This is a genomic window from Zobellia russellii, assembly GCF_018728565.1.
GTDB classification, from domain to species: Bacteria; Bacteroidota; Bacteroidia; order Flavobacteriales; family Flavobacteriaceae; genus Zobellia; species Zobellia russellii.
Genome location: NZ_JACSOI010000012.1, coordinates 1 through 57,671, shown reverse-complemented (window position 1 = coordinate 57,671; position 57,671 = coordinate 1). Strand labels below are relative to the sequence as shown.

Below are 57,671 nucleotides of genomic sequence, written 5' to 3'. Positions count from 1 at the left end.
TTTCGTATTCTACTCAATGCTTGTGGCGTTACGCCAATATAGGAGGCTATATATTTTAATGGAATTTGTTGCAATAGTTTTGGGCGGTCAGTGAATAGGTTCAAATAGCGTTCTTCCGCTGTTTGGTTCAATAAAGAAATTTCTCTTTTTGACTTTATCAAAAACATATTCTCGGCCATTTTACGACCAATAATGTTTCCATTTGCGGTTCTTTCATAGACATCATCGAGATCGTTTTTGGAAATTCTCCAAAGTACACTCTCCGCTAAGGTTTCAATCTGATATTTTGAAGGCTGTCGCGACAAAAAAGAATCGTACCCTGTTACAAACTCTTTTTCGAATAAAAATCCAAATGTTAAGTCGGACTCCTCTCTCGGTATATAGAATCTCACCATTCCCTTAGCAATAAAGGAAATATGATTTTCAATTTTGCCCATTTGCAAGATGACGGTGTTCTTTTCAAGCTTTACTTCTTTAAGTTTTGATGTAAAAAACTTCCAATCGGCATCGTTCATGGGGGAAATATCATTTATAAACTTTCTAAGCTCGTCCATTTTTTATGCTTGATGATTATATCGCAGTGTACACCTCTGTTTTTTGTAAGTGGGCGAAAGAAATTCTGCTTTAGCTACTAATATTTTACGGTTTTGAATATTCGATTAATTCTTCAACATAATGGAAATCTCCTTGGTCTTGAGTGAGCTTTATAAAATTTTTCACAGCAGGGGCATATAACCAGACCTCCTTTTCGTCTGCGTTATAACCTCTAGAATTAGAAGTTCTACCGGTGTATTGAATAGTATAGGCCATAAATTTACCAGCTTCTACTGTTTCTTCTTGTTATGAAAGCACCTCCCCGGTGATAAACGATATGTTTTGTATTGTTGACTTTGCCAATAAGTACAGACCTTTGAGATACTTAAATCCTATATATTTTCTTATACACTATTGTTCGTTTGTTCTTAGTAGTCTACAAATCAATAGTCTTGTAAAATTTTATAATATCTTCTGCCAATAATGATGGCTTTTCCATAGCTGCAAAATGCCCTCCTTTAGACATGTTTGTCCATTGTGTTACGTTATACCCTTTTGACATGTATGCCCTAGGAGGCTTTGATAATTCTTTAGGGAAATTAGCATAAGCAACAGGAGGTTTTACGAAATCATTTACGCCAAACTTCATTGGGTTTTTGCTGTTTTCGTTATAAATTCTTATCGATGAATGAATGGATTGTGTTACCCAATAGAGAGTAATATTAGCTAATATTTCATCTTTTGTAAATATGTTTTCAAGGTTACCCTCATTATCACTCCAACTATTAAATTTTTCTACTATCCACGCGCATAATCCAATAGGAGAATCATTTAATCCATAGGCCAATGTTATTGGTTTTGTGCTTTGTATATAAGCATATCCTGCTTCTTTTGCCGACCATTCTTCAAGTCCTTGATTGTATTTTATAACATCCTCAGAAATTTCTTTTTCCTTAAGATAGGGTGTAAAAGAATCAGAGACATAATTAAGATGTATCCCTATTATATGCTCAGGATATTTCATACCTAGTCTAGTACTAATTCCTGAACCTATATCCCCTCCTTGTGCACCATATTTATTATAACCAAGCTCTAACATTAATTTATGCCATAAATCAGCCACATAAGCATTATCACATCCTGTTTCTACACATTTGCCAGAAAATCCAAATCCAATAACAGAAGGAATTACTAAATCAAAGGAAAATTGTTCATCATTGGTTAATAGTGGTATGAGCTTTAACATCTCTACAAATGATCCAGGCCATCCATGTGTTATAATTAATGGTATAGATTTTTTACTTTTACCTCTAATATGTAGAAAGTGAATTTGATGACCATCAATATCTGCCATAAAATTAGGGAATGAATTGATTTCACTTTCAATCTTTCTCCAACTAAAATCATTAAGCCAATAACTACTTAATTCTTTCATATAAGATAAATTGGCGCCATAATTCCAATCAGAATCATTAATTTCATCAGGCCAACGACTATTCTTAATTCTTAAGTTTAAATCATCAAGAATTTCTTGGTCCACATTTACAACATAGGGTTCTATCATTTTTTTTGATTTTAGACATATCCTAAATATAAAAAAGCGATTTCGATGAAGTACCAAAACCACTATCATTTATAATACTTTATTGTACATAAGTTTTTCTATTCAACCAATTTCATAATCATTTTTCTACCACTAATTTCAATTTCTTGCTTTAAAATTTTTCTTGTTGATATATCAATATAATAAGTATTTATAGTAGAATTTTTTGAAATCTCATCTGTAGTTTCAACCCTCCATATTTGTTTTAACTCTCCATGGTGTTTTATATCTGACATTTCGGTATTCAAGATCGTTGCTGTAATGACTCCAATTTTTGATTTGGGATTATAATCAAATATAGAAATAGAGTTAGAATAACCATTTTTTAAAGGAAGTAACCTTATAAGTTGAGGATAAAAATTACTGTCAAAAAATGGCTTATCAGCTTCTTCAGATATCTTAGTTCTAGTGTTGGTTATTTTATCTAAATAATAACCCGTTATTTTTTCGTCAAATTTTAAAACCATATCTCTTTGTTGGTTGAATGAAGAATGGTAAATAGGGGCAAAGTTTTTCGTGCTAACAATTGTACTATCAATCCATGTACTTGCAGATTGTTGCATAATTACGGTTGTTATAATAGAAGTCCTATCTTTTTCTTTACTAATTTTAGTCTGAATGTCTCCTATTTTAACCTCGATTGAATCCTTAATGATAAACCATGACATTTTCGAAGTATCCGATTTGAGTAAATTTATATTCGCAGGATTGTTTTTTGGGCTTAATGGTTTTTCTTGGCAACTTAATAGATTAGAAGTCCCAATAATAAACAGTATTAGATAAATTGTTTTTTCCATTTTTTTAATTTGTGTGTAAGTCGTCTAGATATAGATATATCTATATACAAGTTTAGGTATATCAACACGTATAAGCTGTTAGGGAAAGCTCAGTTTTAATTATTTAATTGAAAAAGAATATGCATAATCTCTAAGCTCGGTGCTTCTTTAATTTCATAGGCGGCTGGGATGCTCTGTGCTAAATCAGACTTTTGGTAACTTTGTAGAGATGCCATAGAATCCCAGATGTAAACTCCGCCATATTCTCCTTCTTTACCTGTTTTTACGTAATATTTTTGTAAAAGCCCGGGAATGGTTCTAAAACTAGATGCTCTTTCGTTTGCTCTTTTTGATAACTCAACTTCCGGTAAATTCGATTTCAACTTGATTATTTGTAATATCATAATGAATTAGATTTTTATTAGAAGTGTAATCTATTCATTTTTGATAATCGAAAATTGTAAAAATCGGTCGTTTTCATTTTTCAATAATACTTTTGGTGTAAATCCAGTTATTTTCTTTATTCCTTTTATAAAATGGGGTTGATCAAAATAACCTTCTTGAGCATATAATTCTCCTTTTTTAATCTGACTAAAGTTGGAAGCTCCTTTTCTAATATTGCAATAAGCTTTTAATGAAAGACCAAAAGTGGATTGAAAATAGCGATTTATTTGTCGGTCAGACCAATTAGCTTTTTCCGCATAGTACTGAACGGTATTGTTACCTTTTGTTTGGTTAATCGCTTTTAAAAGATGTTCTTTTCTTGGGTCAATACAACTTTGTTTTTCAATATATGATAGTAAGTATTGGTTGAAGTGTTCAAAAACATTAGTGTCTTTTTTTTTACTAAGCTCATTAAGATGGGTGTAGGATTTTTCTATGCTTATTATATTATTGAGTATTTCGCTAATATTTTCACGAATTATATTCTCGATAGCAAGCAACCTAAACTGTACACCATATATTGTGGTTTCGGGCGCGATAAATACACTTGTTTTTTGGTTCCATAGACCAGATAAAAACACGTCTTCTAAATTGTTATTATGGTAACAAATTAATAAATCGAAAAATCCATCAGGGAATATTGTGTAATATTGGAAATCTTTATTTTTGTTTTCAATTTTCCAATAACATCTTACATAATCCTTAAGTTTTTGATTGGGTTGTTCCTGAAAATAAATCATCCAAAACTGGTATTAATATTGGGTTTCTAATTGATTACATTCATCTATTTATTCTAATGTAATTTTTTTAATTCTATTTCAACAAATGTTTGGTAAAGGTTTTGTATATAGTTTCTAGCGTGTTTTAAGCACCTATTTTAGCAAATACAAACCAAACTGAAAATCCGCGAGGATTTTCGTAAGTAGGCTAGAACTAGCAATAAATTATATATGGTTTTGTCAACTGGCTTTTAATTGTCAATTACAATCTCTAATTGTCTATTAAGTATTCCTTTTCCCCCAGCCATCAAATCTTTAATTTCTTGATTTATGATTCGTAAGTTAACAATGATTAAACTAGGTGAAGGTTCTTTCATATATTTTCCTTGTTGAATGTGAAAAGAGTTTTTCTTAATTTTTAAAATGTCAAATAAATAACAGGCAAGTGGTCCAGCTGCCATTCCTGTTCCTGACTCCTCTAATATTCCATAGCGAGGACCAAACATTCTCGAAGTAGCGTCAGATTCTGTATCGGTAGAGAATACATAGTAACCGATTAAATCGCACGCATCGCTTACTTTACTGATCAAATCAAAATCAGGAATTATTTTCTTTAAAATTTCATTGCTTTTAACCGGAACAAGTATAAATGAATTCCCTGTATTTACTAATTGAATTGGTGCATTTGGTATCAAGTCCGTTTTCTTTAATCCTAATGATTTTAGAATCACACTTTCTTTGTGACTTACATCTGTATATTTTGGAGCCAATTGTTCCATAAATGCTAAATCACCAATTAGTACTATTTTTCTACTACCATCAATAGTTTCTTTTGAAGAACTATCATTTTTTAAGGCGCCTATTTGTTTTAAATAAGAAAATGTTGCTACAGTAGCATGCCCGCAATGCGCTATTTGTTTAGTTGGAGTGAAGAAATCTAGCTTAAAATCATCCGTCATAGATTTTGAAACAAAAGCAGTTTCTGATAAACCTACTTTTTTAGAAATCTCAAGTTTATTTTTATCAGATAATTCATCTGCATTTAAAACTACACCAGCTGGATTACCACCTTTACCGTTTTCTGCAAAAGCGTTGAGAATTTGTACATTAATAACTTTTTTTGAACTGTCCATTTTCATTTTTTTATATGTTATATATGATGGACGCTAATAGTTATAAAAAGACGTAGTAAATTTTAATTATTTTCAAAATCTATTAATTTTCCTGTACTATCCGATTCTACATTTGGGCAATCTAAAATGTTTTCTTTTAAAATCTTTTTAGCTTTTTGAACTCTTGATTTTGTGCCGGAATATGAGATTTTTAAGTGTTCTGCAAGTTCTTTTTGAGAGTAGTTTTTAAATGCGGTTAAAATAATTGCTTCTTTATGATGAGATGAAAGACTTTCTATTTTTTGATTAATACATTGAGTTAAGTTGTTGTAATCAAAACTATTAACCTCCAATTCTGGAATTTCTACATCACTGATTGATATGTTATTATGGTTTACTTTTCTAAAGTATTCAATAATGGTATTCCTGGTGATTTGATAAACCCAAGATGTAAGTTTAGAAGTATGTTTTAATTGATGAATTTTAGTTTGAATTTTCAAAAAAACCTCTTGATGAATATCTTTTGACGTTTGTTCATCTTTTATTTTCTCCAAAATAAACTTATAAAGTTCTTCATTTAGGTCAATCCAAATAGTATTAATTTCAGTTTTCACAATTTTGGTTTTTCAGCTTGCACATAAAAGATCGTATAACCGTCAGTTACGAGTTTATGCGTGTTAATTTTCGGTTTAGCACAGACTTTAGCAATTCCAAGTGAATTCGGAAGTAGTCGAATCCGCCGTAATTGCGGTTGTATATTGTTGTTTGGCGTTTTTATATTTCATTCAATAGTTTTTCAGAATCCCAAACAGTTGCAAATTCCTCACTCAAATTTGCAAGAGTTGTCAAATGTATTATTTCAGAGCTGTATTTTTCTCCGTTAATTCCAATTCTGTCAAAAGTGGCTGTTGCGTCGGAAATTAAATAAGTCTCATAGCCAAAGTTACCTGCCATTCGTGTTGTGGTCGATACACAGTGATTTGTAGTAATTCCGACTATTACCACGGTTTTAATTCCTAATCCGTCCAATTGCTCCTTTAAATTGGTTCCGATAAAAGCACTATTTACATTTTTCGTTATTACGGGTTCATTTTTCTCAGGTAGGACATTTTCGTTAAATTCAAATCCTTTATTTTGTTCATTGAGTTTCGATTGTGGATTTGTAGAGCTGTGCCTAATATGAAATATAGGCAAATTTAATTCACGCCATTTCCCCAGTATTTCTCCGCAAATGATTTCAGCGTTTTTATTATTTCTATTTCCACCCCAATAATCTTCTTCCAAAAAAGCTTTTTGAACATCCACAAGGATTAAAGCTGGATTTTTTTCTTTTAATTTCATTTTGATGTTTGTTCAGTTTTAATGACACACAACGTGTTTGTGCATGAAACGTAGCGTATAAATAACTACGGAAGTTTCAGTTTAGCACAGAGCCGAATTTTTATGTTTTGTTTTTACTTTTTTATTTTAAAGCTAAATCCATAAGATTTAGCGACATCATAAATATACATAGACCTTTCGGTTTTGCTCTAAAGTCCGCATTACGTTAAGGTTTTGTTGGGTGCAGTTTTTTCGTTCGAGCGTACCGTTTTATTATGCTTTCCATTGTTTTCTCTTACGCGGCACATATTAGATAAATTAAATAAGTCAATCACAGACGCAACGAACCGATACTGCGCCAAGAATATCGGCATCAAAATGCCACACTTTTGATTTAATTGACATGTCGGGGCCACCATAACTAATGTCCCACAACCAAGCTTTGTTCTCTTCATTGGTGGGAGTTGACGACCACCAGACAGCGAAGATTCCCAGTTGCCCAAAAGTGCCATTGGGCTTGCGCTGACCTCCTGCAAGCGCATTAAATCCGCTGCTATTAGTTCCATTTCCATCTTCGTTCCAGCTCTCGACACTTTTTAGGGCCTCCCCAGCCTTATCAGCTCCACCAAATTCACTCACAAGCATAGACCATTCGATATCCGACGCCAAATGCCAACCTTTGGGACAAGCTTTTTTCGCAGCCTCCCAAGTGTAAAGTAAGCCAAGTTCATCGCGATTGTTTTCGTTGTCATCATAAGCGTAACTGTTCTCTACTTTGTAGTTTAGGTTTTGAGCTAGCCAGATAACCGTTGTGCCAGTTCTAGTATTTTCGAAGCTGATAGTTTTATATGTTTGCCCATCTCGCGAGTCAATAAACGTTCCAGTTGATTGGGCAATTCCTGCCTTCGTAAAAAGCAAGATAGAAAGGATTGTAAAAATGTTCTGTTTCATTATAGACGTATTTTTAAAATTGCACCCAACGGGATTGTATATGAAACGTAGGGCAGGGGACGGGCGATTTCCTATCGGCCTTGCACAAGCCGAACCTTTTGCATTTTGTGACTAACTTTTTTCTTCAGTTGCCAAATCAAAAGGTGCGGCGACCCCGCCGACACGCAATGGCCAATGGGCCTGACACTGACTAGCCCTATGTTTTATATACGTTGTTACCATTTGTTGTTTCCGCCTGAGTGTTTCATTTTTACTAAGAGTTCATATATTTTAATAACAGAGTTATTTTAGTAAATGTGTTTTTTATAGCTACTTGTTTAGAGTTGGTATTCTTTAAAATTTACTGTAAATAATCATTGTAAATTTGAATTTGTTATCACTTTATCTATTCAACGGGAAAAGCTTTTTGGTCATAGATTACTAAGGAATCATTGACCACCTTGTATATCCAATTGGTTGACCTGTAAGACCCCATTCCTACGAAAGCTTTTTCAAAACCAGACGTTTCCTGACATTTTGTGGAAGGATTATAATCCACGAATTTATTACAATCCTCATTTAGAGCTTGGAATGATATTAAAATATCGTTATACAATAAACAGCCGTTCATTTCAGCTTCATAATAAACTATATCGGTTCCAATCAATACGAAACAATCTCCCTTGACTTCTCTAAAATCTACTATGTATACTGATGGATTGGGTTTAATATTCAAATTCTCTTCACAATGAGCCTGATATTTGTCGATTATCAGCTCTAGTTTCTCCATAAGGATTGGTGATATTTCTATATCTTTTTTGTTCTTACAACCAACTAACCATAAGGGTAATACGCAGATTATCAAATTGATAAGTTTGTTCATCTAATCCTTATTTTGGATTCTATAGGTCTATTTGATTTAAGCATTTAAACTTTATAGTTTTTCCTATAAATTTCATGAGTTGCAATTTTATGGATTTGCAAATTCCAATTATATTTTCCTGCTGTATTTTTTACCGGGCGCTTTAAGTCTCTAAAAATGTTTGTCTACAATAAATGGTAACAATTGTATAAAACAACTGGTTGCTTTATATCTCTTTTAACGGTAATTTACTCAAATCTTGGATATTGTCAATGTATGCAGAAAATAAGTAATTATTATACGTATAATATACATTTACAAACGTTTAACGGTAAGTGCGTTCGTCCAAGGACAATCTGTTCGATAATTTATTTCTATGTGGTGCTGATATGCAGTTAGTAGGGTGTAGTAACTTTTTGTAAACCCTTCATTAGGGTCAAAGGTTATATATGGTGATTTCCGGTGTTTGTGCGGTGGAAGAAGTGGTCAGGAATAGGGTGTTGCAAGTAGGGCGCAAGATCCAGGTTACACGCTAAAAGCACACCACCTATAATTTTCCGTACTTTTTCAATTGTTTGGAAAAGACGGTATCTATCAAAAAGTTGGTGGCTTCAACATCCGATAACAAAGGTGCTTTTTTCTTCTTTTGTATCGGCTGTGTTGCATCCAAGTTTTTGCTATTGGAAGTTGAACCGGAATCATCTTCTTCAAAATTGAACTGCTCATTAAGGGTCAGTAGAATTCTTAACGAGGCTTCAAACTTCAGTACTTCGTTCAGAACGGGGAGTTTGGCAATAAGTCGTTCATCAAAATAGGCTGCATCGCCAATAAGGAAGTGGGTGAGTGGCATCGGGTTTTGAACGGTAAGGTTTTCTTGCAATACTTCTTGTCTCATATTAAAAAGCTCCAATTTCTTTGCTCTGTTTATGAGTCGATGTCCAGTTGCGGATTTACGAATAGTTAATATATCAAATTCATCCTTTATCGTAAGTCGGGCAACCTCTTTATAATAATCAAGTGCAATCTTTCTCTTATCAATTTCGTCCAGTCCTAGTATATCCTCTTCATAGGCATGGAAAAACCCTATCAATGAATTTTCGATTACATCCTCATAAACCTCTAGGATAAAATCATAAAATTCCTTGGTCATTTCTACATTTGGTACATAAAGGGTTTCACTGTTCTTACTGGTGATGGCATTAGGCTTTCCATCAAGTGAGAGCGATACCTTAGTTACCTCTTGGAGTATTCCCCTTGTGACCTGCAGGCGAGTGAGCTCGTCCATTGTCAACGAGTTCAGGTGCAAGTCCTTTAATAGCCCAAAATAGCTCATTTATCTGTCTTGTTGATGGATTGGTTCAATAGATTTGAGTAATCCTGTGGTAGTTCTGCATCTATATCCCTAAGATATTTTTCAAGTGCGTCAAGAGTGGCATGGCCGGTTATGAGCATTAATTTACTTTTAACCTCTTCAGGCGTCCCCGTTTTTATCATTTCACGGTAAAGCATGGTTATATATGTATGTCTGAAGCTGTACAGCCCATATTCGTTACCCAACTTAAAATGATCCTTTACTTTCTTAAAACGTTTGGAAAAGTAATTCCGCTTATCGTTATCGGCAAGGTTCCAATCTCCGCCAAAGCCCTGAGGAGTGAAAAGGGAATGTTTAGTGTCCATTTGAGAAAGGTCCGGCAATTGCCCAAGCATTATATCCGGAATGATTTTTATCTTAACAGGTTTGTTCTTGGCCTTGACACATATTTTCTTATCGTTTATGTCAATATCACCCACTTTAAGGCGACATATTTCTATGGGCCTCAACATGTTGTAGCTTACCATTTGAACGAACATACGCATCAAAAGGTCATTCTTTTTAAGGTGGGCGTCAATTTCCGCCAGCTGTTTCGGTGTATAGGTCTTGTTTCTCTTCGGAACGGATTTCAGAATGTTTATCTTACGTATAAAGTTGTCATCTATCAATTCGTTGTTCTCCAAGGTACCAAATAGAGCACTGAGGGCGGTTCTAGTATTGTTTCTGTTTTTAGGACTGGAGGTACGCAATACATCGTTCAGGTGGCGTACTACGATCTTCTTATCAATATTCCTAATATCGGAGACATCCACATCATTTTCCGTAAGCCACCTTTGAAACTTCGTGATTCTGCTTTTTTGTTTCTTGAACGAATTATCGTTTAGGGTGCTCTTTTTAATGTTTAGCCCCAGTTCCAAGGCTTCGGAAACCGATACTTTGTGCTTTTTTAAAGAATCGTTTTCTATTTCGGGAATGGGCCCTATTTTGGGTTTGGCGGTTTCGGTGGTGATTACAATACTATTATTCATTGCTTTTGCGGCAGTCCCTTTGTCTGCCTCATTATTCCCTCCAGCCTTAGTTATAGAGTGTTCTCTTTCTATTGATTTTCCTCTGAATTTTGCTTCCAACTCTGAATTGTCTTTGTAAGGGTCAAACCCGGCTTCTAACAATAGAAGGAGGTTTCGCTGTAGCACTTTTAGGAACTGTAATCGCTTGGTTCTACCTTTAAAGCGATTGGCTCCGGCCTTAATAAAGGGTTGCTTTTTTAATTTTCCGGTATCAGGGTCCCTGAAAGAGAAATATACGAACCAAGCTTTAGAAAGGGCATCATCGCGTTGGTTTTTTGAAAGGGCCGACCACTGTGTGATATCAACACCACCTGTATAGATTTTAGGTTCGGTGTAGTTCAATTTCATTTTAAACGTGTTTACGTTTTCGTTTACGGAACGTAATAAAAGAGAAATACAAGGCATAAAAAAACGGATTGTAGCTCCCAATCCGTTAGTTTACAGCATTTTAATCTTTGTAGCGAGAGGGGGGCACGATCCCCCGACCTCCGGGTTATGAATTTTGCCGGAACGCCCGTATTTAGGGGCTTTTCACGCTATTTGTCTTAAACCTTTGTACTACGCCGTGTACTCTGGTTAAACTAATATTTTTTTAAAAATAAAACATAATCAATTGATAATCAAATAAATCAAAATATTTTCATTTTTAGAACTTTTTGCAATTATTTATAGTTTTTACATAGAGTAGAAATACGAGTTAATTTTAAAGAAAAGGAAGTCTATAAAAAGCAAATTACATTAGTTAGGCATCAATAAGAATAGAGAAAATCAATCTGCATATTCTTTATTACTTTGAAATCGTTGCGTGTTTTTTAAAGTTAGACCCGAAAATCAACAGCAAAATTGTTTCATATTTCTCGCCCATTTTATTTCGTAAAATTCGAAAGGCTTTGGTTATTTGAGACTCAACTGTTTTTTTGGATAGGTTCAGGCATTGAGAAATCTCAATATTTGTGAGCCCTTCTTTTTTACTCATTAGAAAAATTTGCTTGCATTTTGGAGGTAATTCCTGAATTGCAGCAAAAAGAATATTCAATATCTTTTGCTCTTGAGCCTCGTCTTTTTCTTCTATGGCAAGTTCTAGGGCAGTCATGTATTTTTTTTCTAAAGCCATAACAGCCTTTCCCTTTCTATATTCATCAATAAATTTATTATGAACTGATTTGTATAGGTAGCTTTCTAAAGTTAATTCATTTTTAAGCTTAGCTCTTTTTTCCCAAATCTGGACAAATACATTTTGCACTATATCTTCAGCCAATAAATCATCTCTAATAAGACTGTTGGCATAAGCACATAGCCTATTATGGTAGTTTTCCACAAGATATACATAAGCCTTTTCATTGCCGTTTTTTAAACCTTCAATCAAATTTGACTGATTGTTGAAACTCCTTTTCATGTCGTGATTTGATTACAAATTCTAGCAAATATTAAAAAAAAAAGTCAAAAAAGTAGGGGTGTCGTAAAATAGGTTCGTAATAAATATGAATTACCTAATTAATGAAAGCGAAAAAATTACACAAACTGATTGTGAAATATGTTGCAGCTACGATTTCAGAATCGGAACTGAACGAATTGGAAGTTGAACTCAAACAACCTTCCAATGTTCAACTTTTTAATGAATATGTAAAATTAAATTACAGAATTGACAGTAATATGAAAACCTACGATACTGAAAAGTCAAAGCGCTTATTGCTGGATAAAATGAGAAGTGATAAAAAAGAACCTAAAAAGCTCAAATTGAAAAGCTTTTTTAAATATGCCGCCCTTATTGTTTTATCTATGACTATAGGATATTTGGTAAAGGAATTTGCCTTCTCGGAAGAGGAAGCAACCCAATTTTCTCCAAAGGAGAATTTTATTACACTAGAACGTGAAGACGGTAACATTCAAGTTATTTCAGAAGAAGGAACGACACAGGTTTTGGATAAAAACGGAAATGTCGTGGGATCTCAAATAGGTAATCAATTGGTGTATAGGGATAACAATGATTCCGAAGAAAGTGAGCCGGTTTATAACACGTTAAATGTGCCTTATGGGAAACGGTTTGAACTTAAATTGGAGGATGGTTCCGTAGCATACTTGAATTCTGGTTCATCTTTAAAGTATCCCGTAAGATTCCAAAAAGGAATGGAGCGGAAAATTTATTTGAAGGGAGAAGCTTTTTTGGATATCGCGAAAGATAACAATAGAGCATTTATTGTTAATGCATCGGATTTGAACGTAAAAGTATATGGTACTCGTTTCAATGTTTCAGCCTATCCTGAAGATAAGGTAAAAGAAGTAGTTTTAGTTGAAGGATCCGTTGGGATGTATGCAAAGGAAGATGGTCTTGAATTGGGTAAAGAAACATTTTTGACTCCTGGAACAAAGGGTAAATATGATAATGAAATTGGGGATATTTCAACAGAACCGGTTGTAACAAGCATCTACACGTCATGGGTGCAAGGCGTATTGGTATTTAGAAACATGAGTTTTGAGGACATCCTTAAAAAATTGGAACGACATTACGATGTTAAAATTGTTAATCAAAATTCGCAATTGTCCACTGAAACTTTCAATGCCAGTTTCGGGGATATGTCTATTGAGAAAATATTGGATTATTTCAAGAGTCAGTATGATATGGACTATGTAATACAGAACGAGATTGTAATTGTAAAATAACTATTAGATAACTTAAAATAAACCGCTAATGAAGAATTGACTAGAGTAAAAATTCGCTTTTTCACCTATTCTCAACTAGAGTGAAAAAATCGGAAAATGCGTCACCATTTCCCGATTCGTAGAAGTGATTAACCAAATTGTATAACCACAATCAAACATTATAAAAGTATGAAAAAATTTCTTGATCAAACAAGAAGGGGACTCCCATTGCTTAAACTCAATTTGAAGATGAAAATCAGTATGTTGTTCATGTTTATGGTCTTATTTACCATGCAGGCAAAAACATCGTATTCCCAGGTTACCAAGATTTCACTAGACCTGAATAATGTATCTGTGGAAAGAATTATAGATGAAATTGAAAGTCAAACTGAGTTTCATTTTGTGTATCAAATCAAAGATGTTGATTTAAAGAGAGTAATAAGTGTAAAGGCTACGAAAGAAACGGTACCACAGATTTTAACTAGAATTTTCGCAAAAACAAGAACTACTCATCGGGTAGTGGACAAACAAATATTTCTTAAGGAAAGAAGGATCGCCAACCTGAACCATGATAAAAATGTGGTTCAGCAAAAGTTGGTTGTAACTGGTACCGTAACTGATACAAATGGACAACCATTACCAGGAGCAAATATTGTAGAAAAAGGTACGACTAATGGTGTTACTGCAGATTTTGATGGTAATTTTTCGCTTGAAGTAGCTACAGATGCAATAATAATGGTGAGCTATATTGGTTTTGCCTCTAAAGAAGTTCCAGTGAATGGTGAAACTATCGTGAATATTTCATTGGAAGAAAGTGCAGCGGGTTTAGAGGAAGTCGTTGTGATTGGATATGGTACTACAAAAAAGCGAGACTTGACGGGTTCCGTAGCCTCGGTTAGCGGATCGGATATAGAAGGTTTTGCAGGTAGTAGGGCTATTGAGTCTTTACAAGGAAAAGCCGCTGGGATAAATATTGTACGAGCTTCAGGTACTCCGGGAGATGGTGTAAAAGTCCGTATTCGTGGAATAGGCACTATCAATAACTCTAACCCACTATATGTTATAGATGGAGTACCATCTAATGATATGGATAATGTTGACGTTAACGATATTGAAAACATTGAAATTTTAAAAGATGCTTCCGCTACTGCAATTTATGGTTCCAGAGGTGCTAATGGGGTAGTTATGGTCATTACTAAATCTGGAGATAAAGCAATAAAACCTACTTTCTCTTTTAATCAGTATTATAGCCTTGACCATATTCAACAGTATGATTTGACCAAGGGTTATGAATTTGCAGAGCTTTATAAAGAAGCTATGGAGAATGACGGAACCCCTTTTTCTGGAGATAAATTACAACTTATGGATGATGCCATTGCTAACAGAGCAATTGGTACTAATTGGCAGGATGAAGTTTTTCAAAAAGGAAATCAAGAAAATTATCAGTTTTCTGTTACAGGAGGTATTACTGGAAAAGAAAATAGAAAAGTTGATTATTACGTTTCTACCTCATATAACAATGTAAAAGGTACCGTAAAAAACACTGCATTCAACCGTTTTAACCTAATTGGTAAATTAAATCTACAATTTAATGAATTTGTAAAGGCTGGGATTGATATAAGGTATACTTCAGAAGAAAGAAATGGACAAAGGGGGCAGCAAGATTTCTGGGGTTCTCCTATTTCTCAAGCTTTATCTGCTCATCCATTAATGCCAGTCTATATGGAAGATGGTAGTTGGGGAGATATGTGGTTCAATGAGCAACAGAGTAATCCTGCCGCGAAAGCTGAATTCGATAAAACCCAAAATTTGATTAATGCAAACTTTAATCCTAGAGCATGGTTAGAGCTTGGTATTTTTAAAAGTTTAAAGTTTAAAACCATATTTAGTTATTCGAACAGCTTTGATAAAAGAAAAGATTATGTTCCTTCTTATAGGGTAAACTCCGTTCAAGTAAATGAAAATAGCACTTTGACAGAGGCCCGATCTAACGCTCAGTCATGGTATTGGAATAATGTTCTAACGTTCAATAAAAACTTTGCGGAAAAGCATGACTTGACCTTAACATTAGGTCATGAGGCCCAAGGAAGTAAAAATGATGGTATTTCAGTTACTGCAACTGCCGGTGTTCCCGAAGACGAAGCATTACGCTATATAAATCGGGGAACAGAATTTGGCAACCCACTTTCAATGGTTGGCCAATCTGGCCTGGAATCATATTTTGGTAGACTCAATTATGTGCTAAATGACAGATATATACTTACTGCAACCGTTAGAACTGATGGCTCTTACAAGTTTGCGCCTGGTAACAAGTGGGGAACATTTCCCTCTGTTGGTTTCGCATGGAGGCTTTCAGATGAAGCTTTTATTGAAAATTTAGACGTTTTCTCAAACCTGAAATTTCGTGCAGGGTGGGGCCGTGTAGGTAATCAATCTAGTGCTGCAGCCTTCACCTATCTTTCCACAGTAAATAGAAATAATATGTATTACTCCATTAATGGAGTTAATGCTGTGCAAGGAGGAATACCTACTGCAACCGTAAATCCGGATTTACAATGGGAAACTGTTGAAAGTACAAATTTTGGGCTGGACTTTAGTTTTATGCAAGGGAAATTAGGTTTCACAGCAGACTATTTTCTTAAAGAAACTAGAGACATGATTGTACAGGTACCTACACCGCAGTACACCAGCAATACAGACCCATTTCAAAATGTTGGTAAAATGGAGAACAAAGGGTATGAGTTTTCAACAAACTATTCTAATAATGTAGGAGACTTATATTTCAATGTTGGAGCAAATATTTCTTTCTTGTCCAATGAGGTAACGGATTTGGGTACCAAAGATTTTATCCAAGGTGGTAGAACAAATAATAAAATAAGCCCTGAGTATATAACAAGGACGGAAGTTGGAGAAGAGTTTGCCTATTTCATAGGTTATGAGGGAGATGGTATATATACCTCTCAAGAACAAATCGATAATAGTGGTTTGAATAATACTTCAAATATTACAATTGGTGATGCTCGTTTTGTAGATAAAAATAATGACGGGGAGTTAAACGAAGAAGACTATATAAAGCTTGGTAGCGCTATACCTGATTACACTTGGGGCTTTAATGGAAGTTTAAACTATAAGAGTATAGACTTCGGGTTTACCTTAGTAGGAGTAGAAGGCGTAGAGGCAGTTAACGCTTTACGTCCACATCTTTTATCAGGAGAAGGGTTTAGAAATCTATTGCCTTCAAGGTTGAATAGATATCACCCGGTCAACAACCCAACCGGTACTGAACCTAGAATGACAGTTCAAGATCCAAATGAAAATTTTTCTAGAATGAGCGATAGGTATGTTGAGGATGGTTCTTTTCTAAAAGTTAGAACAATTCAATTGGGTTATACCTTGCCAGTTGAAATAATTGAAAAGATTCACCTTAACAAATTTAGGATTTATGTAAGTGCCCAGAACATGTTTACAATAACCAAGTATTCTGGTTTTGATCCTGAAATTGCGGAACTGACAACCAACAACAACAATTCTTCGTTGGCGTCAGGTATAGATTTAGGTAACTATCCAATTCCTAGATCATTGATTTTAGGAGTAAATCTATCTTTCTAAAACAGTACTCAAAAAATAATTTTTTAAAAAGTTAGACATGCAATATATATATAGATTAATCTTTTTGTTGTGCTTAATAGGTTTTTGGTCATGTGAGAAGCAAACACTGGATTTAGAGCCTTTAAATAGTGAAAATTCCGCCAATTATTATGAGAATGATGAAAATGCTTTAAAAGCAATAATATCGGTTTATCGATCAAATAATAAAGACATGCTTCTGTTGTCGTTTGGAGACTTGCCCAGTGATGATGCTGTCAAAGGTGGAAGTGGTGTAAGTGATGGTCTTCAATTTCAAGAAATAGCTGATTTTACAGCTACTTCTTCTAATCCGCTAATAAGCCCTAAGTGGTCGCAGCTTTATGAAGTTGTTACCAGGGCCAACGAAGTTATAGGTAGTTTAGAGGATCAATCACCACTTTCGGATAGTAAAAAAATAATTATAGGAGAGGCCAAATTTCTTAGGGCTTTTGCTTATTCAAAACTGGTTGAAATTTTTGGTAGAGTTCCTATTTTGGATCATGTGCCTTTGTTTGAAGAGTTCGAGACTATAAGAAGGTCTGATACGGAAAAGGAAGTATATGACTTTATTAAAAATGATCTGGATGATGCTATTGCTGCTTTGCCCATAAAAGGAAACATTGATGTTGGTCGTGCAACTAAAGGCGCCGCCCAGGCCCTTAAAGCAAGAATAGTGATGAGGGAAACTGGGTATTTCTATAACAGTGTTATGCAAACACGCGCTCCTGAATACTCTGGTAGTGGTTTAAATCCAAATGACTTATGGCAAGAGGTTTATGACCAAACTTTAGCTGTAATCAATACTGCGGGCTATGCTTTGTTGCCAAACTATGCCGAAGTTTTTGAAATTGAAGGAGAAAATGGACCTGAGACTGTATTTGACCAACAATATGTTAACGATTTAACGGTAACAGGATGGAATAATTTACCGGGTAATGAAGTTGTGGTTAGGTTAGGTGTTCGAGGCTTTGGCGGTTGGGGGTTCAATCAGCCTAAAGATAACTTGTTTTATGAATATTCAAGAAACGGAGATGTTGATCCTAGACGGGAGTCTACTATGCTTAGTGAAGAATGGCCTGTTGGTTGGGGGTTCAATATTGTAGAAGATATAATGGCTGGATCCAAACTTGATGAATATGCTTGGATAAAGACTGATCCCCAGTATGACTATTCTATTTTCAAAACTTTGCGAAAAGGTATACCCACAACTAAAATTATGCCCGGTGGAAGAAGACAGATTCCAACTAACATTAGGGTAATAAGGTATTCCGATGTCCTATTAATGAATGCAGAAGCTGCTTACTTTTTAGGGAAAGAGCAAGAGGCAAGAGATAGGGTCAATGAAGTTAGGGAAAGGGCCCGAAATTCAACCTATCCGACAGGATCTCAAGTAGGGGATATAGATGCCAATCAAAATCCCATAGAGTACAGGCCTTTTGAAGGTGCAAACTTACCTGATATAACCTCGGCAGGGGAAAATCTTCTTGCAGATATAAGGCATGAGAGGCGCGTAGAACTTGCTCTAGAAGGGTTAAGGTATTTTGATATCATTAGAACAGGAGAGATTGACAAATTGAACAATGAACCGGGTTATTTGGCAAAAAAAGGTCTATGGCCTTTGCCGGACAGTGAGGTAACAATATACAATTTAGAACAAAACGAAGGGTATTAGTTTAGTTAGTTTCTAAGGTACTGGTATACTAGTTGTACCAGTGCCTTTCTTGAAAATTCAATTAATTCAAGAATGAACTTATTTATGATAGTTAAAATTTATCCGGTATTTCCATGAAATCTAGTATAAGAAAGAATTTAGCAGAATTTTTAATGGTAGCCACCTTTTGTCTTATAGGTTTACCACTAAGAGCGCAAGAAGAAAGACCTAATATAGTTTTTATTATGTCAGATGATATGGCATCTCATGCCATTAGTGCATATAAAGGTATATATAGTCAAATAGCACCAACACCTAATATTGATAGATTAGCGAAAGAAGGTGTGTTATTTAACAATGCTTTTGCTACCAACAGTATATGTGGCCCTAGTAGGGCTTCAATACTTACAGGAAAGTATAGTCATAAAAATGGGTTTTACAAAAATGAAGGCGGTAACCCTTTTGATGGTAGTCAGGTAACTTTTCCTAAAATTCTAAAAAAAGCAGGTTATACCACAGCGGTTATTGGAAAATGGCATTTGTGGAGCGAGCCTACAGGCTTTGACTATTACAAATACCACACGCTTAATGGAGAACAAGGCAGTTACTGGGATCCGGTTTATAATGAAAACGGAAAGAAGGTAGAAGAAAAGGGATATGCCACTAATCTGACGGGAGACTTCGCTCTGGATTGGTTAAAGAATAAGCGAGATCCTTCTAAACCTTTTATGTTAATGTACCAGTTTAAAGCACCACATAGGCCTTGGAGTCCTGATAAAAAATACTTGAACCTTTATGAAGATGTTGAGATGCCATATCCCTCAACCTTTAATGATGATTATAAGACTAGGGAACTAACCGCTGGTGAAACTATGATGACTATAGAAAACCATTTGACCAACAAAGATTTAAAATTAACCCCACCTCAAGGTTTATCAGGAGAAGAATTGGCTAAATGGGAAAGGTTAGGTGATAAGGGAGAACATATATCTCCGTCAATTGAACTAAAGGGGGAAGCTTTAAAAAAGTGGAAATACCAAAAATATATTAAAGATTACTTGGCATGTATAAAGTCTGTAGACGATAATGTGGGCAGGTTATTAGAGTATTTGGATAAAGAAGGTCTTTCAAAAAAAACAATTGTTGTTTTTACTTCCGATCAAGGTTTTTATTTGGGTGACCATGGTTGGTATGACAAGCGTTTTATGTACGAAGAGTCATTAAGAATGCCCCTATTGATAAGGTACCCGGATAAGTATAAAGGTGGTAAAAAAAATGATGATATAGTATTGAATGTAGATTTTGCGCCTACCATATTGGACATGGCCGGAGTGCAAAAGCACTCAGAAATGCAAGGCGAAAGTTTTGTGCCTGCTTTAGAGGAACAGGAACAAAACAATTGGAGAAACGCGATGTATTATCATTACTACGAGTTTCCGAAGTGGCATAATGTACAGCCTCACTATGGAATTCGAACAGACAGATATAAGCTAATTCATTTTTATTACAACATAGATGTTTGGGAATTCTACGATTTGGAAAAAGACCCAAATGAATTGGTTAATACTTATGCTAATCCTGCAAATAAGGAAATTATAGACGAACTTAAAATTAAGCTATATAGGTTGCAAAAGCAATATGGAGATAACGTACCTCTAGAGGATATGAGGGATATAACCAGAAAGGGTATGGTAAAGTATTAAAGATCACGTGTCAATTTAGAATTTAAGTGAATCAAATTAGTTTTAAGTCAAATGATTTCAATTTACAAGTATAACGTAACTGGTCTTTTACTATTCGTTTTGTTAGCGGCTTGCAACCAAAAAACCGTAGTAGAAGAGAAAAAACCAAATGTGATTGTTATTTTATCTGATGACCAAGGGTGGGGAGACTTTAGTCTTCACGGAAACACCAATTTAAGTACGCCCAATATAGATGAAATGGCAAGGAGTGGTGCTCAGTTTAGTAACTTCTATGTTCAACCTGTGTGCTCTCCTACTAGAGCTGAATTTCTAACAGGCAGGTACTCGCCCAGAGGCGGGGTGTATAGCACTTCTGCGGGTGGCGAACGTCTTGATTTGGATGAGGTTACTATTGCGGACGTTTTTAAACAAGCTGGGTATAATACTGCGGCTTATGGCAAATGGCATAACGGTATGCAATATCCTTATCACCCCAATGGACGTGGGTTCAACACTTTTTATGGATTTACGTCTGGTCACTGGGGAAATTACTTTAGTCCAGTTTTGGATTTTAATGGGAGTATAACCCATGGTAATGGATACTTAACTGATGATTTAACGACACACGCTATAAGTTTTATAAAAGAAAATAAAGAGAATTCATTTTTTCTATATGTACCCATGAATACGCCACATGCGCCAATGCAAGTTCCTGATGTTTGGTATGATAAATTTAAGGATATAGAGCTCGCTAATTTAGCGGTTGAGGAATACGATGAAAATATTGAGTTCACAAAAGCTGCTTTAGCTATGTGTGAGAATATTGATTGGAATGTGGGAAGAATTCTAGAAACTCTTGATGAATTAGATCTAGAGGAAAATACCATCGTTGTTTATTTTAATGATAATGGACCTAATGAGTATAGATGGAATGGTGGTATGAAAGGTAAAAAATCATCAACAGATGAAGGAGGTGTGCGATCACCTTTATTTGTAAAATGGCCTAAAAGAATAAAAGAAAACAAAATTATAGATAATCTTTCTGGCGCAATTGATTTGCTGCCTACTTTGGTAGATTTGGCTAATATTCAATATAAGACCAAAAGGCCTATTGATGGTGTAAGCATGAAAGAAGTCTTACTATCCGATGATAATATTTTGGAAAATAGAGTATTAATAAACCAATGGAAAGATAAAATAAGTATCAGAAACCAGGTATATCGCTTAGACCATAATAACGCTCTGTTCAATATTGAGTTAGACAGAGAGCAGAAAAATGATGTGAGTAACCAGTACCCGGACATGGTAAAAACCTTAGTCGATGTCAAAGAAAAGTATATAAATGATGTTCTCTCCGAATTACCTGAACACGATACAAGGAGTTATCCTTTAGGACATCCTGAAACTAAGTTTACCCAGTTTCATGCTGGAGATGGTAGGGGGCATGGTAATATTGTCCGTTCCAATAGATTTCCTAATTGTTCATTTTTAACTAATTGGAAAGATATAGAAGACACTATTTCATGGGATGTTGAAGTAATGGAAAGTGCTGAATATAAGGTTACGCTATATTATACCTGCAAACAAGGAAACGAAGGCTCCCAATTGATATTATCTTTAAATGAAAGCCAATTGGGTTTTACCATAGAAGAACCTCATGACCCACCTTTGGAAGGAATGGAAAATGATAGGGTAAAAAGAAAAAGTTCTTACGTCAAGGACTTTAAACCACTAGAGATAGGAACAATATCATTAAGAAAAGGGTTTGGTGAGTTAGTTTTAAAAGCAGATAAAATGGCTGGAAGTGAGGTCATAGATGTTAGTTTACTCCTATTTGAGAAAGTAGGCAGTTGATTATTGATATATCATTAATCATTCTTTTAGCACAAAAAAAAATCTACTCTCATTAAGGTTCTCTGGCGGTTTTACCGATTATAATCTTTAATGATGCTGAGTAGATACATGTGCATACCATACTTGATGAAATAATCATTCTACAAGAAGTCAAACAAAAAATTATTTAAAAATGAATATAAATATTAGTTCTAAAAAGAACCGAACATATGATGCTATTGTAATTGGTTCAGGAATTAGTGGAGGTTGGGCCGCTAAAGAATTATGTGAAAAGGGCTTAAAAACACTAGTTTTGGAACGTGGCAGAAACGTAGAGCATATAAAAGACTATCCTACTGCCAATACGCCTTCTTGGGAGTTTCCCCATCGTGGCAAAATTCCTCTGAAGACCAAGGAAGAAAACCCTATAATTAGTCGTTGTTATGCTTTTTCTGAAGCAACGGAGCATTTTTTTGTAAAGGATAATGAGCATCCATATCAACAAGAAAAACCATTTGATTGGATAAGGGGATATCAAGTAGGCGGAAAGTCATTAATGTGGGCACGACACACACAGCGTTGGAGCGACCTTGATTTTGAAGCTAATGCAAAGGAAGGTATAGGCGTAGATTGGCCTATTAGATATAAGGATATAGCCCCATGGTACAGTTATGTGGAAAAATTTGTTGGTATAAGTGGGAATAAAGATGGTTTGCCTCACCTACCTGATGGCGAGTTTTTACCTCCTATGGAAATGAATTGTATAGAGAAGTATGCTAAAGAGGCTATAGAAAAACATTATAATGATAGGCATTTAATTATAGCTCGTACCGCAAATCTTTCAGTTAGCCACATGGGTAGGAGACCATGCCAGTATCGTAGTCTTTGTAATAGGGGATGCCCTTTTGGCGGCTACTTTAGTAGTAATTCCTCAACCTTGCCAGTGGCTTTAAAAACTGGTAATATGACATTACGACCATTTTCTGTTGCGCAATCAATTATTTATGATGATGAAAAAGGTAAAGCAACTGGTGTTAGGGTAGTAGATGCAAATACCAAAGAAACTATGGATTATTTTGCTGAAATAATCTTTGTTAACGGCTCAACGCTAAATTCTACATTGTTATTGATGAATTCTAAATCATCTCGTTTCCCAGATGGCTTGGGTAATGATAGTGGGGAGTTAGGCCATAATCTAATGGACCATAATTACAATGCAAAGGTACGTGGTGAATATGATGGTTTTGAAGATAATTACTATAAAGGAAGAAGGCCAACTTCCTCTTATATGCCAAGGTTTCGTAATTTAGGAAAGGATGTTCAAGCAAGTTTTAAAAGAGGTTATGCTTTTGGCTGTAACGGTTCAAGATCAGCCGGTTCGGAAATTAAGAAGACGGCTATCGGACATGCATTAAAGGATGATTTAACGTCTTTAGGACCTTGGAAAATGACAATGCATGGTATGGGAGAGTGTCTTCCGTATTATGAAAATAAGGTAAGTTTAAGTGAAGATAAGATAGATGCATGGGGAATACCTCTTTTAAACATAGACGCTGAGTATAAAGTAAATGAAAGAAACATGGAGAAGGATATGATAGAAACCGCTATGGAAATGATGGAAAAGGCCAATTTTAAAAATATTAAGGATTTGAAAGAAGATAGAAATTTTGGATTAAATATTCATGAAATGGGAACTGCAAGGATGGGAAAGAATAGAAAAACCTCAGTTCTCAATAAACACAACCAGGTATGGGGAGCAGAAAATGTTTTTGTTACAGATGGGGCTTGCATGACTTCTAGCGCATGTCAGAATCCTTCTTTAACTTATATGGCATTAACAGCTAGAGCTGTTGATTTTGCAATTAAAGAACTGAACAAAAGAAATATATAAAAATGCAGAGAAAAGATTTTTTAAGAGGGATTAGTGTTATGGGAGGTGTAGCACTAATTAGTCCATTAACAATTTTACAATCTTGTGATTATGTCCCTAAGGTTAGAGTGCAGTTAACAAATGATGATATATCACTTTTGGATTATATAGGGGAAACCATTATACCTACAACAGATAAAAGTCAAGGAGCAAAAGCTGCGGAAATTGGCAAGTATATGGTTCTTATGGTCAATGATTGTTTTGAGCCAGAGGAAAAAGAAATTTTTATTGGAGGCTTAAATAGTCTGGACCAGATTTGTGCTGTTGATTTTAATAAATCCTTTGTTGATTTATCAGAAGACCAACGTTTAAACCTTTTAACTGGTTTACAGGATGAAGCTATAGAATTTAAGTTGAAACAGAAAGGTCAGAAAAAAGTGCTGCCCCATTATTTTGACCTGTTCAAAAGTTTGACGGTTAGCGGATATTTTTCTTCTAAAGTGGGTATGACCCAGGCGAGGGAATATTTGCCCTTACCAGGAAGCTATGCATCTTGTATGGACATCGGGGAGGGTCAAAAGGTTTGGGCCATTTAGTTATTAAGATAATTTCAAACATGCATGTGAAATTCATAATCGTAGTTATGAATTAGATGAGAAAGCTCGGAATAGGTAGTAACTGCCTACTTTGATAATTTGTGAAGTAGTTACATGCTACAAACCTTTTAATGATAGAATAATTTTATGAAAAGTATTTTTACCTTTTTTCTCATGTTATACTTGGTTGGTTGCAACAGTCAAAGTAAGGTTAAAACGATGGTAGAAGTAGATCCACGTCCCAACATACTTTGGATAGTGGCCGAAGATTTAAGTCCGGTATTGCCATCGTTTGGAGACTCCACAGTGGTTACACCCAATATCAGCCGTTTGGCCGCAGAGGGAGTTAGGTATACAAATGTATTTTCTCCATCTGGTGTCTGTGCGCCTAGTAGGGCCGCAATTGCCACGGGTATGTACCAGAACCATATAGGGGCGCAACACATGAGAACCAGGGGAAATGGAAAATTCTTGCCAGAAGTAATTCAACCTTATGGTGCAATGCCTCCCGCCGATATAAAGATGCACAGTGAACATTTAAGGCTTGAAGGTTATTACTGTTCCAATAACAGTAAAGAGGATTATCAATTTATGGCACCTGTTACCGCATGGGACGAAAGCAGTAAAAAAGCCCACTGGAGAAACCGTCGGCCTAATCAGCCATTCTTCTCGATATTTAACCTCATGGTTACCCATGAATCACAGATATGGGCGAAGGCCAAAGATTCGCTGTGGGTGGATAAAGATTTAGATGTGCCTGTACCACCCTATTTGCCCGACAATGAAATAGGGCGTACAGATGTCAGAAGAATGTATTCCAATGTTAAGGAAATGGACCATCAAGTAGGTGAAATACTGGCCCAGTTGGAAGAGGACGGCTTATTGGAAAATACGATTATATTCTGGTATGCCGACCATGGCGGACCCTTACCGCGGCAAAAGCGTCTTTTGTATGATTCGGGAATGAAATTGCCATTGGTAATACGATATCCGGAGAAGAAGAATGCGGGTACAATAGATGATCGTTTGATAAGTTTTGTAGATTTTAAGCCCACTTTGTTGTCTTTGGCGGGAATCCAACCGCCCGAAAATCTTGACGGTAGGGCCTTTGCTGGAGAATTTGAATCCAAGGAAAGGAGAGAATATGTATATGGTGCAGCGGACCGGTTTGATAACCGATACGATATGATTCGGGCGGTTCGTGACAATCGCTATAAATATTTAAAAAATTTCCGCACGGAACAGGGCTATTATTTGCCCGTGGCCTATAGAGAGCAAATGCCTATTATGCAAGAATTACTTCGAATGAGGGATAATGGGGAGCTCAATAAAAATCAGGCACAATGGTTTCGGGAAAAAAAGGAACCTGAAGAATTATTCGATACTTGGATCGACCCCTACGAGCTGAACAATTTGGTCGACAACCCCGAATTTAAAGAAAAATTGGAAGAGCTGAGAAACGAATGTGAGCGCTGGATGACATCAATAGATGACAAAGGCTTAATGCCCGAAAAAGAATATGTAGACTCAATATGGCCATTAGGAACCCAACCTAAAACGGAAGACCCTTTAATTGAAAGTAAAGATAATTGGATAACCCTTAGTTGTAAAACAGATGGGGCATCTATCGGGTATCAAATTTTAAAGGAGAATGAAGAAATCGGGAATGTTTGGCAGGTTTATAAAGAGCCATTTTCTTTACAAGAAAATGAACGTGTCATAACCTTGGCCCATAGAATAGGCAACCTTCAAAGTAATCCGGTATGGTTAAATGAAAATTGACTTAGCGATTAATGTTTAATGCAAAAGGCTTTTTTATTAGTATAGTTAGTTAAGTAGTTAAAAGAGTAACAGGAAACTGTTGCTCTTTGTTGGTTAAAACAACCACATTGGCATGGTTAAGGCATCACCATGTTTATGGTGGCTAGTATTAAAATCAATTATAAGATATTTCTTGTCATAACCATAATCATCATATCATTATTAGAGTCTACAGTTAGTTAAAGTTGTTCAGGAATCTATTATGGTTGAATTTGACCTTCAAAAAAATATAACTGTAAATTATCATGCTTGAGCCATTAGATAAAATATCCATTAATCAAATTAGAGAAATAGCTTCTTAACCAACTAATTAAAGACTATGTGTATTCCTACAAAAAGTAAAGTTTCATTTTATAACAGCATAGATATGGTACTTATAAATTCTAGTATAGAGTGTTATGGAAAAAGGTGTTTTTGTTTTTAAAAAGCATTCTTACGACTAAAAGACAGGCTATTTGTAATAAGTCTAAATAATATAGTCTATATCGGTGCTATTTCAAGTTTCATTTATAAAAAAATCAGTTCTGATAATTATCTATTTGATAAATGTTTATAACGAAAAATATGATTTTAAGAAAAGTAGTAAATCAAATTTTTCTATCGATATGTTGAAATATTTCTTTTTCATTAATCAATTATGGCCATTATTTTATTTTAAAGTATCTGCTTTCTGCCAAATTCACAGCAATTCGCCGTATGTTGTATTCTTTTCTTTTTTCTTAAATATCTGAGGTTCTTTTATCTAATTCAATTTATTTTTAATATTACCTCAAGTAATGTGCAATTGCACTGATTACTGTTAGTAACCGGTTACTTTCCTACAAGTACGTAAGCCAATAGTTATAATCCAAAATCAGGATGAATAACTAGTTGACTGCCTGCGAATTATTCTAACCAAAAATGATACTCTATGAAACAACAATTACTGTTGTCGGTTATTTTTTTCTGCATTTGTTCAACCGTAAGTGCGCAGGAAATTAGTATATCTGGCCATATTACCGATGAAGACGGACAACCACTTCCAGGTGTGGATATTATTATTAAGAATTCAACTATTGGTGTTATCTCAGATTTTGATGGTAACTATCAAATAAAGAGCCCGAATGATGGGACTCTTATTTTTTCTTCTCTTGGCTTTGCTACTTTAGAGATCTCAGTAAATAATCAATTAACTATAGATGTAAGCTTAGAAACTTCAGCGGAAAATTTATCCGAAGTAGTAGTTACAGCTTTGGGATTTAAAGAAGATGCAGACCAGATGGGTGCAACTAGTTCCAAAGTAGGGGGCGAATCTATTGCGCGAACAGGGGAGGCACAACTTATAAATGGTATGTCAGGACGTGCTGCCGGGGTGAGCATTACACGATCCTCAGGCGATCCAGGAGCTGGGTCATTTATCCAGATTCGTGGAGCAAATACTATAACCGGAAGTTCCCAACCACTCGTTATTGTGGACGGTATTCCAATTAGTAATAACTCTCAGGATGATTCGCCTAATGCCGATGGTAATACCTCTGGAGGTGTTGTTCAACAATCACGTATGAATGACATTAACCCTAATGATATTGCTTCGGTTCAAATCTTGAAAGGGGCTTCGGCTGCCGCACTTTGGGGTTCTCGAGCTGCCAATGGGGTAATCATGATTACTACTAAAAAAGGAAGCTTTGGGGAGAAAATGAAAGTTTCTTTTCGTTCGTCATATTCTGTAGACCAGATTAATATATTTCACCCTAAGCAGAATAAATACGGACAAGGTTCTAATGGGGTGTATAGCCCTACGTCATCTCAGTCTTGGGGAGACAAAATCAGTAATCGTTCAGGAGCTGCAGATGTACTTGATACTTCTGGAGAATACTTTGAGGGCAATATTACGGGAAATCGTTATTACCCAATTCTAGAAAAAAACCAGCAAGATTTTTTAGATGATTCTAATTATGATCAAATTTTTTCTAATGGATTCACGATGGATAATTCAGTTAGTTTAAGTGGAGGAAACGAAAGTTCCACCTTTTACTTTAGTGTAGGACACCTAAATCAAGATGGTATTTATAAGGCAAATAGCAATTATAAGCGTAGTACAATTCGATTTAATACAGAAAAGCGTTTTAACGATATGGTAAAAATGACCACTAATGCCACATATATTAGCAGTAATTCCGATCGTGTTCAACGCGGGAACAATACTTCTGGAACAATTTTGGCCTATTTACGAAACCCACCAGACTTTGATATAACAGATTATATAGGTAGTTACTATTCAGAACCTAATGCGGCACCTATTGAAAATAGGCAACGATCTTATCGTCGTTATTTAGGTAATACCGCCACTCCAATTTACAACAATCCTTTATGGCCATTGTACCAGCAAGAAAATACTTCTAATGTCAATCGTATTATTATGAGTTCAGAGCTTAAGATTATGCCGTTTAACTGGTTTGACCTTACTGCTAGGGTTGGGATTGATAACTACACCGATCAAAGAGATAGTTTTTTTCCTGCAAACGAAGTTCAAGGAGCAGGAAACGGTTATTTTAAAGAACAAGTTACTCAAGAAAGAGAGTTGAACCTTGATGTAATTGGGCGATTCTCCAAAGAAATTAGCAAAGATTTTTCAAGTACTCTGTTATTGGGTTTCAATATAAATGATCGCAAATATAGCTATCTAGGTGCAGATATTACTGGCTTTCTTGTCACAACCAACCCTCCTTATAGTTTTGACAATGCCGCAACGGAAAATAAATCACCATTTAACTACAGAAGTACAATCCGTACGTCTAGAGCTTATGCCACTTTAAATCTTGAGGCCTATGAGTCTATTTTTTTAAACCTTTCTTTGGCAGGTGAATCTTCTTCAACTTTTGGTGAAGAAACTAAAAATACATTTTATTACCCAGCAGCTGACATAGCTTGGCAATTTTCCAACTTAGGTGCTTTGCAAAATTCGGAAATATTGTCTTTTGGTAAATTACGTGCATCATTTGGTACAGTTGGAGTACAACCACAGCCTTATCGAACGGCTACTGATTTTGTAGCAACTAGTTTTTCTAATTCTCCATGGGGAGATGTTTTGGATGGAGCACAATATGGTGATGGAGCCTTTATTCAGAGTCCAGAGCAAGGTGATGCCTTACTCAAACCAGAGCGGAAAACAGAATTTGAGGTAGGAACAGACCTTCGTTTCTTTAATAATAAACTCAAAACTTCTTTTACATACTATTATAATCAGGTAAACGACTTATTGGTTCCAATCACGTTAGCACCATCAATAGGCTTCGTAAGTAAGTATACGAATGCAGCAAAGCTTGAGAATAGGGGAATTGAGTTAGATTTGAGTTTTGATGTAGTAAGTAATAAAGATTTACAAATTTCACCATTTTTAAATTTTAATAGAAATAGAAATGAAGTTCTTGACTTAGCGGGTACGGAATCGGTTTATTTAGCTGGAATTCCAAATTTTGTTAGTTCCCAAGCGGTAGAAGGGCATCCTGTAGGTGTATTGTGGGGAGGGAAATATGCAAGAGATGATAATGGCTCTATAGTTCTAGATGAAAATGGATTTCCTACAATAGACCCTAGTAGTGGTGTAATAGGTGATCCGAATCCTGATTGGAGAGGAGGAGCAGGTATTAATGCTTCGTATAAAAACTTATCATTAAATATACTTTTTGAGACTTCCCAGGGTAATGATCTTTATAGTGGCACCCGTGGTGTAATGTATAATTTCGGAACTCACGAAGATAATGGAAATGAGGTGACACTGACTCAGGACCTGGTAAATTATAGTGGTGATATTATTGCTGCGGGTAGCACGGTTCGCGGAAATATTGAAGATTTTGGAGCGGGACCTGTGTTGTTGGACCAGAGCTACTATACCACCTTAGGAAGTGGTTTTAGTGCGCTGAAAGAGCAACATGTCTATGATGCGAGTTGGACTCGTTTGCGTGAAGTAACATTGGGGTATTCACTTAATTCAGAAGCTTTTCGCAAGAGCACCAAATTACAGTCTGTTACTTTTTCGGTTACAGGACGAAATCTTTGGTTACTGACCGATGTAGTCGGTGTTGATCCCGAGACTAACCTTACGGGAGCTTCCAATGGGCGAGGTATGGATTATTTTAATAGTCCTGGAACCCAGTCCTTCATTTTTTCTCTATCTATAAACTTCTAGAATCAATTATATGAAACGTATATTTTCATTTATTTTCTTAATCGGATTACTGGCCTGCGAAACTATTGTAGAAGACCTAAATAATGACCCGAACAATCCGACCGATGCCTCCGCCACGCTATTATTAACCAGTGCTCAATTGGCCAATATTACTATTCATGAGGCTCATGTGGCACGTATAGGGGGGATGTGGTCAGGTTATTTTACGGGTGTGGATAGACAATATGCTGATATTCAAGTTTACAATGTTAATGGCAGTAGCTTTAGCCAAATCTGGCAAAATATTTATTACGGTGTATTTCAACAAGCGAACTTAATAGAAGCTAAATCTATAGAAGTTAACAATCGGCTTATGGTAGGTATTGCTAAGGTATTAAAAGCCCATGCCGTTGGAGCTGCTGCTGCCGGTTGGGGAGATGTTCCCTTATCTGAAGTTGCCAATGATGAATTTGATAATCCAGCATTTGATGCGCAAACAGATGTCTATAACGGTTTACAGACATTATTGGATGAAGCCATTTTGGAATTGGAATCAGAAATTGGTTCTGTAGGTGTAGCGGACATTTATTATGGAGGTGACGGTGGTAAATGGTTAGAAGCTGCTTATACTTTAAAGGCTCGATTGTATATTGAAACTCGTGAATACGAATTGGCCTATATGGCAGCTGAAGACGGTATTAGTTCTTCTAATAATTCAATGACTGCTCCACATGGTAGTACTGTAGGGGCAAACGAAAATACACTTTACACATTTGTAGCACGTTCTCGGGCAGGAGATATGAACTCAAGTAACGCACATATTACAACATTGTTAGACCCCAATAGTTCAAATTATAGGGGGAATGCAAAAACAGATGAGACCGCACGTTACAATTATTACTTCATTACAGAAGAAAATGCAAGGTTTACCGCTGGTACAGAACCTAATACTTACTCTACCTCAGTGGGAGACTCTTTACGAGGCTTTGCTAGTCAAGACCAAAGTTTTCCATTGATAACCTATTCTGAGAATTTACTTACATTAGCAGAAGCTGCTGCACGATCTCAAGGTTTTGATGCTGGCTTAGAACACCTGAATACATATCGGGCTTATCTTAACGGAGGAGGCTATCTTGACCCCACATATAAGAACTCTGATTTTACATATATGTACGAGCCCTATTCAATAGATGACTTTGCAGCTGGAGGAATTGCTAACATAGATGGCTTGCCGGAAGAACAGGCGCTACTTCAGGAAATATTGGAAGAAAGGTATGTGACTTTTTTCGGTCAGTTATTAGGTTTTAATGATATTAGGCGGACCCGTAATGAAAACATAGGTATAAAGATACAGCCTAATTCAGGGGAAACCCTTCCAGAAAGGTTCATCTACGGTCAAGAAGAAATCAATTCAAATACCAGTACCCCTAATCCGGTGCCGGATATCTTTACCACTACACCAATAAATACTTTTTAATTATTTAATTACAATAATGGATGATATTAATTCACTCTAAAGAACAGATACCAATGCGTCAAATTTCTTTTATTTCTTTATTAACTATACTCCTTCTAGTACTTTTTTCTTGTTCCAATGTAAAGGAAAATACTAAAATTGCCAGTAGTAATAACATAGCTGTTACATTGAAGGAAGGAACAAATATGGCTGTTTCTCTTTCTCCTGACAAAGAAACTTTGGCCTTAGATTTACAAGGTACCATATGGGTCTTACCTGTTGCAGGAGGAGATGCAATAGCAATAACAGACGAACTTGGTGATTGTCATGAACCTACGTGGTCACCGGATGGAAATAGTATAGCCTTCCATTCGTATAAAGATGGAAATTACCATATCTGGACAGTTCAAAAAGACGGTTCCGGTTTGACACAAGTAACCTTCGGCTTATATGATGACAGAGAGCCAGACTGGTCTCCCAATGGAGAGACAATTGTTTTTTCTTCAGATCGTAGCGGAAACTATGATATTTGGGAGGTCCGTCTGGATAGTCAATCTTTGAGCCAGCTTACTACAGATAAGGGTAACGATTATAACCCGGCTATCTCTTCCGATGGTGAACAAATTGCTTTTGTCTCTGAACGAAGTCAATCACCAGGTATTTATTTGATTACTCAAGATGAAGAGAAACTTTTAACTAATTCCGATTGGGAACTTGCCGCTCCCTCATGGAACAAAAGTGATAGTCTGGTAAGTTTCATTTCTTACGATGGAAAGAAAAGTTCATTTTTTGTTGCGGATGTCAAGAATGGAGATTTGCGCAATATCTCTATAGAAGGAGAAGATATTTTTCCATTTCGTACAAATTGGATGAATGATAATACTTATTTATACACAGCGGATGGTAAAATAAAGAAACGCACATTAGATGGAGATGATTTTGAAACCATTGACTTTGAGGCTACCGTTCACCTCAATCGATCTAGTTATACACGCAAAACGTATAATTTTGATGATCAGGAGTCACATACTCCTATGGGTATAATGGGGCCTGTGGTTTCACCCGATGGAAATTCCGTTGCTTTTGCCGCTTTGGGCGATATATATTTACAAGTTATTGGTGGTAAGCTTACTCAACTGACCGATGATGTTTTTGTGGATATAGATCCAGACTGGTCACCGGATGGAGAATCTATTGTCTTTGTCTCCGACCGAGGCGGTAAGATGGATCTTTGGATGAAAAATATAAAAAACAATGAAGTTAAGCAGCTTACTAATTTAAAAGAGAGTGCATTAGCCCCTTCTTTTTCTCCTGACGGTCAAACCATCGCATTTTATGCTACTGACGTTCGTAATGTTTGGGGACGTGGTACATTGAGTATACTTAACGTATCCTCTGGTGCAATTACTCCAATTCATGACCCAGTATTTGTACCTAGTAAACCTAGCTGGTCACCTAATGGAAAAACTATGGCATTAATGGCTCTTCAACCTGCTTCCACTCGATATAGAGAAGGCACGAGTGAAATAATGCTGGTTTCGGTAAATGGTGAAAGCGAGCGTTATGTCTCGCCAGACTCTACCCGAACTACGGGTATGCGAAGTAAAAATGGTCCACTTTGGTCTCCTGACGGTACTAAAATAGCTTATATTCAAGATGGTGTACTATGGACCGTACCCGTTGATATGAGTGGCGAAATCATAGGGGATCCTAAACAACTCACGGAAGAGCTGGCTGCTAAGCCTAGCTGGTCGGGGGATTCAAAGAGTATGGTCTATTTGGCGACTGATCATTTGAGGAAGATTGATGTTGATACGGGAAATCAGGAGGACATTGCGATTGACCTAGAATGGAAACCACAATTGGGAGAAGGGACTTATGCAGTTCATGCAGGAAAGCTTTTTAATGGGGTGGACAGTACATATATTGACAACATGGATATAATTGTTGAAAATCATCGATTTAAAGAGATTGTACCTCATAAGGAACGATCGGATATTAAGGTAATAGATGCCTCAAACAAGGTTGTTATGCCAGGGCTCTTTGAGATGCACACCCATCAACATGCCAGCGTTGGTGAACGCTTGGGACGTATTTGGCTATCTTACGGTATTACATCTGTACGAGAGCCTGGTGCGGACCCCTATGATGCTTTGGAACGAAAAGAGGCATGGGCCAATGGTAGTCGTCCTGGACCTAGAGAGTTCTTTACTGGAGGACTTACGGATGGCGGTCGTATATACTATGGGCTGGCTAATAGTGTAATACATGGGCCACATATGAAGCTTGAAATGAAGCGAGCGGAAAAACTGGGTTATGATTTGATTAAGACTTATGTGCGCATGCCTGATTCTATTCAGAAGGAAATTACTATGGCAGCGCATAAAATCGGGATACCTGTATCTTCACATGAGATATTCCCATCAACCAAATATAATGTGGATGCAGTAGAGCACATCCGGGGAACTAGTCGAAGAGGATATTCTATGAAACAGTCCCAGCTGAACCGTACGTATGATGATGTGATTCAACTAATAGCGCAATCAGGGATGAATATAACTCCGACTATTGGATTACAGGGAGGATTTTTTCTGTTGATGGAAAAAGACTCCAATTTGATTAAAAACAAACAACTCAATGCACTCTACTCTGCTAGTTATGTAGCTGATTTGGCATCTGCTATGCCACGTATTAAGGCTATGCGACCAAGTTATGGTTCTAATTTCGAGGATATTTATGAGACCATGGTAGCAATTATTGAGGCGGGTGGGCGCATGACTGCAGGTACTGATTCCCCTTTTATTCCTTATGGAACTAGCTTACATATGGAAATGCAGCTATTTGTAGAAGCCGGACTTTCACCTTTTCAAGCTTTACAAGCAGCAACAATTAAGTCAGCTGAAGCCGTAGGTGTGGAAAAAGATTTGGGAAGTATTCAAGCTGGGAAACTGGCTGATTTGGTGATTGTAGACGGAGACCCTCTTTACAATATCAAAGAAGCTTGGAACGTAACAACCGTAATTAAAAATGGTATTGAATATGAGATAGATGAATTATTAAAGACCCGCAATTGATTTTAAAAAAAAAATTGTTGTTTATAGGTGATAAACTATTCCCATGATTTAGTTAGTTAAGTAGTTAAAAGAGCAACAGGAAACTGTTGCTCTTTTTATTAGATATATAATATTAAAACTGCTCTCTTTGACTTCCGTTAAAAAAAGTTTTGAACTATTGAAATTGCGAAAACGCACACTAGACATTTTACATTCTGTCGTCCAATAGTTGAAATTTAGAAATTATCGTTTTACAGCTACAGCACCAAAACGTTTTCCATTCCATAAAGTATAGCCGCTTGCCAAATCTGAACTCCACGTGTGAAAGTGAAGAATAAAAGGTTGCATATTTGCTTCAGAAAACTTAATATTCATCCGTAGAACGTGAGAGTCTTGTTTGGTTAATAGACCTTTGACTGGAATAGTAGCTCCGTTTGATGTTTTGTATTCAGAATGGACCAGCCAACCTAAAAGAGGTATTGATGTGATTTTGGAGACAGTTAAGACCCCTTTCCATCCATCGTGGTTCATATCCCACGTTCCTTTCCATTTTGTGGGTAAATAATCCTTTCCGTACCTGCTATTAAAGTTAGTGCGGCTTAGGTAGACTCCATAATCAGTATTCTTCCAAATTGTATTTCCGGCGGCCTTCGTAACATCCCAACTATAAACGTCTATGGTAAACTGTTGTCCTGTTTCTAATGTTGGGTCTGTGTTTTCATCATTGGTCATATAGAATTGGATTCCTCTACCGTCATGAATATAATTACCATTAATAGCCTTTATGGAACCATCAGAAGCTTTATAATGCCCCAGACGGGTAATTTGGTTGTTTTCTTTTGAGAAACGCCTAATGGTTAAACTTCCTTTCCAGCCGTCATGGTTCATGTTCCATTTTCCGATAGCCCTATTTTTTAAGGTTGGTTTTTTAGGGTCCGTTACACTGGTTACGATAGAACCATGGCTAAAACAATTTTCGGCAAACTCATAACTTACTCGTATAAGCCCTGGTTCGTTCCATGAATTTTTGATATAGAAAACTTGTTGATTACGGTCATAGCCAACAACTAAAAAAGCGTGATATCCGCCAGATGATGTGGCATCATATTCTCTAACTCCAGTATTTGAATTGGTCTTCCATTTTAGATTGGCATCCACAATTACTTCATTACCCCATGCCAATAGTTTTTCAAGATTGGATGTATCTCGTATTTCGTTAGGAGAAAAAAGCTGATAGGATTTTACTCCGTACTTGGCATTTTGTCTAGCGCTATGGGGAATGTAAAGAGGAGAGTACTCAAAAGCATCTACTTCATCTTGTGTTACCGTATTTAGTGCGGGATCACTTTTCCACTGAAGATTTCCGGCGGCAGGAATTTGATTTTTAAGCGCCGTCATTGAATTTCCGGATAGGTAGGGGCAATGCTCTTCTAAAGGAATGGAGAAATTAACGGTTTGCTTAATTCCCTGTGAATTGCCTCCTCCCCAAAAAGAAGATTGGTTTTCATACTTATATTTTTTAGGAAATGTAATGCCGGTAGATTTATAACAATGCCAAAAAAACTGTTCGGATAAATCTAGGTCCAGACCATAGTCACGTTTATAACGAGCTTCTATTGCCGCAACCATGGCGAAAGCGGAACAGGTATTACGGTTAGACTGACTGCGAATATCAGTTTGAAATTCGTCCCAAAGGACTTGTGATGGTAAAGAGAAAAATTTGAATATGGATTTTTTTTCAGTTTTCCACTTGGAAGTTTCTATGAGTTCAAGATGCTCTAGGTCTTCTTCAAGGTTAAAAAACCGCTCGTTTTCTGCATTAAAGTCTTTGATGTTCTGTGTTTCAATTTGGTTGTCTTCGTTTACGAACTTAAACGATAGATTATCAATTTACTGAATACGCTCCATTTCTGGAACAGGTTCAATGGGGACAAGCTTTTGTTCTTTAATTTTTTGTTTCCATAACGCTATATTTCAATTGTTTATATAGAAATTTAAAGAATTTCTTGATTGAAAAGGTCCAAATTTGTATGGTTGGATTGTCTTCTTGTATGGATTGAAAAGTTTACCACTCATTGTATTGTGGGAAAGGTTTCTCAATCTAGGACTATAAAGAACTTTATCTCGTTAACCTGTAGTAAAGAAATTTATTATAAGATGAATACTGGCCCATAGCACAGGAATATATAGATGGTGTTGAAGCCACCATTACACAAAACATCGGAAATTAATAAGGTAGTTTAGTTAGTTTCATAATTAAGGCCCTAAAATTATTGGGAAGGCTTTTAATTTTAACTTGGTGTTTAGTATTGAATGAACACTATTTACATCTATGAGTTTTGTAGAAACGCCCGTATTTAGGGGGGGGACGCTATTCGTCTTAAACCTTTATATTATGCTGTGTACTATGATTAAACTAATTTTTTTTAGGACTTTTTACAAATATTTATAGTTTTTGCAAAGAGGGGAAATATAGACTGATATTCAAAGTTTGTTAATACAATAGTTGTATCCTACATGAAATACTTCGCTCTTAATCAAAATAATCAAATGTAATTAGGATAGTACTATTCGTACAAAGATAATTGCAGTGTATACATATTAACTTATTATCACGGTTTTCTAAGTATAAATTTGGGCATGTTAATCTCTAATATTCGTATTAGTAATAGCGTGACCAACCTTCTTCTTTATAAAACAAGTACACACTCTAATACTTGAACATTTCTTTCTCCCGATTATTCCCTCTCGTAACTTTTGAGAAAAGCAAAAAGCATTAGACTCAAAAGTTCCTTTGTGCTAGAATAATTAATAATCTATAAAATGAAAATGTAATGAAAGAATCATTGTCAAGGCAAATGCTTTATGGTAGAGTAACCTGCGAAAAAGAGGGGTGCTCATTAGATGGGTTGACCGTAGAACTGGTAGATGCAAATTTACTTAAATTCAGTATGGTTAAATCGAATAGAACCGATAAGGACGGTCGGTTTAAGATAGAAGTTGTAACAGAAAAAAAGGATGCGAAAATTGAAAGTGCCCATCTGCAAGTTTTAAACAAGAAAGGAGAACTCATGTATGTTCATGAGTCAAACATTTTTACGGATAGTGGGGCGTTGGATGAAATAGAAATCAAGCTTCCAGAAACTTCAATTGAAGCAGTTTCTTATGATTTCACAAGATTTCAATTCAAGTCGGTGGTTAATATAAACCCGAACTATTTTGGGGCATTTGAAAAATTAAAACTACCCAAAGCTCCTCCTATTATAATACCAAAGAAGGGAGATACAAAGTATGAAGAATTAGAATGTATAGGACTATATCCTGAAACAGATGAATTAGAGGCCATTTTTAAGGTAAAACTACCATATGGTTTTGGAGGTAGCCTTTGTTCCAATGGTAGCAAAGAATATGTTTCTTTTTATGTTGACTATGGCTCCGGCTTCCAGTCTGTAGGCCCTGCTGTGTCCGTAAAGACTCATAATTTAGGAGCGGTTCGTAAGGGGCCTTTATGCTATGCGGTAAAACAGTTTGTTGATTTTCAAAAGAAGAGCTGTAAAACACCATATCTGGTTAAGGTAAGGGCCATTTTAAGTTGGAATACACCGTCAATAGGTCCCAATTATATCCCTACTTGGGGAAATATAAAGGATGCTTGGGTTCAGGTTGATCCTATCAAGAAATCTTGGGATTTACTTACGGATAAATTTAGTGATATAAGCTTAGTAAAATCCTATAGTGATCTTCAGGTCTCGAAAAAAGACCTAATAGAGTCGTTACAAAGTTCACTGGACTATAATAAGAAGGGACTTGAAAAGGAGCGTGTTGATTTTAAGGATAACATCCTTAAAAACCCTAATTTTTATGCCGCAATGGCGGATAAGGATAATTTTCAATCCGCAGTGGAACAAATCTATAAGCTGCCTCCTGAAATTTTAGAAAAGTTCAAGCCAAAATTAATAGACCCAAAATGGTTGCTTCCCGTAAAGCCTTTTAATTATAACACCAATTATGAGGAGTTAACTTGTGTAGGGCTATACCCAGAAAGAGACACGCTAGAAGCTACGGTTGCCATTAAAAAGCAAAATGGCTATAAAGGGAATTTATGTGCAACGGGCAGTGAAGAGTATGTTGCGTTTTACGTGAATTGGGGAGATGGTTTAGGCTATCAGCATGAGGGAACGAAATATTTCAAGGTGCACGACATACCAAGAGATATAAATCCATTAATGTATGCGGTTAATCTTCGGGTGCATGATATGTCCAAAAAATTAAAACGCTGTAAAGAGGAAAACATCATTAGGGTTCGTGCTATTTTAAGTTGGGAGATTGCTCCCACAAGTCATACGTATAGACCGTCTTGGGGTAATGTTAAAGAGTGTCGTATACAGGTTAGACCGTATGGAAGTGTGAATGGTAAATGTGAGATTCAACATGTAAATAAAGTGTTGGTTGAAGATATTAATAGTCAAGGGTATGCACGTAAGGTTATTGATGATACCACCTTTTCACCAACTATATTTGACCGTCCTTTTGGCGCCACTATAGCCATTTGGGGCAGTATAAATAATTCGGCTGCTGTGTATTATCGTATGCGCTTTAGTGATGATAACGGAGCCACCTGGAATACGGTATTGACCAAAAGGAAGTATAGAACAGGTTTCTTAACGGTAGCGGAAAGAACACCAGATGCAGATGGATGGTTCTCTGTAAACAATTACAATACGGATTTAGGAAACTATAGTGATACGCCTTTAGCCAATTGGAGTAGTGGTACAAGAACAGGGCAGCATATCTTACGAATAGAACTTGCAGGCACCTCAAAAGCACCCATGGTAGGAGCATCATGTCAGGTTACCGTGTTTTTGGATAATCAGAGACCAGAGCATTTTGAATTTGTAGGGGCTACCATACCACAACAAGGAGTTACCGTTAAAAACGAAGCCGGTGACATTAAAAAATGTGGAAAATATAAAGGAACGGAAAAAGTGTATGTTTATGGTAATTTCAAGGACGCACATTTCAATGCCTATTCTTTATTGCTTTTCGGTGGGAATCTCGCCTCGGGTGGTAAAGGTATTACGCCTGCGGTTCATACATATGATGATGGTACTCCCTTGGACACCAATGGAATTGTTGGGGCCACCAACCCTGGACATGGTAGTTTGTTGACATCTGTGGATATGGCAGCTGTTGGAGCTGATATAGACTGTGCCTATGGGATAAGAATGGAAACTTCAGATAGAACTATCAGAGGTTATTTTTCAACCTATATCTTTAGGACTAATTCACATGCTAAGGTCTCTTATGTGACTTTTAATTGGGCACCTTAAAACAAGGGACGTTTAGTAGAAAAGCCGGCTTAGTCTCGATTAAGTCGGCTTTTTTAATGATATTATTTTCTATAACGATGGACTATTCCATTTCTCCATTTATTGTTTCCATTATTTCTTTAAAACTGTTTAAACCAGATTCTATATTCTCTATAATTTCAGAAGCCAAAATATCTGGGTCTGGCAGATTATCTAAATCTGTTAGGCTTTTGTCTTTTAACCAAAAAATATCCAAACTGGTTTTGTCTCGTGCAATGATTTCATCATACGTGTATTTACGCCATCTACCATCTTCATTTTCCTCGTTCCAAGTTTCTTTTCGTTTGCTAATATTACTCCCATTATAGAGTTCTATAAATTTAGACAAATGTTCTTGTCGCATTGGGCTTTTCTTTGGTGTATGATGCACATTGGTTCTATAATCATAAAACCAAATTTCCTTTGTCCAAGCTTCTTTACTTGCAGGTTTGTTGTTAAAAAACAGCACATTCGCTTTTACTCCTTGAGCATAAAAAATTCCTGTTGGTAATCTTAGAATTGTATGTAGTTCAGTGGTTTTTAAAAGTTGTTTTCTAACCTCTTCACCTGCGCCACCTTCAAATAAAACATTGTCTGGAAGGACAACAGCTGCCTCTCCATTTATCTTAAGCTGTGTTTTTATATGTTGCAAGAAGTTTAATTGTTTGTTAGAAGTTGTTTCCCAAAAATCTTGACGATTGTAGCTTAAATCTTCTTTTACAATTTCACCTTGTTCGTTGGTAAACGTCATACTGCTTTTTTTACCAAAAGGCGGATTTGCCAACACATAATCATAACGTTCGCCATCATCTGCTATCAAAGCATCATTTGGGTTTATAAACGATTCTCCATCTATTTCTCCAATGTTGTGCAAATACATATTCATTAAGCACATCCTACGTGTATTGGCAACAATTTCGTTTCCAAAGAAAGTTTTGTTCTTCAAAAATTCTTTTTCTTCTCGGTCTAGTTTGTTGTTATCTACAATCCAATCGTAAGCTGCTAAAAAGAAACCACCGGTACCACACGCTGGGTCTACAATGGTTTTCATTGGTTTTGGCTTTACACAAGCTACCATTGTTTTAATTAAAGCTCTAGGGGTAAAATATTGCCCTGCACCACTTTTGGTGTCTTCTGCGTTTTTCTCTAAAAGACCTTCATAGATTTTACCTTTTATATCTGCTCCCATTAGTGACCAATCTTCTATGTCAATAAGATTGATGACTTTGAGCAATTTTGCAGGGTCTTGAATTTTATTCTGACTCTTTGTAAAAATTTGTCCAAGCGTTCCTTTTTCTGTGGAAAGTGTGCGCAATAATTGACTGTAAAACGATTCTAATTCTGCACCCCGTTTGCTAGATAAGGTTTCCCAATTGGCGACTTCTGCATCTGCAACTTCATTGCCTTCTACATCTTTTAGCTTTGGGAAAACCAACCCTTTATTATAAGGTGGTTTGTTTAGTTCATCTGCCATTTTTAAGAATAGCAAATAGGTAATTTGTTCTAAATAATCTCCATAACCTACACCATCGTCACGAAGTACGTTGGCAAGGTTCCATATTTTTGATATTATACTTGAGTCCGTCATTTACTTATTTCCAAATAATTTTAGTGATTTTGTACAATAGTTTGTGTCTTTCTTCTAATTCTTCTGGACCAAATTTATCCATATGTCTAAAGTCTAGACTATGCTTTTTCATCATATCCTTAAAATCTAATTTAGATTTATAAGTATCTTCTCGTAATGTCTCATTCCAATATAGTGTGTTACTGTAAGATTTTAATTTTTGCTCATATTTTTCGTTATTACTACTTTGATTATCTCTACCCTTTAGAAGTAATAAACCTCCTAATCTATTTCTCTCCCTGTGAAAAACTTCATCATCGTTATCAAATAGTTCGTAATTTTCATCATTATCTGAAACAATATGCTCTATATGAAAACCATTCTTCGAACCAGTATTTCTTATCAAATCATACATATTTCGCTTTAATTCCAAATTTGTATTATCTGCAATGAAACGTTCTATTCTAGCAAAGAAATAGCGTTTAAACCTTATATCTAAAGAAATACCTGCATCTTTAAAATAAGAATACGAGAGTGTGTTGGTAATCGTTGAACCTCTTGATGCTGATAGCATTTCTAATAAATATTTATCAAAAATTTCTCTGTGACTTTCTACAGGCATATCTTTAATCTCTGCATTTAATTTATAGACATTGGTTGCGAACAAATTTGAGTCATATCCTTGTTGAAGAAGTAAGAGATTGTAAATTCTATCTAACTCGTAAGCAATTGAATCTATCTTTCTCTTTTCATCCGAATCATTAAGTTTACAAGCAGAGATAATGAGCATGTATTGGGTGTTTCTATCTAATAATGCATTATAAAATATTTCCCTGTGCTCATCATTTTCAAAACTATATTTCAAGAGTTTCTCATATAAATTGGTATAATATTTAAAATCATTTAACAAGAAGTTTTTAACGTTGGCTGTATTATGATCTAAATCTAAATGTTCTTTAACGAATTCTGAAAATAGTGTTCTGTGGTAATCATTATCAAACCTATTGGCTTCTGCTCTAGTTTTGGAAAATTTTGCTTTTAAGTAGAAAGTAAAAAAATCATCTATTTCATCGTCATGATAACTATTAATTTTTTTGATTTGATTTTCCCAAATGTCATTTATCTTTAATTGGTTTAATTCATCTTTATCAACTTGGCCTAGCAACTTTCCTTTTAAAATTTCATACGGCTTTAATTTTACACCTCTATCATTAATAACTTCGAAAACCATTGGTACTTCAGTTTGCTCTACTGTTAAGTTGATTAGTACTAATCTGTACAAAAAGTAATAGGTAAAGGTTTCAAAAGAATGTTTAGAGGTTATCTGCTGTTTTATGTAGTTATTAATAATTATATAATTATCAACTATATTTTTAGAAGTTACTCCAGATGATGTATCTATAGATTTTAAATCTTCAACACCTTTGGTTAAACCCTCAAATACATTTAATGCTTTTTCGTGTCGCATCCAAAAAGAATAATCTCCACCACTATAACCTGCAACTTTGCTCTCAATCCATCTGGTAAATGGTTCTGTACAACCAAACTCTTTGGATTTGTGTAATAATACAATTAAAATAATAGTCAAAGTGGTAAGTCGTTGCTGACCATCAACAACATATACTTTACCATCAACAATATTGGTAACGTATGTATTGAGATAGTACCAATTATATTTAGACATTACATTTTCCTTATTGGCATCTAGACTTTTGAATTCTTCATAGTTATTGTTAAACTGATAAAAGATGTCATCTAACAATCTTTTAACTGGTGGTTCTGTCCATTTATAATCTCTTTGGTAGAAATCTATATAGTAAGTGGTGTTTGAAAATACTCTATCTATATTTTGCTTGTCTGGTGATATGTCCATTTTATATACTCCTTATTTTATTTCTTCTTCTCCTTTTTAATCCTCTCCAACAAAACTCTAGCAGGCTCATAATACTTATCTGCTTTACATTTAGCAATTTCTGCTTCTCTTAACAATGTTCCCTCAAAAGCTTTTTTAAGAATACTTTGGCGTAAGGCTTGGGCTTTTTCTAAACTGTCTGCAATATCTTTTTCTACGGTATCACAAACCGATAAACGACTTTCAATTTCTTTCAAAATTTTGAGTTGTTCTTCGATGTTTGGATACGAAATAAGTAGTTTGCCATATACACCAACATTTAAATGTTTTTGAGCTACACCTCGTGATGCTTTATTAAATAATCCTTTTGCTAATGGCGAGTTATTAAATGTGCATAAAAAGTTAGGCAAGACCTTTTCTTGATTTGGTGTAGCAATCAAAACATCAATAGCATTTGAATTATTAAACTTTTCAGTAACAACACAAGATGTTCCTGGGTATCCAGAACGAACTAATAAAACATCACCTGTATGAACTTGCGTTCTTTTATTAATTTCATTTCCTTCTTTTGAAAAGTATACCCAATTTGAATCATTCACTTTAAACTCGCGAACATTCGCAGAGCGAAATGCCTTAATTCCATCTTTACCCTTGTAGTAGAAATTGGTTGGTTTAATGACTATACCTACTTTGATATTTTCACATACTTCTCTTACGGTTTCTGTTCGCCAACCATCAGGAAGACTCTTGTTTTTTTGTTTTTTATTAGTAAGTTCTCCCTCAAAAGCCTTTTTTAAAACCGCTTGTCTATAAATGACCAATTGGTCTTGTGCTTTTTTTAGGTCGGCAATACCGCTATCTAAACTGCTAAAGAGTTCTTCTATTTTTTTGACAACGGCTTTTTGTTCGATAAGAGAAGGAAACCTAAAATCTATTTTATTTAGGTTTTTTCTTGATATACGTTTCCTAGTAGTGCCACTTTTTAATTTATCTATATTATTTCTAATACTTGGACTATTTATCTGATGTAAAAGAAAATTATTATAAACAGATTCATTTTTTGGTCTTAAAATCGCTACATCAACAGCGGTTATAAATTTTTCATCTTCATCAAAAGGAAAAAAAGTACATCTACCGAGTGGTTCAGGCATTCTTGCAATTAATATATCTCCTTGTTTTAAAAAGGAACAATTCATTTCTTTTGCCCTTTGTAAATTCAAGTACTTAGCTGACTTGTCTCTAAAATTTCCATCTCCAATATCTGCGAGTTGTATTAATCTAACTTGACCATTTGGGTCTTGGTCTTTCTTCTCAACCCAATCACCATCTTTAAATAATCCGTCATCGTCAATTAGTTTATCTAAAGTACATTCAATCCAATCTTCTTTCATTATGCTGCTAGTACTTCATTGAGTTCATTAATAATTTCATTCATTTGGTTGCCAAATAATTGGTGCATTTTTCCTTTTCCGCCTTTAGCATCAAAAGGTGTGTAATCTAAATCGTCTATTTCTATATGATAACTGCTCACTACATGGTCTTTTATCATTCGTAACCAGTCTAATTGTTCTGGTGTAAAGCGGTTGTGTTGCCCTGTGTGCTGTTTAAATATCCATTTATTAAAGTTGGCTTCAATGGTGCTGTCGTAGGCTTTTAATTCGCTATCTATTCCACAAGCTCTTCTTAATAAAGATACCAAAGCGGTTAATTCGTCTTTAGGTTGTTTACTTTTTACGTCTTCTAAAGTTGCATACGCATTCCAAATAGATTCAGGTGCTAATAATGGTTTTTCTAATTGTAGTTTCTCCATCACGTCTTTTATCATTTTAAACGTAATCTCTCTACGGTTATAAGGTTGGTTGTAAAAGATGCTTAAGGCTTTAATTTCGTCTTTGTTGGCTTCTAAATATTCGGTAAAGTCTTTTACAATTTCTGTTGCTTGATCTACAGAAGTGGTTTCCCATTCGCTTTTTGTAACCGTATCTATGTTTACGCTATCAATAATTTGTTCGTGTTGTTTACGTACGTTGTCCAGATAGTCATTAAATTCTCCATTAAAGGTTTTGCTAGCTTCTAAAATCAATTGTTCTTGTGCTTCCTTTTTAGCTTCTTCTAGTAAAGCAGGTGTTTGGTCTTGCACAGGAATTTTGTCTAGTTCTTGCTGTGCTTTGGTTTCAATTTCATCTTGGTCAAAAGCAGTAATTAGTTCTTTGGTAATTTGTTTTAAGTTTTTGCCGCCAGAAAACTCCAATAATCTGTCTTTTTCTTTTTCTGTAATTTGCTTTTCTAAACGAATTAATCGGTTTGCTAAAGACAAAAACAAATCTTCATCTGCAACGCCCATTGTTACTGCTCCCAATAAATCTTTCATTGGTACTGAAGGTTTGCGTTCTAAAGGTCTACTGTCTGTTTTTTTAGATTTGGTTGCACCCACAGCATCTACAATGACAAAATGGGTTTTACTGTTAGCCGTTTTGGTAACAAGTTGTAAAGAATCACTATTGATAGTTCGTGTTCCACGACCTTTCATCTGCTCGAAATAGTTGATGCTTTTTACATCTCTCATAAACAACAAAACTTCCAAAGGTTTTACATCTGTTCCCGTGGCAATCATATCAACGGTAACTGCAATTCTTGGATAATAAGAATTTCTAAAACGATTCAATACGGATTTAGGGTCTTCTTCAATTTTGTAAGTCACTTTTTTACAAAAGTCATTTCCTTCGTCAAATTCTTCACGAATTATTTTTATAATATCGTCTGCGTGACTATCCGTTTTTGCAAAGATTAATGTTTTTGGAACTTCATAATCTCCATTTTCGTCAATACGATTTGGATAAATAGCTGTTTTTAATGCCTTTTTATATTCACGAATGATGTTTCTTATTTGGCTAGGATTTACAACTTTTTTATCTAAATCGTTGCGTTTATATTCGGTGTCTTCATCTTCTTGTTGCCAACGTTTTTTACGAGTTAGTTTATCTCGTCTGTCAACAAACCAACCTGCTTTTATGGTTTCTCCTTTTTGAGAAATCTCCGTTTCAATCGTGTAAACATCATAAGGAACATTTACACCATCAGTTACCGATTCTTCATAAGTATATTGGCTAACTACATTTTCATTAAAAAAACCGAAGGTTCTTTTATCAGGTGTTGCAGTTAAGCCAATTAAAAAAGCATCAAAATAATCTAATACTTGTTTCCATAAATTATAAATGGAACGGTGCGCTTCGTCAATAACAATAAAATCAAATTGTTCAATGGGTACTTTTGGTGTGTACTCCACAGGAACAGCTTTGTTTTTAGCCATTTTGTTCTGTAACCAAGAATTTTCGTTTGGATTATCGAGTTCAGCACTTTCATCTAATTCTTCGCCCTTTAGAATAGAATACAAACGTTGTATAGTAGATATACACACTTGACTATCTGAAGCAATATAACTTGAAGATAAACGCTGCACATTGTACAACTCTGTGAATTTTCGGTTATCGTCATTAGGCTGAAAGGTCATAAATTCCTGTTCCGCTTGTTCGCCCAAGTTTTTGGTGTCCACCAAAAACAAAATACGTTTTGCATTTGCGTGTTTTAGCAAACGATACACAAATGTTGCTGCCGTGAATGTTTTTCCAGCACCAGTTGCCATTTGAATTAAGGCTTTTGGTCTGTTTTTTTTAAAAGAATGCTCCAAATTATTAACTGCAACTATTTGAGCAGGACGCAATCCTGTTTCATCAAGTGCAGGCATTGATAATAATCTTTTTCGTAGCGATTGCCCTTTTTTTAACCAATCCGCAATGGTTTCAGGTTTATGAAAACTAAAAACATTTCTTCCTCTAGGTTTTGGGTCTCTATAATCTGTAAAACGTGTTATAGTACCTGTGCTTTCATAAACGAAAGGCAAAGGGTCGTTATTTAAATATTTAAGTTTAGCATTTGCGTAGTTGGCTGATTGCTCCTCAACAACGGTAAGCCTATGACCTTCGTCTTCACGTTTCGCTTCTATAATTCCGACTGGTTTTCGGTCTACAAACAGCACATAATCGGCAGGTCCAACATCAGTTTGGTACTCACGTACCGCTACTCCTTTATTTGCAGACAAATCAACCTTACTCTTAGATTGTACAACCCAATTGGCAAGACGAAGCATATCGTCAATTTTATCGCGAGCTATTTGTTCTGGGTTTTGGTTTGGGTTATTGGTTGTCATTTCAGCTTAAAAGTAAAGTGAGAATTTCTACAATTTCCAGATTTTAGTACTAGAAGAAGAACCATGGCTAATATAAGTTTATTAATTGCTTTAAAATGGATTATCAATTGATTCAACTGTATTAGATTACGTTTTTTTTAATGTCTACGATAATTGTTAGTGAACAATCAATCTACATTTTCAAAAAACTTGGTGGCATACTTACAATATTCTTTGATTAGGTCTTTGTCCGTTTCAAACTCTTTTCGATCACCTAACCAGTTCCTACATTTTTCTGTTATTTCCTTATTCGCTTTTAATTCAGCATAAGATATACACTTAATGTGTTTAGGCGTAACTAATACAAACAAGGCATTTTTAAAAGGATATGTGCCATATTTTTCAATATCAGTTATAGATAATTTACCGCTCTTACGGTATTTTACCTCAATAAAATGGGCTTGTTTATTTTTGAAAACTACAAAATCGGGCATTTGACGTATGTTTTTAACAACATCACCGCGTACACCTTTGAGTAAGTCTGTTATACCGGGAATGGAGTTTTCCATTCCATATTTAAAAACTTGAAATTCTAAAGAAATAAAAAGTTGTTCAATAATTGTTTCAGCAATTCTTCCTTTAATAACTCCAGAAACCCATGGATTTCCATTTTTGGTTTGATAACATTCGGTGCATAGACCATTATTAAATTTGGTGTAGGCACCACATTCTATACAATCTGGCATTTTGGTTTTAGTTTAAACGTTAAAAGATTGGTAAGATCTCATTTGTTTGTAATAGGCAATTTAGACATTTGCTAATTTTCTTACAATAATGTTTGGTCTATTATATGTCTTTGTCAATTTTCGTTGCAAAGGGTATGGCACCGGCATATTTTAGCAACCTGTTGTTGGGACACCAAACAACGTATCATCTAATCTTTAGTTCTTATTTTAAAATTATCTCGTTCTGTAATAAACATTGATGCTATTAATCCTATACCTACCACCACATCAACTACATTCCAAATTTCCCTACCTAAAGCGATTTTGTAAAAAGGCTGAAAGAGTAGGGCAAGGGCTATATAAATAAATACCTGTTGGCGTTTATCTTCTTCATTAGCCTTGAAAGCTAAAAATCCAAAACCTACTAAAGCCAGAAAACGTACTAATTGATAGTAACCGTAGGGCATGTTTAGTAGGCACAGAAAGAATAGTATGGATAGAATTATTTTGATGGTCTTTTTCATTACTGCTATTTGTTTTATTTCTCCAGCTCACATAAGCTCCGGCCCTCTCTTTCTGCTGTTGGTATATTTATTTGGTAAATATTACTAGTACAGTTTTCGAGTGCTTTACAATTTTGGGATAAATGATAGCGTTTACTCTTATCTTCTTTACAAACATATATATCACCTTCGTGAAATATAATACTGGACATTATTTGAGGTACTCTCATGGCCCTTTCCCTAGTTTCTTGCAATTTACTTTGAGTAGTTGTATCCAATACTACTAAGGTTTCATTGCGATTCGCCGTTACATTTTTAGGATTTTCTTCTTGTTTTAAATTATGTATTAATGGCTGCTCATTCTTTTGTCCTAATGTATTTCGTTGATTGGTTTTGAAAGGATAATCCTGTTTATTAGGTTTAAGTTTATAGTTTGTCAACGTGGAATCAGGTCTTAAGTTAGTAGATCTATTAGTGGTGAGCGAGGATAAACTGTCTGCCTGAATGTATTGAGCGTTAAAACTCTCAAGTGTGTCTTTGTATAGGGTAATAATTTGTTTCAAAGGATAATCTTCAGTTTTCCCTTGTATTATGTTACCTTCACTAGTATCAGAATAATTAAGACTGTCAGAATTAAGATTATCAGTTTTGTAATTGGCGGTGCTTTGGTTGTTATTTTGACTTCCTAAATTGTTATTAGGGTTGATTTTTTGATATGGTTTTGTAGGTTGGTCTTCGCTTATAGTTTCTGTAGTTTTATATTTAGATTCTCGCCAGGGATTATATGCACCAGGCCGATTTATAAAATTTAGAAAGAGGCCAATTAGTAGTATTCCCCCAAAAACATAAAAAAGTTGTTTCCAATGAAGAGGTATGCTCGGAAGAATGCCCCTAAACGTACCGCTGATATAAAGAAAGGTTAGAAAGAGTCCAATTAATATTCCGGGCAACCCTAATGAAAACAAGAAAAAGAGACCAAGTATTAATCCTAATATTCCGAGACAACCGGGCGTTGTGGTAACAATATCATCTTTAAGCAAGCCTCTGTTTCTAGCACTAAAAGTATCGGTAAAATTGCTCCCAAAAGTGGTTATAATACCCTTTTCATTAATGTCTCTCTCGTTAATTTCGGTTTTAGGTACGGAAATGTTGTTACATGTACATTCTTCATAAACCTGCTCGCAATTTGAGCAAGTTTCTATTTCCATAATGTCGTCTTTAGTTTGAATTTCTAGAAGATAGCCCGTAACCAAACATGTAAGCGTACCAAATGTACTATTGCCATCTTTTACAACATCATATATTTGAACAGCTTCTAATTTGGGTTCTTTTATAGCTATTCTAATACTATCATAATCTTCAATGGAAGTATTCAGGTTAACTAGGATGTTTTCAAAGCTTTTCTGAGTTAATTGTGTTTCTGATTTAATCGCATTAAAGATGGTTTCATTAACTATATCTGGGTGTTCCTTATCATTTTTTAGATTACTGATTTCCCCTTGGTAGATATGAATGTCATAGAGTTCAGTTTTGGAAAGGAGTAGCTTATCATTTACAGTGCCGTAATATTTGCCCATAAATTCTCCCTGAACATAGGTCCTTTTTTCTATAGCACTAGAAAATGTTATTTTTTTATAGCCCATTTAGATATTCTAAAAAATCGTATTCGGTTCCGGTTTTACGCGTAATTTTTTTTGGAATCAGGTTAAATGGGGGATCTTCATAGTGTTCTTCCAATTCTATTATTCGCCCTATATTTTTTTTTAATAATAATGGATACAATTGCTTTAGGTTCTCATATTCATCCAAAATGATATTACGGTTTAATTCTGACCTTATTTGGTCATAAGAAGTGGATCTGGATATGAAATATTTTAGAAATAAAGGGAGTAGAAACAGAAAGAGAAAACTTGCAGAAATGAACCAAATCCAAGGATGTTTATAATTTAAGTGTATTAACCCCCTCACGTAATGTGGCGATGCATCAATTCGCTTTTCGGTATCTTCAATGAGTGCTTTTTTATCGCTTATTAATTTTAGTTTTTTTGATTTTAATTGCTCAATTTTATCTGGACTGATTTGTATTCTACCATCAATTAATTGCTGATTAATTCTATTTAATTCCCTATCGTTTAAAGCAATTGCAGCATCAAAATGAGCAGCTGTTTTGGCTGTTGCTTGCTTTATTTCTTCATGTTTTACATGCGCCAATTCTATAGCAAGGGTATTTTTTAAAAATAAGGTTTCTATGGGTTTTATTATCGTTAGCCCCAAGAGTATCATTATACCTATTCGGAATACTAAGGAAATCAGGTATCCGATTGCTCTTTTATTAGGGTTGGCAGATATCGTTATCAAATTCAGTTTGTAGATATTAAAAATCATCAATGAAAATAGGAGACTCCAAACCCAAGATAAATTTGGGATATTGAAGATTTGATTAAAAGTATGATGATAGGAAACTACAGCTGTAGCGAATAACAAGACAATTATGAGACCACTTAAGGCAAAGCGTCTTTGCAAACTTGTTTCGGAGTTTGCTAAGATTTGTTCATCTTCCCCAGCTAATTTCCAAAATATATTGTATTTGCTTGTGCGTGACATTTATATTTGAGATATATAGTTTTCTATATTTTCATCAATTTTCTTTTTTTCTTTCTCTTTCCAGCGTTCAATGACATAATCACTCAATTCTGTTTGGGCTTTCATTAATGCAATTTTTTCATCAATTTTTCGCTGTGCCTGATGGCTGATTATCAAATCTCGTTCCTGTCCTTCTTTGTCTTTGTAATAATCATATTTAATTTGAATCCCATCTTCTGCCTTCAAAAGTTCTTGAATGTTATCTCCCATAAAATCATAGGGACTTTTAATCAACATCATTTTAAAGAAAATAGGAGTTAGTTCAATTACGACAAATAGTAAGGTTATGAAAAGGGTAATCCATATACCTGCTATTTCATGGGCCAGTTTTATGCGCTCCAATAGTCCGTCTAAGCCATTCGCAACCTCCTCATTTTTAGCAAGCTCTTCGTCTAATTCTTTAGTTAGTTTTATCTTTTCATTATTTAATCGTTCAAGCTCTGCTTTGTTATCTTCATCAAAAGAGTTTAATTTTTCGCCCAAAGAATTCATGAGACTTTTAAGTGCAGCTGCTTTTGGTCCAGGTCTAACAATTCTAACCTCCTCTGTATATTGTTTTTCAATTTCAGTAACTCTATTTAAAACCTTATTCCGCTCATTTTCAATTTTTTGTAAATCTTTATCGATAACTTCGAATCTCGAAACATAATTAGCTTTAGTGGCAATTTCATATTCCTTACGTTTTTTTAGTTGCTCTTGATGCAACTCGGCATCTATTTCCGATTTAAACATTCTAATTTCCATTGGTTTTGAAATGGTTATGGCGATGACAAGCCCCATAATAATCCTTGGAACAGAGTTTATAAACTCAGCTTTGGTAATTGCTTCAGTTCCATCTCCTTTACCCGTGGCAGCCACAATAAACCTATCTATGTTAAAAATAATTAGCCCCCAGATTACTCCAAATATACTAGCCATGACTGCCGTTTGAGTGTGAATTACACCATCAAGAGCCGAGCCTTTAGGCTCAAAAATGGTATATATGGCGTAGCCACCTGCAACAGCGGCCATAAAACCGGTGGCAACAACAATACCACCTAAACAAGCGTATTTGACTTGATCAGAGTAGGTACTTCTTCTTAAAATATATCCGTCAGAACCTGCGGCTTTCCATAATAGTCGCATTATTAAACCTGGTTTGGGACTTGTGTAATATTCTCTTTTCATAATTGGTTTTTTTAGGTTGATTTAGTAAGAGTCTTTTTCTAATAATGCCTTTAGTTTTTCAAGATCTTTAAATGTGGATATCTGGCTTATTTTGGAGGATGTATTATTTAAGTAAATTGAGTTTTCTAGTTGTATGTCCACTTGGTTAAATGGACTAATTGGTTTTCTATTGAGAGTATATATTGGGCTGGGGTGTTTTTTTAGTCTCTTCTCGATTTTTTTACTCTCTAACTCAACATCTTTCTTCTGTATCTTAATGTTGGAGAAATCGTCTTTTTGAAGATTTGCTACTTTTATTTTAGTAAGTAACTTCTCTTTTTTTCCAACCCCATAGGCGGTAAGCTGTATTTCGGATTGTTCTTGTTTTACTTGGAATAGTAGTTGTCCTGATTTAAAGAAAACTTGAGAAGAATTACTTATGGTTATGTAGATTGCATTTTGCACATCCCAACGTAATTGATTTATTGTTCCATCTATACAGTAATTCAAATCTGGCTGAAAACTTTTGCAACATAATTTTTTGCTACTGAAAAGTAGGTGCAAAAACCTTGAAAGGATTTTCAAACAATTACAAATTAGATTGTAAATCAACTGTCGGTTTCTTAATACAGCTTCTTTATAGCTCATTGTTTAAGGTCTATTGAACGAGGGTGTTATTGTTAGAGGTAAAAGTATTTAATGGTTTTGTTTCTGTTTTACAGGATCCTGTAATGAGCAAAATCTATTTGTGTTAATTTCGTTCCTAAATACCAGACCTTATGTTCAAATCATCCCTTTTATATCTATTTTTTCTTTTAAGTATTAGCCTATTCTCCCAAGAACAAATCAGTCTAATCTCTTGGAACATTCAAGATTTTGGCAAAACCAAGAACAGCGAAGAGCTAGATAGAATGGCAGATATTCTTCGTGATGCGGATATTGTGGCCATCCAAGAAGTGGTTTCTGGTTACGGTGGCCCACAAGCTGTTGCAAAACTTGCGGATAATCTGAATAGAAAAGGAGCCAAATGGGATTATGTGATTAGCAACCCCACCAAAAGTTCTAAATATGTAACGGAGCGGTACGCCTATATATGGAAAACAAAGCATATTAAAATTAAGAATAGGGGAGCGTTGATTTCTGAATTGGACTCATTGGTTGACCGTGAACCATTTTTTATTGATTTTTATATTGATGGACAAAAGCTTTCAGTCATTAATTTTCATTCAAGACCTCACAATAAGAATCCGGAAGCAGAGATTACGGCAATTACCAACTACCTTTTAGAAACAAAACCAGTGGGGCCCGTTATTTTGGCTGGAGATTTCAATGTAAATGAAAGGGAAACTGTTTTTATTCCGCTAAAGGAAGCGGGTTATAAGTCAACCGTGAAAAATGCAAAAACAACTCTAAAAAAAGAGTGTAAAGGTAAAGGCTATTTGAATCATGCCATAGATAATATATTTTACTCCAAACAGATATCAAAAGTGGATGGACGGGTTATAGATTTTGTAAAGTTTTGTGAGAACGTATTAATTGCGCGTCAACTTTCAGATCATCTACCTGTTTTATTAAAATTTGAAATTGAATAAAAGAGGCCGCACTCCATGAGTACGGCCCCAATGTATTAAAGACTATTTAACCACGTGGTGGTTTTGTCGGTGGATTTCCATCATCTCCTTCGGTAGCTTGGGTATGATATAGATTATCTGTTTCCGAAGTGGTTTGGTCTTCACACGAGAATAGAAAAGTATTAAAAACTATGACTGCTATTGCTAAAATTAATCGCTTCATTTTATTGGAATTTCAGGACATGCCGGTGGCCGTCCGAGTTAATACTCAGTGATTTTTTGCGATGATTGTATCGCATGAAAAAATGAAGGGACGTCTCCCGGTTTTGAGAAGTGGAAAACCCAAATACAGCAGCTAGAAACCTACTTCTCAATCGGTCTTTTGCCGACTGTATTCTGGGATTTTCTTATGAAATGATTTTTCTAGAAACGCTATGATAGCAAGGCATAGCAGAAATCATTTCGAGGACAAAGTAACTGAGAAGGAATTTTAATTTATGGAGAGACCGTGGAAAAGAAATTCCGGAAAATAAGTTCCATGAAATTTCCATTATTAGTAGTTTTAAGACACCAAACCAACCAACCTTATGTCACTAGAAATTTTACAGATAGCCTTTAAGCAGGCGGAGAAAGAAATAGGATCCAATAGAAAAACGCATTTGGCCAGGCATCTCTCGGATGTCCTGCAAGAAGATTATAATTATACCATTAGCGAACGTACGTTAAGGGACTATTTTAATAAAATAGAAAAAGGAGATACGGGACCCCAAGATGATTTAAAACCAAAACTCATAGAACCCTTATGTCAATATTTAGGATATGCGAATTATGCGGAGTTTATAAAATCACACGGGAGTAGCAATAGGAGAATTCCTGAGCAAGAAGTAATCAACCCAACTAAAAAAAGTTCAAAGAAAATATGGGTTGCGGTCTTGTTAATCTGTTTGAGTATTGGTGTTGCTATATCTTTTTTAATCTCTCAGAGGAGTATAAATGAGTCTAATGCTGCTATATATAAGGAATGTATGACCTGGGCGGATTCAACTTATCTTAAAATCGCATGTGATGTTGGGCCATACTCTAAATATGGCACTAAAGTTATTCCCTATGAAGAAAATAGATTTAAAAACTTGAAAAGAGTTAAGGTACATTTGGCCTATAATTTTTTCAATGAAAAAGGCCAGCCTCTAGTTTGGTACTTTAGAAACGACGAAAAGCAATATGAATTTTTTACAGCACCTGGGTTACACCCCATAAGTGAAAAAACCTTAAAGGCGATAACACCATACATTATACAAAAGCATGTTCCATTGCATAATGACGATGAGGATTCATTTATAGAGTAATTACGTGTTCAACTTTCTTCACATCATTTATTAGATTGTTTTTTCATCATCAAATTATTTTGAAGCATTCTATATATTACACAATAAGTAAGTAAAGTATTACATTATCTTTACAAGATATCACATTGTAAAACTAAAAGTAATAGCCTTATGAAGTACTTTACCCCAAATTACCTTTCTTTTTTTGCTCTATTATCCTTTTTCTTGATAGGATGTTCTACCGATGAATATTATACGGATAGCTCCGTATATGAGGAAATACCAATAGAGGAAATTCCTATAGAAGGAATAACCATCAACGGCGAACTAAGTGTTCCCACCTATTATTATGATAATCAAGGACCGCATAAGCATAAAGCATATAGCCTAACGGCTAAAACCGTTGGCTTTACGGAAACCTTTGAATCTGGTGCAAAAGGAAGCTATGCTGCCGGAAGTGTAAGTTTATCCCCATCTGGAGATTGGTATTTGGAAGATGCCCTATTGGGCTCTTTGGCCAATGACCGAAAGTTTGGTTCAAAGTCCGTTAGGATTAGGAATACTGGTAAATTGACTATGAGCTTTAATATGGAAAACGGTGCCACTAGTGTTCTTGTGCGTCATGCAGCATATGGAAGTAACGGAGCATCCAATTGGAGATTGGTAGCTTCTTACGATGATGGTGCTACTTGGTACTATATAGGAGATACCATCACCACCAATTCAACCACTTTAAATACGGTTACGTTTGAGGTTAATGATACGCAAAGCGTTCGCTATGGCATATTTAAGATTTCTGGAGGGTCTAACAGAATTAATATAGACAATATTGAAGTTGAAGTAAATACATCAGGAGGTGGCAACAACCCGTCTATGGATAGCAACCTTACTTTTGGTAATCCATCCGATGCAGCTTCTTCAGCTGATAATTATTTTCTATCTAAACCGGATTTTAGCTTATCATATAATAATAGCAATGGAACCGCCAATTGGGTGAGCTGGCATTTAAGTACGGCATGGACAGGTACTACTTCTAGGTGTAACTGTTTTAAGTCTGATACAACATTACCCAGTACATTCTTTAGGGCAACTACCAGCGACTATACTAATTCTGGTTTTGACAGAGGGCATTTGTGCCCATCCGCAGATCGTAATGGTAGCGAAGATTCAAACGAGAATACCTATTACATGACCAATATTGCGCCACAGGCTCCGGACAATAACCGTAGGTCATGGGCCAATCTTGAAAGCTATTTGCGTTCCTTAACTTTAGATGGGAATGAAGTACATATTATTTCCGGAGTTGTAGGTACTGGTGGTACAGGTAGTAATGGATCGGCCAACACCATATCTAATGGAGAAATAAATGTACCGGACGCTTTTTGGAAAGTTGCATTGATTTTGCCAAATGGGACCAATGACATTCAACGCGTAACAACATCTACCAGAGTAATTGCAGTGCTTGTTCCCAATGATCAAAACATAGATACCGATTGGATGCAATTTAAAACTACTGTTGATGCCATTGAAAATCTAACAGGGTATGATCTTTTAGAGAACATACCGGATACCATTGAGTCCACTTTGGAATCAACCATAGATACTGAGCCGTCTGTATAGCTAGATTTAGGTCGCCGGTGCAGCTTATTGTCGTACCGGCTTACCACCGGCATGCCGGTGGTAAGCCGGTGGTAAGCCGGTGGTAAGCCGGTGGTAAGCCGGTGGTAAGCCGGTGGTAAGCCGGTGGTAA

General features: G+C 35.5%; 41 protein-coding genes (1 of these 41 running past the window's edge). 15 read left to right on the top strand and 26 right to left on the bottom strand.

What is annotated here, in order from left to right; translation table 11 throughout:
• From H9565_RS19340 to H9565_RS19275, 14 genes are all read right to left on the bottom strand, one after another.
• Window positions 1-554 carry the 5' portion of a Crp/Fnr family transcriptional regulator gene (locus H9565_RS19340; RefSeq protein ID WP_215442019.1) on the bottom strand. 13 nt of this gene lie to the left of the window's left edge, so only the first 554 of its 567 coding nucleotides appear in the window; its start codon is at window positions 552-554; its stop codon lies off the left edge, out of view.
• An 85-nt stretch (window positions 555-639) separates the two neighbouring features.
• Window positions 640-810, bottom strand: coding sequence for a hypothetical protein (locus H9565_RS19335; protein ID WP_246560831.1), 171 nt, complete (start codon window positions 808-810; stop codon window positions 640-642).
• Window positions 811-970: 160 nt separating this feature from the next.
• Window positions 971-2,098, bottom strand: a complete 1,128-nt coding sequence (locus H9565_RS19330; RefSeq protein WP_215442018.1) for an epoxide hydrolase family protein — start codon at window positions 2,096-2,098, stop codon at window positions 971-973.
• Window positions 2,099-2,196: 98 nt separating this feature from the next.
• Window positions 2,197-2,934 carry a DUF3108 domain-containing protein gene (locus tag H9565_RS19325; protein ID WP_215442017.1) on the bottom strand — a complete coding sequence of 246 codons (738 nt, stop codon included), beginning with the start codon at window positions 2,932-2,934 and terminating at the stop codon, window positions 2,197-2,199.
• A 95-nt stretch (window positions 2,935-3,029) separates the two neighbouring features.
• Window positions 3,030-3,317 (bottom strand): YdhR family protein, encoded by a 288-nt coding sequence (locus H9565_RS19320; RefSeq protein ID WP_215442016.1) that lies wholly within the window; start codon window positions 3,315-3,317, stop codon window positions 3,030-3,032.
• Between the two features lie 30 nt (window positions 3,318-3,347).
• Window positions 3,348-4,097 carry a DUF6597 domain-containing transcriptional factor gene (locus tag H9565_RS19315; protein WP_215442015.1) on the bottom strand — a complete coding sequence of 250 codons (750 nt, stop codon included), beginning with the start codon at window positions 4,095-4,097 and terminating at the stop codon, window positions 3,348-3,350.
• A 230-nt stretch (window positions 4,098-4,327) separates the two neighbouring features.
• A complete protein-coding gene (locus H9565_RS19310) occupies window positions 4,328-5,215 on the bottom strand; it encodes a PhzF family phenazine biosynthesis protein (protein ID WP_246560829.1) in 888 nt (295 codons plus the stop codon).
• A gap of 56 nt (window positions 5,216-5,271) precedes the next feature.
• Window positions 5,272-5,802 carry a sigma-70 family RNA polymerase sigma factor gene (locus tag H9565_RS19305; RefSeq protein ID WP_215442014.1) on the bottom strand — a complete coding sequence of 177 codons (531 nt, stop codon included), beginning with the start codon at window positions 5,800-5,802 and terminating at the stop codon, window positions 5,272-5,274.
• A 160-nt stretch (window positions 5,803-5,962) separates the two neighbouring features.
• On the bottom strand, window positions 5,963-6,529 hold the full coding sequence (locus H9565_RS19300) for a cysteine hydrolase family protein (protein WP_215442013.1): 567 nt from the start codon (window positions 6,527-6,529) through the stop codon (window positions 5,963-5,965).
• Window positions 6,530-6,835: 306 nt separating this feature from the next.
• On the bottom strand, window positions 6,836-7,459 hold the full coding sequence (locus tag H9565_RS19295) for an FISUMP domain-containing protein (RefSeq protein ID WP_215442012.1): 624 nt from the start codon (window positions 7,457-7,459) through the stop codon (window positions 6,836-6,838).
• Between the two features lie 385 nt (window positions 7,460-7,844).
• On the bottom strand, window positions 7,845-8,321 hold the full coding sequence (locus tag H9565_RS19290) for a hypothetical protein (RefSeq protein ID WP_215442011.1): 477 nt from the start codon (window positions 8,319-8,321) through the stop codon (window positions 7,845-7,847).
• A gap of 526 nt (window positions 8,322-8,847) precedes the next feature.
• Window positions 8,848-9,633 carry a hypothetical protein gene (locus H9565_RS19285; protein ID WP_215442010.1) on the bottom strand — a complete coding sequence of 262 codons (786 nt, stop codon included), beginning with the start codon at window positions 9,631-9,633 and terminating at the stop codon, window positions 8,848-8,850.
• Window positions 9,630-11,027, bottom strand: a complete 1,398-nt coding sequence (locus H9565_RS19280; protein ID WP_246560827.1) for a tyrosine-type recombinase/integrase — start codon at window positions 11,025-11,027, stop codon at window positions 9,630-9,632. The genes H9565_RS19285 and H9565_RS19280 overlap by 4 nt, the downstream gene beginning before the upstream one ends.
• A 439-nt stretch (window positions 11,028-11,466) precedes the next feature.
• Complete coding sequence (locus H9565_RS19275) at window positions 11,467-12,075, bottom strand: RNA polymerase sigma factor (protein WP_215442008.1); 609 nt, start codon at window positions 12,073-12,075, stop codon at window positions 11,467-11,469.
• Window positions 12,076-12,176: 101 nt separating this feature from the next.
• On the opposite strand from H9565_RS19275, the gene H9565_RS19270 reads away from it, so the two are divergent.
• The 11 genes from H9565_RS19270 to H9565_RS19220 all read left to right on the top strand — a co-directional run bounded on the left by H9565_RS19270 (window position 12,177) and on the right by H9565_RS19220 (window position 35,076).
• Entirely contained in the window at window positions 12,177-13,340 is a 1,164-nt protein-coding gene (locus tag H9565_RS19270) for a FecR family protein (RefSeq protein WP_215442007.1), read from the top strand.
• Between the two features lie 168 nt (window positions 13,341-13,508).
• Window positions 13,509-16,928 (top strand): SusC/RagA family TonB-linked outer membrane protein, encoded by a 3,420-nt coding sequence (locus H9565_RS19265; protein WP_215442006.1) that lies wholly within the window; start codon window positions 13,509-13,511, stop codon window positions 16,926-16,928.
• A gap of 37 nt (window positions 16,929-16,965) precedes the next feature.
• On the top strand, window positions 16,966-18,618 hold the full coding sequence (locus H9565_RS19260; protein ID WP_215442005.1) for a RagB/SusD family nutrient uptake outer membrane protein: 1,653 nt from the start codon (window positions 16,966-16,968) through the stop codon (window positions 18,616-18,618).
• A gap of 113 nt (window positions 18,619-18,731) precedes the next feature.
• Complete coding sequence (locus H9565_RS19255; protein ID WP_246560825.1) at window positions 18,732-20,300, top strand: sulfatase family protein; 1,569 nt, start codon at window positions 18,732-18,734, stop codon at window positions 20,298-20,300.
• 51 nt (window positions 20,301-20,351) lie between these two features.
• Window positions 20,352-22,133: an arylsulfatase gene (locus tag H9565_RS19250; protein ID WP_215442004.1), complete on the top strand. Its 1,782-nt coding sequence runs from the start codon at window positions 20,352-20,354 to the stop codon at window positions 22,131-22,133.
• A gap of 172 nt (window positions 22,134-22,305) precedes the next feature.
• Window positions 22,306-24,003, top strand: a complete 1,698-nt coding sequence (locus tag H9565_RS19245) for a GMC oxidoreductase (RefSeq protein ID WP_215442003.1) — start codon at window positions 22,306-22,308, stop codon at window positions 24,001-24,003.
• Window positions 24,004-24,005: 2 nt separating this feature from the next.
• Complete coding sequence (locus H9565_RS19240) at window positions 24,006-24,578, top strand: gluconate 2-dehydrogenase subunit 3 family protein (protein ID WP_215442002.1); 573 nt, start codon at window positions 24,006-24,008, stop codon at window positions 24,576-24,578.
• 219 nt (window positions 24,579-24,797) lie between these two features.
• A complete protein-coding gene (locus H9565_RS19235) occupies window positions 24,798-26,360 on the top strand; it encodes a sulfatase family protein (RefSeq protein ID WP_246560823.1) in 1,563 nt (520 codons plus the stop codon).
• Window positions 26,361-27,309: 949 nt separating this feature from the next.
• Window positions 27,310-30,567: a SusC/RagA family TonB-linked outer membrane protein gene (locus H9565_RS19230; protein WP_215442000.1), complete on the top strand. Its 3,258-nt coding sequence runs from the start codon at window positions 27,310-27,312 to the stop codon at window positions 30,565-30,567.
• Between the two features lie 10 nt (window positions 30,568-30,577).
• The gene (locus H9565_RS19225; RefSeq protein WP_215441999.1) at window positions 30,578-32,023 is read left to right on the top strand and encodes a SusD/RagB family nutrient-binding outer membrane lipoprotein; all 1,446 of its coding nucleotides are present in this window, start codon (window positions 30,578-30,580) and stop codon (window positions 32,021-32,023) included.
• A 20-nt stretch (window positions 32,024-32,043) separates the two neighbouring features.
• Window positions 32,044-35,076 carry a DPP IV N-terminal domain-containing protein gene (locus H9565_RS19220; RefSeq protein ID WP_215441998.1) on the top strand — a complete coding sequence of 1,011 codons (3,033 nt, stop codon included), beginning with the start codon at window positions 32,044-32,046 and terminating at the stop codon, window positions 35,074-35,076.
• A 222-nt stretch (window positions 35,077-35,298) separates the two neighbouring features.
• Here H9565_RS19220 and H9565_RS19215 read toward each other — a convergent pair whose 3' ends face one another.
• Window positions 35,299-36,783 (bottom strand): C1 family peptidase, encoded by a 1,485-nt coding sequence (locus tag H9565_RS19215; RefSeq protein ID WP_317195450.1) that lies wholly within the window; start codon window positions 36,781-36,783, stop codon window positions 35,299-35,301.
• Window positions 36,784-37,889: 1,106 nt separating this feature from the next.
• Between H9565_RS19215 and H9565_RS19210 the strand changes: the two genes are divergently transcribed.
• Window positions 37,890-40,385: a hypothetical protein gene (locus H9565_RS19210; RefSeq protein ID WP_215441997.1), complete on the top strand. Its 2,496-nt coding sequence runs from the start codon at window positions 37,890-37,892 to the stop codon at window positions 40,383-40,385.
• A gap of 82 nt (window positions 40,386-40,467) precedes the next feature.
• Here the strand turns inward: H9565_RS19210 and H9565_RS19205 are convergent, their stop codons facing one another.
• From H9565_RS19205 to H9565_RS19160, 10 genes are all read right to left on the bottom strand, one after another.
• The gene (locus tag H9565_RS19205) at window positions 40,468-41,991 is read right to left on the bottom strand and encodes a class I SAM-dependent DNA methyltransferase (RefSeq protein ID WP_215441996.1); all 1,524 of its coding nucleotides are present in this window, start codon (window positions 41,989-41,991) and stop codon (window positions 40,468-40,470) included.
• A 4-nt stretch (window positions 41,992-41,995) separates the two neighbouring features.
• Window positions 41,996-43,843: a DUF262 domain-containing protein gene (locus tag H9565_RS19200; RefSeq protein ID WP_215441995.1), complete on the bottom strand. Its 1,848-nt coding sequence runs from the start codon at window positions 43,841-43,843 to the stop codon at window positions 41,996-41,998.
• Window positions 43,844-43,860: 17 nt separating this feature from the next.
• Window positions 43,861-45,213: a restriction endonuclease subunit S gene (locus tag H9565_RS19195; protein ID WP_215441994.1), complete on the bottom strand. Its 1,353-nt coding sequence runs from the start codon at window positions 45,211-45,213 to the stop codon at window positions 43,861-43,863.
• A complete protein-coding gene (locus H9565_RS19190; protein WP_215441993.1) occupies window positions 45,213-48,029 on the bottom strand; it encodes a type I restriction endonuclease subunit R in 2,817 nt (938 codons plus the stop codon). The genes H9565_RS19195 and H9565_RS19190 overlap by 1 nt, the downstream gene beginning before the upstream one ends.
• A 167-nt stretch (window positions 48,030-48,196) precedes the next feature.
• Window positions 48,197-48,754 (bottom strand): hypothetical protein, encoded by a 558-nt coding sequence (locus H9565_RS19185; protein ID WP_215441992.1) that lies wholly within the window; start codon window positions 48,752-48,754, stop codon window positions 48,197-48,199.
• 188 nt (window positions 48,755-48,942) lie between these two features.
• Window positions 48,943-49,257, bottom strand: coding sequence for a DUF6804 family protein (locus tag H9565_RS19180; protein ID WP_215441991.1), 315 nt, complete (start codon window positions 49,255-49,257; stop codon window positions 48,943-48,945).
• A 14-nt stretch (window positions 49,258-49,271) separates the two neighbouring features.
• On the bottom strand, window positions 49,272-50,879 hold the full coding sequence (locus tag H9565_RS19175; RefSeq protein ID WP_215441990.1) for a hypothetical protein: 1,608 nt from the start codon (window positions 50,877-50,879) through the stop codon (window positions 49,272-49,274).
• A complete protein-coding gene (locus H9565_RS19170; protein WP_215441989.1) occupies window positions 50,869-51,840 on the bottom strand; it encodes a DUF4407 domain-containing protein in 972 nt (323 codons plus the stop codon). The genes H9565_RS19175 and H9565_RS19170 overlap by 11 nt, the downstream gene beginning before the upstream one ends.
• Window positions 51,841-53,046 carry a DUF4407 domain-containing protein gene (locus tag H9565_RS19165; RefSeq protein WP_246560821.1) on the bottom strand — a complete coding sequence of 402 codons (1,206 nt, stop codon included), beginning with the start codon at window positions 53,044-53,046 and terminating at the stop codon, window positions 51,841-51,843. It abuts the gene before it with no gap.
• Between the two features lie 21 nt (window positions 53,047-53,067).
• The gene (locus tag H9565_RS19160; RefSeq protein ID WP_215441988.1) at window positions 53,068-53,673 is read right to left on the bottom strand and encodes a hypothetical protein; all 606 of its coding nucleotides are present in this window, start codon (window positions 53,671-53,673) and stop codon (window positions 53,068-53,070) included.
• A gap of 131 nt (window positions 53,674-53,804) precedes the next feature.
• Here H9565_RS19160 and H9565_RS19155 point away from each other — a divergent pair, with 131 nt between their 5' ends.
• Entirely contained in the window at window positions 53,805-54,617 is an 813-nt protein-coding gene (locus tag H9565_RS19155) for an endonuclease/exonuclease/phosphatase family protein (protein ID WP_215441987.1), read from the top strand.
• Window positions 54,618-54,663: 46 nt separating this feature from the next.
• Here H9565_RS19155 and H9565_RS19150 read toward each other — a convergent pair whose 3' ends face one another.
• Window positions 54,664-54,819 (bottom strand): hypothetical protein, encoded by a 156-nt coding sequence (locus H9565_RS19150; RefSeq protein ID WP_215441986.1) that lies wholly within the window; start codon window positions 54,817-54,819, stop codon window positions 54,664-54,666.
• Between the two features lie 364 nt (window positions 54,820-55,183).
• Between H9565_RS19150 and H9565_RS19145 the strand changes: the two genes are divergently transcribed.
• Together H9565_RS19145 and H9565_RS19140 are read left to right on the top strand one after the other, a co-directional pair.
• The gene (locus tag H9565_RS19145; protein WP_215441985.1) at window positions 55,184-55,942 is read left to right on the top strand and encodes a hypothetical protein; all 759 of its coding nucleotides are present in this window, start codon (window positions 55,184-55,186) and stop codon (window positions 55,940-55,942) included.
• Window positions 55,943-56,092: 150 nt separating this feature from the next.
• Complete coding sequence (locus H9565_RS19140) at window positions 56,093-57,541, top strand: DNA/RNA non-specific endonuclease (protein ID WP_215441984.1); 1,449 nt, start codon at window positions 56,093-56,095, stop codon at window positions 57,539-57,541.
• The last annotated feature ends 130 nt before the right edge of the window (window positions 57,542-57,671 follow it).

Excerpts from the sequence above, each read along its gene's own strand:
- H9565_RS19335 (WP_246560831.1), bottom strand. The coding sequence starts at position 810 with ATGGCCTATACTATTCAATACACCGGTAGAACTTCTAATTCTAGAGGT.
- H9565_RS19330 (WP_215442018.1), bottom strand. The coding sequence starts at position 2,098 with ATGATAGAACCCTATGTTGTAAATGTGGACCAAGAAATTCTTGATGAT.
- H9565_RS19325 (WP_215442017.1), bottom strand. The coding sequence starts at position 2,934 with ATGGAAAAAACAATTTATCTAATACTGTTTATTATTGGGACTTCTAAT.
- H9565_RS19320 (WP_215442016.1), bottom strand. The coding sequence starts at position 3,317 with ATGATATTACAAATAATCAAGTTGAAATCGAATTTACCGGAAGTTGAG.
- H9565_RS19315 (WP_215442015.1), bottom strand. The coding sequence starts at position 4,097 with ATGATTTATTTTCAGGAACAACCCAATCAAAAACTTAAGGATTATGTA.
- H9565_RS19310 (WP_246560829.1), bottom strand. The coding sequence starts at position 5,215 with ATGAAAATGGACAGTTCAAAAAAAGTTATTAATGTACAAATTCTCAAC.
- H9565_RS19300 (WP_215442013.1), bottom strand. The coding sequence starts at position 6,529 with ATGAAATTAAAAGAAAAAAATCCAGCTTTAATCCTTGTGGATGTTCAA.
- H9565_RS19295 (WP_215442012.1), bottom strand. The coding sequence starts at position 7,459 with ATGAAACAGAACATTTTTACAATCCTTTCTATCTTGCTTTTTACGAAG.
- H9565_RS19290 (WP_215442011.1), bottom strand. The coding sequence starts at position 8,321 with ATGAACAAACTTATCAATTTGATAATCTGCGTATTACCCTTATGGTTA.
- H9565_RS19285 (WP_215442010.1), bottom strand. The coding sequence starts at position 9,633 with ATGAGCTATTTTGGGCTATTAAAGGACTTGCACCTGAACTCGTTGACA.
- H9565_RS19280 (WP_246560827.1), bottom strand. The coding sequence starts at position 11,027 with ATGAAATTGAACTACACCGAACCTAAAATCTATACAGGTGGTGTTGAT.
- H9565_RS19275 (WP_215442008.1), bottom strand. The coding sequence starts at position 12,075 with ATGAAAAGGAGTTTCAACAATCAGTCAAATTTGATTGAAGGTTTAAAA.
- H9565_RS19270 (WP_215442007.1), top strand. The coding sequence starts at position 12,177 with ATGAAAGCGAAAAAATTACACAAACTGATTGTGAAATATGTTGCAGCT.
- H9565_RS19265 (WP_215442006.1), top strand. The coding sequence starts at position 13,509 with ATGAAAAAATTTCTTGATCAAACAAGAAGGGGACTCCCATTGCTTAAA.
- H9565_RS19260 (WP_215442005.1), top strand. The coding sequence starts at position 16,966 with ATGCAATATATATATAGATTAATCTTTTTGTTGTGCTTAATAGGTTTT.
- H9565_RS19255 (WP_246560825.1), top strand. The coding sequence starts at position 18,732 with ATGAAATCTAGTATAAGAAAGAATTTAGCAGAATTTTTAATGGTAGCC.
- H9565_RS19250 (WP_215442004.1), top strand. The coding sequence starts at position 20,352 with ATGATTTCAATTTACAAGTATAACGTAACTGGTCTTTTACTATTCGTT.
- H9565_RS19245 (WP_215442003.1), top strand. The coding sequence starts at position 22,306 with ATGAATATAAATATTAGTTCTAAAAAGAACCGAACATATGATGCTATT.
- H9565_RS19240 (WP_215442002.1), top strand. The coding sequence starts at position 24,006 with ATGCAGAGAAAAGATTTTTTAAGAGGGATTAGTGTTATGGGAGGTGTA.
- H9565_RS19235 (WP_246560823.1), top strand. The coding sequence starts at position 24,798 with ATGGTAGAAGTAGATCCACGTCCCAACATACTTTGGATAGTGGCCGAA.
- H9565_RS19230 (WP_215442000.1), top strand. The coding sequence starts at position 27,310 with ATGAAACAACAATTACTGTTGTCGGTTATTTTTTTCTGCATTTGTTCA.
- H9565_RS19225 (WP_215441999.1), top strand. The coding sequence starts at position 30,578 with ATGAAACGTATATTTTCATTTATTTTCTTAATCGGATTACTGGCCTGC.
- H9565_RS19220 (WP_215441998.1), top strand. The coding sequence starts at position 32,044 with ATGATATTAATTCACTCTAAAGAACAGATACCAATGCGTCAAATTTCT.
- H9565_RS19210 (WP_215441997.1), top strand. The coding sequence starts at position 37,890 with ATGAAAGAATCATTGTCAAGGCAAATGCTTTATGGTAGAGTAACCTGC.
- H9565_RS19205 (WP_215441996.1), bottom strand. The coding sequence starts at position 41,991 with ATGACGGACTCAAGTATAATATCAAAAATATGGAACCTTGCCAACGTA.
- H9565_RS19200 (WP_215441995.1), bottom strand. The coding sequence starts at position 43,843 with ATGGACATATCACCAGACAAGCAAAATATAGATAGAGTATTTTCAAAC.
- H9565_RS19195 (WP_215441994.1), bottom strand. The coding sequence starts at position 45,213 with ATGAAAGAAGATTGGATTGAATGTACTTTAGATAAACTAATTGACGAT.
- H9565_RS19190 (WP_215441993.1), bottom strand. The coding sequence starts at position 48,029 with ATGACAACCAATAACCCAAACCAAAACCCAGAACAAATAGCTCGCGAT.
- H9565_RS19185 (WP_215441992.1), bottom strand. The coding sequence starts at position 48,754 with ATGCCAGATTGTATAGAATGTGGTGCCTACACCAAATTTAATAATGGT.
- H9565_RS19180 (WP_215441991.1), bottom strand. The coding sequence starts at position 49,257 with ATGAAAAAGACCATCAAAATAATTCTATCCATACTATTCTTTCTGTGC.
- H9565_RS19175 (WP_215441990.1), bottom strand. The coding sequence starts at position 50,879 with ATGGGCTATAAAAAAATAACATTTTCTAGTGCTATAGAAAAAAGGACC.
- H9565_RS19170 (WP_215441989.1), bottom strand. The coding sequence starts at position 51,840 with ATGTCACGCACAAGCAAATACAATATATTTTGGAAATTAGCTGGGGAA.
- H9565_RS19165 (WP_246560821.1), bottom strand. The coding sequence starts at position 53,046 with ATGAAAAGAGAATATTACACAAGTCCCAAACCAGGTTTAATAATGCGA.
- H9565_RS19160 (WP_215441988.1), bottom strand. The coding sequence starts at position 53,673 with ATGAGCTATAAAGAAGCTGTATTAAGAAACCGACAGTTGATTTACAAT.
- H9565_RS19155 (WP_215441987.1), top strand. The coding sequence starts at position 53,805 with ATGTTCAAATCATCCCTTTTATATCTATTTTTTCTTTTAAGTATTAGC.
- H9565_RS19150 (WP_215441986.1), bottom strand. The coding sequence starts at position 54,819 with ATGAAGCGATTAATTTTAGCAATAGCAGTCATAGTTTTTAATACTTTT.
- H9565_RS19145 (WP_215441985.1), top strand. The coding sequence starts at position 55,184 with ATGTCACTAGAAATTTTACAGATAGCCTTTAAGCAGGCGGAGAAAGAA.
- H9565_RS19140 (WP_215441984.1), top strand. The coding sequence starts at position 56,093 with ATGAAGTACTTTACCCCAAATTACCTTTCTTTTTTTGCTCTATTATCC.